This is a genomic window from Chitinibacter sp. GC72, from assembly GCF_009760905.1.
In the GTDB taxonomy this organism is placed as follows: Bacteria; Pseudomonadota; Gammaproteobacteria; order Burkholderiales; family Chitinibacteraceae; genus Chitinibacter.
On the sequence record NZ_VIRW01000019.1, the window covers coordinates 1 to 57,671 of the forward strand.

52 protein-coding genes (1 of these 52 running past the window's edge) are annotated in these 57,671 nt (G+C 53.2%); 21 read left to right on the forward strand and 31 right to left on the reverse strand.

What is annotated here, in order from left to right; all coding sequences use genetic code 11:
• Positions 1-204 (forward strand): transposase domain-containing protein (locus tag FLS37_RS13410; protein WP_198314632.1); only part of this gene is annotated, 204 nt, incomplete at its 5' end.
• 119 nt (positions 205-323) lie between these two features.
• Here the strand turns inward: FLS37_RS13410 and sucD are convergent.
• The 12 genes from sucD to FLS37_RS13470 all read right to left on the reverse strand — a co-directional run bounded on the left by sucD (position 324) and on the right by FLS37_RS13470 (position 14,233).
• Positions 324-1,208 carry a succinate--CoA ligase subunit alpha gene (sucD, locus tag FLS37_RS13415; protein ID WP_157670482.1) on the reverse strand — a complete coding sequence of 295 codons (885 nt, stop codon included), beginning with the start codon at positions 1,206-1,208 and terminating at the stop codon, positions 324-326.
• Positions 1,209-1,338: 130 nt separating this feature from the next.
• Complete coding sequence (sucC, locus tag FLS37_RS13420) at positions 1,339-2,508, reverse strand: ADP-forming succinate--CoA ligase subunit beta (RefSeq protein WP_157670483.1); 1,170 nt, start codon at positions 2,506-2,508, stop codon at positions 1,339-1,341.
• A gap of 262 nt (positions 2,509-2,770) precedes the next feature.
• On the reverse strand, positions 2,771-4,204 hold the full coding sequence (gene lpdA, locus FLS37_RS13425; RefSeq protein ID WP_157670484.1) for a dihydrolipoyl dehydrogenase: 1,434 nt from the start codon (positions 4,202-4,204) through the stop codon (positions 2,771-2,773).
• 80 nt (positions 4,205-4,284) lie between these two features.
• Positions 4,285-5,463: a 2-oxoglutarate dehydrogenase complex dihydrolipoyllysine-residue succinyltransferase gene (gene odhB, locus FLS37_RS13430; RefSeq protein WP_157670485.1), complete on the reverse strand. Its 1,179-nt coding sequence runs from the start codon at positions 5,461-5,463 to the stop codon at positions 4,285-4,287.
• Positions 5,464-5,570: 107 nt separating this feature from the next.
• Positions 5,571-8,378, reverse strand: coding sequence for a 2-oxoglutarate dehydrogenase E1 component (locus FLS37_RS13435; protein WP_157670486.1), 2,808 nt, complete (start codon positions 8,376-8,378; stop codon positions 5,571-5,573).
• Positions 8,379-8,514: 136 nt separating this feature from the next.
• A complete protein-coding gene (gene gltA, locus FLS37_RS13440; protein ID WP_157670487.1) occupies positions 8,515-9,801 on the reverse strand; it encodes a citrate synthase in 1,287 nt (428 codons plus the stop codon).
• Between the two features lie 56 nt (positions 9,802-9,857).
• Entirely contained in the window at positions 9,858-10,124 is a 267-nt protein-coding gene (locus FLS37_RS13445; RefSeq protein WP_157670488.1) for a succinate dehydrogenase assembly factor 2, read from the reverse strand.
• Positions 10,125-10,193: 69 nt separating this feature from the next.
• Positions 10,194-10,907: a succinate dehydrogenase iron-sulfur subunit gene (locus tag FLS37_RS13450; protein ID WP_157670489.1), complete on the reverse strand. Its 714-nt coding sequence runs from the start codon at positions 10,905-10,907 to the stop codon at positions 10,194-10,196.
• A 10-nt stretch (positions 10,908-10,917) separates the two neighbouring features.
• Positions 10,918-12,696, reverse strand: coding sequence for a succinate dehydrogenase flavoprotein subunit (gene sdhA / locus FLS37_RS13455; protein ID WP_157670490.1), 1,779 nt, complete (start codon positions 12,694-12,696; stop codon positions 10,918-10,920).
• Positions 12,693-13,043, reverse strand: coding sequence for a succinate dehydrogenase, hydrophobic membrane anchor protein (sdhD, locus tag FLS37_RS13460; protein WP_157670491.1), 351 nt, complete (start codon positions 13,041-13,043; stop codon positions 12,693-12,695). Before sdhD ends, sdhA begins: the two co-directional genes overlap by 4 nt.
• Positions 13,037-13,411: a succinate dehydrogenase, cytochrome b556 subunit gene (gene sdhC / locus FLS37_RS13465; protein ID WP_157670492.1), complete on the reverse strand. Its 375-nt coding sequence runs from the start codon at positions 13,409-13,411 to the stop codon at positions 13,037-13,039. Before sdhC ends, sdhD begins: the two co-directional genes overlap by 7 nt.
• A gap of 102 nt (positions 13,412-13,513) precedes the next feature.
• Entirely contained in the window at positions 13,514-14,233 is a 720-nt protein-coding gene (locus tag FLS37_RS13470; RefSeq protein ID WP_198314633.1) for a GntR family transcriptional regulator, read from the reverse strand.
• Between the two features lie 235 nt (positions 14,234-14,468).
• Here FLS37_RS13470 and FLS37_RS13475 point away from each other — a divergent pair, with 235 nt between their 5' ends.
• Positions 14,469-15,458 carry a malate dehydrogenase gene (locus tag FLS37_RS13475; RefSeq protein WP_157670494.1) on the forward strand — a complete coding sequence of 330 codons (990 nt, stop codon included), beginning with the start codon at positions 14,469-14,471 and terminating at the stop codon, positions 15,456-15,458.
• A gap of 180 nt (positions 15,459-15,638) precedes the next feature.
• Here FLS37_RS13475 and FLS37_RS13480 read toward each other — a convergent pair whose 3' ends face one another.
• The 5 genes from FLS37_RS13480 to dnaB all read right to left on the reverse strand — a co-directional run bounded on the left by FLS37_RS13480 (position 15,639) and on the right by dnaB (position 23,917).
• Positions 15,639-16,193 carry a phasin family protein gene (locus FLS37_RS13480; RefSeq protein ID WP_157670495.1) on the reverse strand — a complete coding sequence of 185 codons (555 nt, stop codon included), beginning with the start codon at positions 16,191-16,193 and terminating at the stop codon, positions 15,639-15,641.
• Between the two features lie 108 nt (positions 16,194-16,301).
• Entirely contained in the window at positions 16,302-18,644 is a 2,343-nt protein-coding gene (locus FLS37_RS13485; protein ID WP_157670496.1) for a serine/threonine protein kinase, read from the reverse strand.
• Between the two features lie 129 nt (positions 18,645-18,773).
• Positions 18,774-22,031: a DNA translocase FtsK gene (locus tag FLS37_RS13490; protein ID WP_157670497.1), complete on the reverse strand. Its 3,258-nt coding sequence runs from the start codon at positions 22,029-22,031 to the stop codon at positions 18,774-18,776.
• Positions 22,028-22,402: a cupin domain-containing protein gene (locus FLS37_RS13495; RefSeq protein ID WP_157670498.1), complete on the reverse strand. Its 375-nt coding sequence runs from the start codon at positions 22,400-22,402 to the stop codon at positions 22,028-22,030. The genes FLS37_RS13490 and FLS37_RS13495 overlap by 4 nt, the downstream gene beginning before the upstream one ends.
• A gap of 99 nt (positions 22,403-22,501) precedes the next feature.
• Complete coding sequence (gene dnaB / locus FLS37_RS13500) at positions 22,502-23,917, reverse strand: replicative DNA helicase (RefSeq protein WP_232522607.1); 1,416 nt, start codon at positions 23,915-23,917, stop codon at positions 22,502-22,504.
• A 157-nt stretch (positions 23,918-24,074) separates the two neighbouring features.
• On the opposite strand from dnaB, the gene FLS37_RS13505 reads away from it, so the two are divergent.
• The 3 genes from FLS37_RS13505 to FLS37_RS13515 all read left to right on the forward strand — a co-directional run bounded on the left by FLS37_RS13505 (position 24,075) and on the right by FLS37_RS13515 (position 25,779).
• Entirely contained in the window at positions 24,075-24,503 is a 429-nt protein-coding gene (locus tag FLS37_RS13505) for a type II toxin-antitoxin system RatA family toxin (RefSeq protein ID WP_157670530.1), read from the forward strand.
• A gap of 4 nt (positions 24,504-24,507) precedes the next feature.
• Positions 24,508-24,828, forward strand: coding sequence for an RnfH family protein (locus FLS37_RS13510; protein ID WP_157670500.1), 321 nt, complete (start codon positions 24,508-24,510; stop codon positions 24,826-24,828).
• Between the two features lie 180 nt (positions 24,829-25,008).
• The gene (locus FLS37_RS13515) at positions 25,009-25,779 is read left to right on the forward strand and encodes a DUF3365 domain-containing protein (RefSeq protein WP_157670501.1); all 771 of its coding nucleotides are present in this window, start codon (positions 25,009-25,011) and stop codon (positions 25,777-25,779) included.
• 45 nt (positions 25,780-25,824) lie between these two features.
• On the opposite strand, the gene FLS37_RS13520 is transcribed toward FLS37_RS13515, so the two are convergent.
• The 3 genes from FLS37_RS13520 to FLS37_RS13530 all read right to left on the reverse strand — a co-directional run bounded on the left by FLS37_RS13520 (position 25,825) and on the right by FLS37_RS13530 (position 27,516).
• Positions 25,825-26,295, reverse strand: coding sequence for an AtaL-like protein (locus tag FLS37_RS13520; RefSeq protein ID WP_157670502.1), 471 nt, complete (start codon positions 26,293-26,295; stop codon positions 25,825-25,827).
• A 64-nt stretch (positions 26,296-26,359) separates the two neighbouring features.
• Entirely contained in the window at positions 26,360-27,130 is a 771-nt protein-coding gene (locus tag FLS37_RS13525) for an HAD-IIA family hydrolase (RefSeq protein ID WP_232522604.1), read from the reverse strand.
• Positions 27,131-27,201: 71 nt separating this feature from the next.
• The gene (locus tag FLS37_RS13530) at positions 27,202-27,516 is read right to left on the reverse strand and encodes a nucleotide pyrophosphohydrolase (RefSeq protein WP_157670503.1); all 315 of its coding nucleotides are present in this window, start codon (positions 27,514-27,516) and stop codon (positions 27,202-27,204) included.
• Positions 27,517-27,581: 65 nt separating this feature from the next.
• On the opposite strand from FLS37_RS13530, the gene FLS37_RS13535 reads away from it, so the two are divergent.
• Together FLS37_RS13535 and FLS37_RS13540 are read left to right on the forward strand one after the other, a co-directional pair.
• Entirely contained in the window at positions 27,582-27,755 is a 174-nt protein-coding gene (locus FLS37_RS13535; RefSeq protein WP_157670504.1) for a hypothetical protein, read from the forward strand.
• Entirely contained in the window at positions 27,755-28,330 is a 576-nt protein-coding gene (locus FLS37_RS13540; RefSeq protein WP_157670505.1) for a lysophospholipid acyltransferase family protein, read from the forward strand. The genes FLS37_RS13535 and FLS37_RS13540 overlap by 1 nt, the downstream gene beginning before the upstream one ends.
• Positions 28,331-28,403: 73 nt before the next feature.
• On the opposite strand, the gene FLS37_RS13545 is transcribed toward FLS37_RS13540, so the two are convergent.
• On the reverse strand, positions 28,404-28,607 hold the full coding sequence (locus FLS37_RS13545) for a cold-shock protein (RefSeq protein WP_157670506.1): 204 nt from the start codon (positions 28,605-28,607) through the stop codon (positions 28,404-28,406).
• Positions 28,608-28,830: 223 nt separating this feature from the next.
• A complete protein-coding gene (locus tag FLS37_RS13550; protein WP_157670507.1) occupies positions 28,831-29,466 on the reverse strand; it encodes a YceH family protein in 636 nt (211 codons plus the stop codon).
• 96 nt (positions 29,467-29,562) lie between these two features.
• Between FLS37_RS13550 and FLS37_RS13555 the strand changes: the two genes are divergently transcribed.
• Complete coding sequence (locus FLS37_RS13555) at positions 29,563-30,051, forward strand: DUF3617 family protein (protein WP_157670508.1); 489 nt, start codon at positions 29,563-29,565, stop codon at positions 30,049-30,051.
• Positions 30,048-31,169, forward strand: coding sequence for an HD domain-containing phosphohydrolase (locus FLS37_RS13560; RefSeq protein WP_157670509.1), 1,122 nt, complete (start codon positions 30,048-30,050; stop codon positions 31,167-31,169). The genes FLS37_RS13555 and FLS37_RS13560 overlap by 4 nt, the downstream gene beginning before the upstream one ends.
• Before the next feature lie 53 nt (positions 31,170-31,222).
• Here the strand turns inward: FLS37_RS13560 and FLS37_RS13565 are convergent, their stop codons facing one another.
• The 4 genes from FLS37_RS13565 to FLS37_RS13580 all read right to left on the reverse strand — a co-directional run bounded on the left by FLS37_RS13565 (position 31,223) and on the right by FLS37_RS13580 (position 35,813).
• On the reverse strand, positions 31,223-31,966 hold the full coding sequence (locus FLS37_RS13565; protein ID WP_157670510.1) for a S4 domain-containing protein: 744 nt from the start codon (positions 31,964-31,966) through the stop codon (positions 31,223-31,225).
• Positions 31,967-32,014: 48 nt separating this feature from the next.
• A complete protein-coding gene (gene arfB, locus FLS37_RS13570) occupies positions 32,015-32,416 on the reverse strand; it encodes an alternative ribosome rescue aminoacyl-tRNA hydrolase ArfB (protein ID WP_157670511.1) in 402 nt (133 codons plus the stop codon).
• Positions 32,417-32,493: 77 nt separating this feature from the next.
• Positions 32,494-33,936 carry a pyruvate kinase gene (gene pyk, locus FLS37_RS13575; RefSeq protein WP_157670512.1) on the reverse strand — a complete coding sequence of 481 codons (1,443 nt, stop codon included), beginning with the start codon at positions 33,934-33,936 and terminating at the stop codon, positions 32,494-32,496.
• A gap of 446 nt (positions 33,937-34,382) precedes the next feature.
• Entirely contained in the window at positions 34,383-35,813 is a 1,431-nt protein-coding gene (locus FLS37_RS13580; RefSeq protein WP_157670513.1) for a transglycosylase SLT domain-containing protein, read from the reverse strand.
• A 107-nt stretch (positions 35,814-35,920) separates the two neighbouring features.
• Here FLS37_RS13580 and FLS37_RS13585 point away from each other — a divergent pair, with 107 nt between their 5' ends.
• From FLS37_RS13585 to FLS37_RS13595, 3 genes are all read left to right on the forward strand, one after another.
• A complete protein-coding gene (locus FLS37_RS13585) occupies positions 35,921-37,840 on the forward strand; it encodes an ATP-binding cassette domain-containing protein (RefSeq protein ID WP_157670514.1) in 1,920 nt (639 codons plus the stop codon).
• Between the two features lie 10 nt (positions 37,841-37,850).
• On the forward strand, positions 37,851-40,739 hold the full coding sequence (locus FLS37_RS13590; RefSeq protein ID WP_157670515.1) for a PAS domain S-box protein: 2,889 nt from the start codon (positions 37,851-37,853) through the stop codon (positions 40,737-40,739).
• Positions 40,740-40,840: 101 nt separating this feature from the next.
• A complete protein-coding gene (locus FLS37_RS13595; protein ID WP_157670516.1) occupies positions 40,841-42,430 on the forward strand; it encodes a peptide chain release factor 3 in 1,590 nt (529 codons plus the stop codon).
• Between the two features lie 97 nt (positions 42,431-42,527).
• On the opposite strand, the gene FLS37_RS13600 is transcribed toward FLS37_RS13595, so the two are convergent.
• Positions 42,528-43,787, reverse strand: a complete 1,260-nt coding sequence (locus FLS37_RS13600) for a D-amino acid dehydrogenase (RefSeq protein ID WP_157670517.1) — start codon at positions 43,785-43,787, stop codon at positions 42,528-42,530.
• A 230-nt stretch (positions 43,788-44,017) separates the two neighbouring features.
• Between FLS37_RS13600 and FLS37_RS13605 the strand changes: the two genes are divergently transcribed.
• From FLS37_RS13605 to FLS37_RS13635, 7 genes are all read left to right on the forward strand, one after another.
• Positions 44,018-45,871, forward strand: a complete 1,854-nt coding sequence (locus FLS37_RS13605) for an ATP-binding protein (protein WP_157670518.1) — start codon at positions 44,018-44,020, stop codon at positions 45,869-45,871.
• A gap of 81 nt (positions 45,872-45,952) precedes the next feature.
• Positions 45,953-46,996, forward strand: coding sequence for a recombinase RecA (gene recA, locus FLS37_RS13610; protein WP_157670519.1), 1,044 nt, complete (start codon positions 45,953-45,955; stop codon positions 46,994-46,996).
• 88 nt (positions 46,997-47,084) lie between these two features.
• Complete coding sequence (gene recX, locus FLS37_RS13615; protein WP_157670520.1) at positions 47,085-47,591, forward strand: recombination regulator RecX; 507 nt, start codon at positions 47,085-47,087, stop codon at positions 47,589-47,591.
• A 254-nt stretch (positions 47,592-47,845) separates the two neighbouring features.
• Positions 47,846-50,461, forward strand: a complete 2,616-nt coding sequence (gene alaS, locus FLS37_RS13620) for an alanine--tRNA ligase (protein WP_157670521.1) — start codon at positions 47,846-47,848, stop codon at positions 50,459-50,461.
• A 142-nt stretch (positions 50,462-50,603) separates the two neighbouring features.
• Complete coding sequence (locus FLS37_RS13625) at positions 50,604-50,828, forward strand: DUF1653 domain-containing protein (protein WP_157670522.1); 225 nt, start codon at positions 50,604-50,606, stop codon at positions 50,826-50,828.
• 66 nt (positions 50,829-50,894) lie between these two features.
• On the forward strand, positions 50,895-51,818 hold the full coding sequence (locus tag FLS37_RS13630) for a DUF808 domain-containing protein (RefSeq protein WP_157670523.1): 924 nt from the start codon (positions 50,895-50,897) through the stop codon (positions 51,816-51,818).
• 66 nt (positions 51,819-51,884) lie between these two features.
• Positions 51,885-52,661, forward strand: coding sequence for an ABC transporter substrate-binding protein (locus FLS37_RS13635; RefSeq protein ID WP_198314634.1), 777 nt, complete (start codon positions 51,885-51,887; stop codon positions 52,659-52,661).
• Positions 52,662-52,733: 72 nt separating this feature from the next.
• Here the strand turns inward: FLS37_RS13635 and FLS37_RS13640 are convergent, their stop codons facing one another.
• From FLS37_RS13640 to FLS37_RS13655, 4 genes are all read right to left on the reverse strand, one after another.
• On the reverse strand, positions 52,734-52,940 hold the full coding sequence (locus FLS37_RS13640; protein ID WP_157670524.1) for a hypothetical protein: 207 nt from the start codon (positions 52,938-52,940) through the stop codon (positions 52,734-52,736).
• Between the two features lie 175 nt (positions 52,941-53,115).
• A complete protein-coding gene (locus FLS37_RS13645; RefSeq protein WP_198314635.1) occupies positions 53,116-53,322 on the reverse strand; it encodes a hypothetical protein in 207 nt (68 codons plus the stop codon).
• A gap of 226 nt (positions 53,323-53,548) precedes the next feature.
• Entirely contained in the window at positions 53,549-55,177 is a 1,629-nt protein-coding gene (locus FLS37_RS13650) for a methyl-accepting chemotaxis protein (protein ID WP_157670526.1), read from the reverse strand.
• Between the two features lie 363 nt (positions 55,178-55,540).
• Positions 55,541-56,209, reverse strand: a complete 669-nt coding sequence (locus FLS37_RS13655) for an SOS response-associated peptidase family protein (protein ID WP_157670527.1) — start codon at positions 56,207-56,209, stop codon at positions 55,541-55,543.
• Positions 56,210-56,269: 60 nt separating this feature from the next.
• Between FLS37_RS13655 and FLS37_RS13660 the strand changes: the two genes are divergently transcribed.
• Positions 56,270-56,719 (forward strand): LexA family transcriptional regulator, encoded by a 450-nt coding sequence (locus tag FLS37_RS13660; RefSeq protein ID WP_157670528.1) that lies wholly within the window; start codon positions 56,270-56,272, stop codon positions 56,717-56,719.
• Positions 56,716-57,671, forward strand: partial view of a Y-family DNA polymerase gene (locus FLS37_RS13665; protein ID WP_157670529.1) — the 5' portion only. 310 nt of this gene lie beyond the right edge of the window; the window shows 956 of its 1,266 coding nt (coding positions 1-956); it begins with the start codon at positions 56,716-56,718; its stop codon lies off the right edge, out of view. Before FLS37_RS13660 ends, FLS37_RS13665 begins: the two co-directional genes overlap by 4 nt.

Below are 57,671 nucleotides of genomic sequence, written 5' to 3' on the forward strand. Positions count from 1 at the left end.
ATCCGGCCGATTGCGATTGGCAAAAAGAATTGGCTATTCGCGGGCAGCGAACGCGCCGGCAAACGCGCAGCCGCCATCCAAAGTTTATTGGCGACGGCTAAACTGAATGGCATTGAGCCATCAGAATGGCTGAAGGACACGCTGGAAAAACTCCCTACCTGGCCGAATAGCAGGATTGATGAGTTGTTGCCGCTGCGCGGCTAGTTCATTTCGATGCAACTGGCGAGGTGGTCACGCCGTACGCATACAGAACTCATAGAGGAATACCCCAACAAAAAAGCCACCCGAAGGTGGCTTTTTTCATTCTCTATTCACAAGGTGAATTAGATCATGCCTTTTGATTTCAGCAATTCAAACATCGTTTTGCCGATTTCAGCTGGGCTGCGGGTGTACGCGATGCCAGCTTGTTCGAAGGCTTTGAATTTCTCTTCAGCAGTGCCTTTACCGCCAGAGATGATCGCGCCAGCGTGGCCCATACGTTTGCCTTTAGGTGCAGTGACACCAGCGATGTAACCGACTACTGGCTTAGTTACGTATGATTTAGCGAATTCAGCCGCTTCTTCTTCGGCAGAACCACCGATCTCACCGATCATTACGATCGCGTCAGTATCAGGATCGTCTTGGAACAGTTTCAATGCGTCGATGTGGCTAGTACCTGGGATTGGGTCGCCGCCGATACCGATACACGTTGATTGACCCAGACCCAAAGCAGTCGTTTGCGCAACTGCTTCGTAAGTCAATGTACCAGAGCGTGAAACGATACCGATACGACCTGGGTTGTGGATGTGCCACGGCATAATACCGATTTTGCACTCGCCCGGAGTAATAATACCTGGGCAGTTAGGGCCGATCAGACGGATACCCGCTTCATCAACCGCTTTTTTCACGTACAACATATCGACTGTAGGCACGCCTTCAGTGATACATACGATCAATTTAACGCCTGCATCAACCGCTTCCAAGATTGAATCTTTCGCGAAAGCTGCAGGTACGTAGATCACAGAAGCATCAGCTTGAGTTTGCGCTACTGCATCACGCATGGTGTTAAATACTGGCAGGCCTAGGTGCTCTGAGCCGCCTTTACCTGGCGTTACACCACCTACGACTTTTGTACCTACTTTCAACGCTTGTTCTGCGTGGAAAGTACCGTTTTTGCCAGTGAAACCTTGCACCAGCACTTTTGTATCTTTATTAACCAAAACGCTCATGGTTTATTCCTTTGAAGTTATAAGCCAAAAGTGTTTCGCGGCCTTAGCTCATCTTGCTGTACTACGCGTACTATCTACGATGAGCTGCCTTGCAAAACGACTTTTGTCCCTTCTTTAATCTGTGCTGTGATTACAGGGCTTTAACGGCAGCAACGATTTTCTCGGCTGCGTCGTTCAGGCCTTGGGCTGAAGTCAATTTCAGACCAGATTCGTCAAGGATTTTCGCGCCCAATTCAGCGTTATTACCTTCCAGACGAACTACCACTGGTACTGTTACGTTCACTTCTTTAACCGCAGCGATAATCGCTTCAGCGATCATGTCGCAACGAACGATACCACCGAAGATATTGATCAACACGCCTTGAACAGATGTATCAGCCAAGATCAGTTTGAATGCTTCGATCACGCGCTCTTTAGTTGCGCCGCCACCAACGTCCAAGAAGTTAGCTGGTTGGCCACCTTTCAGTTTGATGATGTCCATCGTCGCCATCGCCAAGCCAGCGCCGTTCACCATACAACCGATATTGCCTTCCAACGCTACGTAGTTCAGTTCGAACTCAGAAGCTTTCACTTCACGCTCGTTCTCTTGTGATTTGTCGCGTTGTGCCAGCAATTCTGGGTGACGGAACAAAGCGTTTGAGTCGAGGTTGATTTTGCCGTCAACACAAGCCAATTCGCCGTTTTCACGCAAAGCCAATGGGTTTACTTCAAACAGAGCGAAGTCGTTTTCAACGAATGCTTTGTAAGAGCCTAAGATCAGGTTGGTGAACGCAGCAACTTGTTTGCCTACCAGACCCAAAGCGAAAGCCGCTTGACGGCCTTGGTATGGCTGCATGCCTACCAAAGGATCAACTTCGATCTTGATGATTTTTTCTGGCGTTTCTTCAGCCACTTTCTCGATCTCAACACCACCTTCAGTTGAAACCATGAATACGATGCGTTGTGAGCTGCGATCAACTACCGCGCCAAGGTATAACTCGCGCGTTACTGGGTACATGTCTTCACAAACCAATACGCTGTGAACTGGCTGGCCAGCTGCATCAGTTTGGTAAGTAACCAGATTAGTACCGATCAAGCGAGCCGCTTCAGCAGCTGCTTCTTCACGGCTTTTCACGACTTTAACGCCGCCCGCTTTACCGCGGCCACCGGCGTGAACCTGAGCTTTAACAACAGCAAATTTGCCGCCCAATGTGTCGTAAGCAGCAGCAGCTTCTTCAGCGTTGTTAGCCAAAATGCCGCGTTGTACTGGCAAACCATATTTAGCCAGCAATTCCTTGGCTTGATACTCGTGCAGATTCATCTCTATTTATCCTTTGTGAGGAGAGTGTTGTCGGACAGGCTATTCCCCGCCGTTGTACCGCATGATGGATAAGAGCACCTGCCCCTACCCACCCTACAAATTCAAATAACTATTTCATTAAGAGTGGCTTTAAAAGCTAGCGAGCGCCCGTCAACTTGGTAAGGCCGGAGCACAGAAACCGGAATGTACTTGAAGTACATGAGGATTTCGCGCAACGCCCGCGCCAAGGTCACGGGATGCATCGCAGCTTTAAAAGCTGCTCTTAAGAGTGCAGACCGCGTTTATCGCAACCTAGCGCCGCCTCGTGCATCGCTTCAGCCAATGATGGGTGAGCGTGAACGATACGAGCAATATCTTCAGCCGATGCGTTAAATTCCATCGCCACCACCGCTTCAGTAATCAATTCTGAAGCGAATGGGCCGATGATGTGCACGCCCAAGATGCGGTCAGTTTTGGCGCAAGCCAGCATTTTGACAAAGCCAGCTGTCTCGCCCAAACCCAATGCACGGCCGTTTGGCCCGAATGGGAATTGACCTTTCTTGTACTCAACGCCTTCGGCTTTCAGCGCTTGCTCAGTTTTACCTACCCAAGCCATTTCTGGACTGGTGTAGATGACCCAAGGTACGTTGTTAAAGTCGATGTGTGGGTGCTGACCTGCGATGCGCTCAGCCACGGCCACGCCTTCTTCCGACGCTTTGTGCGCCAGCATCGGGCCGCGAACCACGTCACCGACTGCCCATAGATTTGGCAATGAAGTGCGGCAATCGCCATCAACCACGACAAAACCGCGCTCATCGAGTGGCAAGCCGACTGATTCAGCCGCCAAGTTCCACGTGTTTGGTACACGGCCGATCGATACGATCAGTTTGTCGTAGGTTTCAGTGAATGCATTGCCGTCGCTATCGGTGTATTCAACGGTAACGTCGTTCTCACCTTTGGTGATGTTGCCGATTTTCAGGCTTGTTTTGATGACCAGACCCAAGTCTTTGGTGAAGATCTTGTGCGCTTCTTTGGCAATCGCTTCGTCTGCTGCCAACAAGAAACCTGGTGCGCCTTCCAGAATCGTCACTTCCGCGCCCAAACGCTTCCATACCGAACCCATTTCCAAGCCAATTACACCCGCGCCAATCACGCCCAAGCGTTTTGGTACGGCAGGAATTGACAATGCACCTTCGTTATCCAAGATCAGCACGTTATCAACTGGCGCTTGTGGCAATTGGCGTGGCGTTGAGCCTGTTGCCAAGATGATGTGCGTGGTTTCAACGACTTCAACTTTGTCGCCGTCCGCCACTTCAACTTGCCATTTGTCGCCGTTGCGACCCAAGATTTTGCCGTGGCCGTGCAAGCTCGCTACTTTGTTCTTTTTGAACAGGTAGCCGATACCTTGTGTCAATTTGCTGACGATGCCTTCTTTGCGCGCCAGCATCGTGCCAACGTCAAATTTCATGCCTTCAACGGTGATACCGTGTGAAGCAAATTTATGCTCAACACGTTCTACGTTTTCAGATGATTCAAGCAAGGCTTTCGATGGGATACAACCTACGTTCAAGCAAGTACCGCCCAAAGACGCTTTGCCTTCTTTGTTTTTGAATTCGTCGATACACGCAGTATTAAAACCCAACTGCGCCGCACGAATCGCCGCCACGTAGCCGCCAGGGCCCGCGCCGATTACGATAACGTCAAATGATTGTGACATTCAGTCCACCTTAACCCATAGCCGGGTATATTCATGCAAGCAATTGGGTATGCAGCCCACAGCCACATACCCCACTTAAATTAGATATCCAACAACAGGCGAGCTGGATCTTCGATCGCGTCTTTAATTGCTACCAAAGACAATACCGCTTCACGACCATCGATGATGCGGTGATCGTAAGATTGCGCCAGATACATGATTGGACGAGCAACCACTTGACCGTTTTCAACCACGGCGCGCTCTTTCGTCGCGTGCATGCCCAAGATGGCCGCTTGTGGTGGGTTGATGATCGGCGTTGACATCATTGAGCCGAACGTGCCGCCGTTAGAAATCGTGTAAGTACCGCCAGTCAATTCTTCAACGCCCAATTTACCTTCTTGCGCGCGTTTGCCGAAGTCAGCGATGGTTTTCTCGATTTCAGCCAAAGACAATTGGTCTGCGTTACGGATAATTGGTACGACCAGACCGCGTGGGCTACCTACTGCAACGCCGATGTCGAAGTAGCCGTGGTAAACGATGTCGTTACCGTCAACCGAAGCATTCACGATTGGGTATTTTTTCAACGCCGCAACGGCAGCTTTGACGAAGAAGCCCATAAAGCCCAATTTCACGCCGTGGTCTTTTTCGAATTTGTCTTTGTACTTGTTACGCAAGTCCATCAACGGTTTCATGTTTACTTCGTTGAACGTCGTCAAGATTGCGTTTTCTTGCTGAGATTGCAGCAAACGCTCAGCCACACGAGCGCGCAAGCGGCTCATTGGTACGCGTTGTTCTGGACGATCACCTGTTGGTGCTACCACTGCTGGCGCAGCTGGACGGTTCAGATGATTTTGTACGTCTTCTTTCAATACGCGACCACCGCGGCCAGTGCCGGCTACGTCGTTTACATTTACGCCTGCGTCAGCAGCGATCTTTTTCGCAGCTGGCATCGCGTTGGCACCGCCTGCTGGCGCAGCTTGAACAGCAGCTGGCGCGGCAACTGCGGCAGGAGCAGCTTGAGCTGGCGCAGCGCTGGCAACAGCAGCTGTGTCGATTTTGGCAATCACATCCAAGCTGCCCACGGTCGCGCCGTCAGCCTGAACGATTTCAACCAGAACACCAGCTTGTGGCGCTGGGATTTCGAGAACAACTTTGTCGGTTTCCAAATCGATCAGGTTTTCGTCGCGAGCAACCGCTTCGCCGACTTTTTTGCGCCATGAAATCAGTGTGGCTTCAGAAACAGATTCAGGTAATTGTGGTACCAAAACTTCGATGATCATTGTGTCACTCCAGTCGATTTTAAATTCTTTGTGATCGTGTGCCCGCTGAAAATAGCAAAGGCAAAACGCCAAAAAACGCGGCGCTCCTAAGGAGGGCCGCGTTGCGATTACAAGGTCATTGCCTCTTCAACAAAGGCTTTGAGCTGGGCATTGTGCTTGCTCATATAGCCAACGGCTGGCGAAGCTGACGATGGGCGACCCGCAAAGGTCAATGTCTGCTTCGGCTCCAACACCGCTTCAAGGCGGTGACGGATCTGATGCCATGCGCCCTGATTACGTGGCTCTTCTTGCACCCACATGATCTCTTTGGCGTTTGGATATTTTTGCAATTCGGCTTGCAGCTCTTCGGCAGGGAACGGATACAGCTGTTCGATACGCACGATAGCGATTTCTTTAATTTCGCGTTCGGTGCGACCTGCGAGCAAGTCGTAATACACCTGACCCGAGCAGCAGATCACGCGTTTTACTTTCTTCGCATCCAACTCTTGCGCTTCGCCAATCACCGGGCGGAATTCACCGCTAGTGAAGTGCTCGATTGGGCTGCACGCATTTTTCGCTTTCAACAGCTTTTTGCTCATGATAATGATCAGCGGCTTGCGATATGGACGCAGCATCTGGCGGCGCAGCGCGTGGAACATTTGCGCTGATTCAGACAGCATCAGCACTTGCACATTGTGCTCAGCGCACAATTGCAAGTAACGCTCAACGCGTGCTGATGAATGCTCTGGGCCTTGACCATCGTAACCGTGCGGCAGAATCATCGTCAGGCCACACAAACGGCCCCATTTGGTTTCGCCAGAAGTAATAAACTGGTCGATCACCACCTGTGCGCCGTTGGCAAAGTCGCCGAACTGCGCTTCCCAGATCGTCAGCTCATCAGGTGCTGAACATGCGTAACCGTATTCAAACGCCAATACCGCTTCTTCGTTCAAGATCGAGTCGATCACCAGGAAGTGGCCCTGGTTTTCCGACAGATTTTGCAGCGGAATATGTACGCCGTGATCCCATTTCTCTCGATTCTGATCGTGCAATACCGCGTGACGGTGGTTGAACGTACCGCGGCCTGAGTCTTCACCCGAAATGCGCACGCCCATGCCTTCGGTCAGCAGCGTTGAGTAAGCCAGATGCTCGGCCATGCCCCAATCCACTGGCGCTTCGCCATTGGCCATCAGCGTGCGTTCTTTAACGATTTTCTCAACGTTAGCGCGCAGTTTGAAATCGGCCGGGTATTGCGTGAATTTATCGGTCAAGCGAATCAGATCCGCTTGTGGCACCGAGGTATTCACCGGATGACGCCAGTGCGTACCCAGATACTTAGTCCAATCCACCGCGTACGAGCGTTTGTAGTCGGTCAGTGTGGTCTGCTCAACGTGTTCACCACGGTCCAGCGCATCACGATAGGCCTGAATCATGCCGTCGGCTTCAGCTTGCGTCACCACGCCCTGAGCGATCAGCTGATCGGCGTAGACTTTGCGTGGGCCAGGGTGAGCGGCGATTTTCTTGTACATCATCGGCTGCGTTACAAATGGATCATCCGCTTCGTTGTGGCCGTGCTTGCGGTAGCAAACCAAGTCAATCACCACGTCTTTGTGGAACAACTGACGATATTGCAGTGCAGCTTCAGTCACCAAGCACACCGCTTCAGGATCATCACCGTTCACGTGGAAAATTGGCGCTTCAACCATCTTCGCGATATCAGTGCTAAACAAGCTAGAACGATTATCGCGAATATCCGACGTGGTGAAACCCACTTGGTTATTGATCACCAAGTGCACCGTACCACCAGTACCGTAGCCACGCGTTTGCGACAGGTTGAACGTACCTTGGTTGGTACCCAGGCCGATAAAAGCTGAATCGCCGTGGATCAACAATGGCAATACTTGATCGCCAGTCAGGTCTTTACGACGGTGTTGACGCGCACGCACTGAGCCTTCAACGACGGGGTTAACGATCTCAAGGTGAGATGGGTTAAATGCCAGTGTTAAATGCAGCGGGCCACCCGGCGTTGGAATATCTGAGCTGAAACCCATGTGGTATTTCACGTCACCTGAGGCCAACTGCGTGTTGTAACGGCCTTCAAACTCACCAAATAAATCGCGTGGCTGTTTGCCCAGAATGTTTACCAGCATATTCAGACGACCACGATGGGCCATACCGATAACGATTTCATGCACGCCAGCAGCGCCAGCCGCCTGAGCTAAGTAATCCACCGCTGGAATCATGCTATCGCCGCCTTCGAGCGAGAAGCGTTTCTGGCCGACGTATTTCTTGTGCAGGTATTGCTCTAGCGTTTCTGCCGCTGTCACTTGCTTCAGAATACGTTTTTTCTGGTCTACGTTAAAACTTGGTTGCGAGCGACGAGCTTCGAAAAACTCTTGCACCCATTTACGCTCATCACCGTTGGTGATGTGCATATATTCCAGACCAATATTGCCGCAATAAGTCTGCTGCAAAAAGCCCAATACTTCGGTCGGCGTCGCGCGCTCTAGGCCAACGATATTGGTACCCAGCTTGATTGCCATATCGCTGTCTGACAGACCATGCGTTTTCGGATCAAGCTCAGGCACGGCAGCTTTGTCCATGCGTTGCAATGGATCAAGCTTCGCGCTGCGGCTACCCATAATGCGGTAAGCCGAAATCAAGCGTAGCAAGTTCACTTGACGTTCGGTGGCGGCTTCATCAACCACACCGACTGCGCGTACAGATTGCTTGGCCAACTGGCGGAACGACTCTTCAATCGGTGCACGCACCACATCGCGAGCCACCGAGCCCGGTGTTTGCTGCAGCTGATCGAAATAAGTACGCCACTGCGCGTCAACTGACGACGCATCAATCAAATATTGCTCGTAGAGGTCTTCTACAAACGGGGCATTCCCGCCGAACAGCTGGGAATTCGTTTCAAGTTCTTTCATCATTGCCGTGTATCCATTTTTTTCCGCCCTGCTTGCAAGCTAATGCCTATTGGCAAAAAGACAGCAAGGCCGGTCAATGCAGCTACGCCCTTATGCCATCTTCAATCAGCACAAGGGCGCAGGAACCGCGGTGATTAGATCAACCGCGCTTGTCCATTGGTACGTAATCTCGTTTTTCCGCGCCAGTGTATTGCTGACGTGGGCGACCGATCTTCATGCCTGGGTCAGAAATCATTTCGTTCCAGTGGCTAATCCAGCCTACGGTACGCGCCAGCGCGAAGATTACTGTGAACATTGGCACTGGAATACCCAAGGCTGATTGAACGATACCTGAGTAGAAGTCGACGTTTGGATACAGTTTACGCTCGATGAAGTACGGATCTTCCAGCGCGATTTTTTCCAATTCCATCGCCAATTTGAATTTCGGATCGTCTTGCAGACCAAGTTCATTCAGAACTTCGTGGCAAATGCGGCGCATTACATTGGCGCGTGGGTCCATGTTTTTGTAAACGCGGTGACCAAAGCCCATCAGTTTGTGCGTTTTCGCTTTCACGCCTTCCATAAACGCTGGCACGGCTTCAACCGAACCGATTTCGTCCAACATCAACAATACCGCTTCGTTCGCGCCGCCGTGCGACGGACCCCACAGACAAGCGATACCGGCTGCGATACACGCGAATGGATTGGCGCCAGAAGAACCCGCCAAACGTACAGTCGACGTTGAAGCATTTTGCTCATGGTCAGCGTGCAACGTGAAGATCACGTCCAGCGCGCGAACCAGCACTGGGTTTGGTTTGTATTCTTCGCATGGCGTCGAGAACATCATGTGCATGAAGTTCGCGGTGTAGCCCAAATCGTTACGTGGGTAAACGAATGGCAGACCTTGGTTGTAGCGGTAGCACATTGCGGCAATCGTTGGAATCTTAGAGATCAAACGGAACATGGCCACTTTGCGGTGTTCTGGATTAGCGATATCCAAGCTATCTTGGTAGAACGCAGACAAGGCACCAACCACACCGACCATCATTGCCATTGGGTGCGCATCACGACGGAAACCGTTGAAGAAACGCGTCAACTGGTCGTGAATCATGGTGTGGCTCATCACCGTTTTTTCAAATTCCGCTTTTTGCGCTGCAGTTGGCAATTCGCCGTTGATCAACAGGTAGCACACTTCGAGGTAATCAGAATCTTCAGCTAATTGCTCAATAGGGTAACCACGATAGTACAGCTGACCCAAATCACCATCGATGAAAGTGATTTTTGATTCGCAGCTAGAAGTTGCCAAAAAGCCCGGGTCAAAAGTAAACATGCCGGTTTTAGAAAAACTGCGGATGTCGACTACATCTGGACCCAAAGTAGATTTCAAAACAGGCATTTCCAGCGTGTTCTGGCCATCGTTATAAGTCAGCGTGACTTTCTTTTCCATCGTGTTGCTCCTGTTAAAGCGCTTCGGTAATGCGCTCGGCAATGCCGGCTGCGTTATTAGTTTGCTGCGCCATGACTGCCTGCATTCGCTGCAGCAATCCGCGCAATCATCACGGCAAGTTCGGGGTCTGGGCAGACCGATTTACCGTTGACGTATTCCAAAAAATCCCAATCTGGCAGCAGCAATATTTGCTCATACACCGCCAGCTCTTGTGCATTCAAAGTCGGTAGAACTTCATTCACAAAGCGTTCAAGTTGCAAATCCAGTTCCAGCAAACCGCGCCGTGAACGCCAGATAATTCGTTTCAGCTCTACTTCATCCATTGCACACCCCTAGAGAGTATTGGCCTACAGATCAATCTCAGACTAATCCACAGGCACATACCCCTCTTATTAGCTAATACGTTTCACCATCAGATCTTTGATCTTGCCAATGGCTTTAGTTGGATTGAGCTCTTTCGGGCACACATCCACGCAGTTCATGATGCTGTGGCAACGGAACAGGCGATATGGATCTTCCAGATCATCCAGACGCTGGCTAGTGGCTTCATCACGGGTATCGGCAATAAAGCGATACGCAGCCAAGAGGCCAGCCGGGCCGACGAATTTGTCCGGGTTCCACCAGAACGACGGGCAAGACGTCGAACAGCAAGCGCACAAAATACATTCGTACAGGCCGTCGAGCTCTTTCCGATCTTCCTGGCTTTGCAGACGTTCGCGATCCGGTGCCGGGCTGTCGTTGATCACGTAGGGCTTGATCGAGTGATATTGCTTAAAGAACTGCGTCATATCGACGATCAAGTCGCGAATCACTGGCAAACCTGGCAGTGGGCGCACTTCGATTGGCTGCTTCAAGGTATCAATATCGGTAATACAGGCCAGACCATTTTTACCATTGATATTCATCGCGTCCGAACCACACACGCCTTCACGGCATGAACGGCGGAACGACAATGATTCATCAACGACTTTGAGCTTAACCAGCGCATCGAGCAGTTTGCGTTCGGTCGTCGTGTCGACTTCAACGCTGATGTCCTGCATGTAGGGCTTGGCATCTTTGTCCGGATCGTAACGGTAAACGCGGAATTTGACGGATTGAGTAGTCATGGCGAACCTCTTAGTACGAGCGGGTCTTCAGCGCAACTGACGGCGCGGTCAGTGGCTGCAGATTGACAGGTTTGTATTCAAGACGATTGTCTTCGCGGTGCCACAAGGTGTGTTTCAACCAGTTGGCATCGTCACGACCGTTTGGCGTTTCTGGCACGTCAAGTGCATCATCACGAACGTGAGCACCACGAGATTCTTTGCGCGCTTCGGCCGAAATCATCGTCGCTTTGGCCACTTCGATCAGGTTTTCCAGTTCGAGCGCTTCAAGGCGGGCGGTATTAAACGTTTTCGATTTGTCAGCGATCATCGTGGTTTTCACCATTTGCTCGACTTCCAGAATCTTTTTCACGCCTTCTTTGAGCATGTCGTTAAAGCGGAACACGCCAGCGTGCGCTTGCATCGTGCGCTGCATCGCCAGACGCGCGTCGTTCACATTCGTGCCATTGGTTTGGTTATCCAAACGCGCCACACGCGCTACCGAGCGCTCAACATCGGCCATTGCCACTTCTGGCAAATCTTTTGGTGCCGATTTAATGAAGTCGATCATGCTATTGCCCGATGATTTACCGAACACCAGCAAGTCGAGCAATGAGTTTGTACCCAGACGGTTCGCGCCGTGTACCGAAGCACAAGCGCACTCACCGGCAGCGTAGAAGCCCTTCACGATCTCGGCGCCAACGACCACTTCGCCTTTGTAGTTGGTCGGAATACCGCCCATCTGATAGTGGCAAGTTGGTACAACTGGAATTGGTGCTTTAATTGGGTCTACGCCGGCAAATTTGATCGAAATTTCGCGAATACCCGGCAATTTCGACATAATCACTTCAGGATCCAAGTGAGTAATGTCGAGCAGAACGTGGTCTTTATTCGGACCACAGCCACGACCTTCGTTAATCTCGGTCACCATTGCACGGGATACAACGTCACGCGACGCCAAATCTTTGGCATTCGGTGCATAGCGTTCCATGAAACGTTCGCCATCCGAATTGCGCAAAATACCGCCTTCGCCACGTACGCCTTCGGTGATCAATACGCCAGCGCCAGCAACGCCAGTCGGGTGGAATTGCCAGAATTCCATATCTTCCAACGGTACGCCTGCACGCGCAGCCATGCCCAGACCATCGCCGGTATTGATAAAGGCATTGGTCGAGGATGAATAGATACGACCTGCGCCGCCAGTAGCAAACAAGGTCGCTTTGGCTTGGAAAATAACGATTTCAGAGGTTTCCATCTCCATCGCCACCACGCCTTGCACATTACCTTTTTCATCACGAATCAGGTCCAGCGCCATCCATTCAACGAAAAATTGCGTGTTAGCGCGAACGTTACGTTGATACAAAGCGTGCAACATCGCGTGACCAGTACGGTCAGCGGCAGCACAGGCACGGCGAACTGGTTTTTCACCGAAGTTGCTCATGTGGCCGCCAAACGGACGCTGATAAATCGTGCCGTCTGAATTGCGGTCAAACGGCATGCCGTAGTGTTCCAGCTCGATCACGACATTTGGCGCTTCGCGACACATAAACTCGATCGCATCCTGATCACCCAGCCAGTCCGAACCTTTCACGGTGTCGTACATATGCCAAGTCCAGTGATCTGGCTCTGAATTGCCCAAAGACGCTGAAACGCCACCTTGCGCAGCAACGGTGTGCGAGCGTGTTGGGAATACTTTTGAAAGCACGGCAGTTTTCATGCCCGCTTCAGATAATTGCAATGCGGCGCGCAGACCGGCACCACCCGCGCCAACAATAATGGCGTCAAACTTGCGAACAGGAATAGCCTTGGTCATGCAACACCCCACACTACTTTAACCATATAAATCAAGCTGCCGATCAACCACAGCAACGTCAGAACGTGCATCGTCAGGCGAACGCCAACGTGCTGGATGTAATCCATCCAGATATCACGCACGCCAACCCACGCGTGCCACAGTAAGGCTGTGATTGAAATCGTCGTAACCACTTTCACCCACGTACAGGCGAATAATTCTTGCCAGGCTTCATATGAAGCGCCGTTAGCACAGAGAATAAAGGCCACGACACCCAGGGTGTAGACCAGCATAATCACCGCAGTAACACGCTGTACCAGCCAATCGCGCAAACCGTAATGCGCACCCACTACATGCCGCTTTACCATGTCAACGCTCCAATAATTGCGGTCAGAGACAAGCTCACAGCGAGGACAATATAAGCCGTTACGCGAGCAGTTTTCAGATCAGTGCCCTTGTGAATATCAAGAAACAGGAAACGGGTACCGGCACAGGCATGGTGCAAATAGGCCCACAGAACAGCCAGCAGGAATAGTTTGGTCACAGGATGAGCGATGCATTCCTTGAACGCGGCAAAGCGCTCGGCGGAAGACAGAGTGCCTTCCAAGGCATACAACATAAACGGGATGGCTGCGAACATCAGCGCACCACTAATCCGGTGCAGTATGGACACAATCCCTGGCAATGGCAGACGGATCTGCCATAGCGCAAGGTGCTTGGGGCGTGCTTTTTGCATACGCTCTATTCCTCTGTATTTAAGCAAACGAAGTTTTGGTACTACTACTTACAATCTGACCCACATCAATGCGCCAGTTTGGTAAACCTTGCAAACTACCCACTACCCTGTCACAGATGGCTCAAATGCCAGCTGCTCAGTTTTAAGCCAAGCCACGCTCCACACCTGCGGTTTGCCTGAAAAATCTTTGGCCAAACGCACCAATTGCAACAAAGGCTCATTGAGCTCAACCTGCAACAAGCGGGCTTCAGCCGAACCTGCGCTGACTGCACGATAACGCGTTTCGCCATCCTGCAGACGGACGCCAAAATCGCGCCAGCACAACTCGCGCAAATTGCCCTTCAACTCACGAATCCGGCGCATTTCCAGCTCAGGAAAATTCGCCTCGGGCAACAGCAATTCTTCCAGCCCGACGATCTGCCCTGATACCCGCAGCAAGCGTCTGACTTGCCATAGCGCTGCGCCACGGCGCAGACCTAAAATCTCGGCCAGTTGTTCACCGGCATGAATCCGCACACAACCGAGCAATTCAATCTTGGCCGTTTCGCCTTTGGGATCAGTCAGCAGCGCAAAACGCCCGCGCATCAGAAAATCACTCATCCCGGCGACGAAAGTACCGACACCCTGGCGGCGATACAGGATCGAATCGGCTACCAGCACATCCAGCGCCTTGCGAACCGTACCCTGACTCACGCCAAAGCGCTGACCCAACTCAACCTCGCTGGGAAGACTTTCATCTTCCTGCCATTCGCCCGCTTCAACGGCCGCCATCACCTCGCGGATCACTTGCTTATATAAAGGTTGTGCAGCCAATTTTTTCATGTACGCGCTTTTTATCATGTTGTCGGCGCAGAGTCTACTACAGTCTTATATAAGACAAAAGATACAATACATTTTAGCCAGCAAAACCGTCACTTTTTTCCACAAAAATCTGTAGCGTGATAAACTTGCGCAGCTAAATCAAGGCAATGCAACTTGCGTTGTGCGCCTTAAACGCACCAAGTCTAATTTTGTCGTCGTTGGCGAGCCTATCGCCGCTACTCGGAGTCGTTCTCACATGTCGCAAACAAAAAAACCTGTACGCGTTGCCGTAACCGGCGCAGCTGGCCAGATCGGCTATAGCCTGCTATTTCGCATTGCCTCTGGCGCGATGCTCGGCCCAGACCAGCCAGTGATCTTGCAATTACTGGACATCACACCATCATTGCCAGCGCTCAATGGCGTAGTGATGGAATTGGATGACTGCGCATTCCCGTTGCTGCAAGGCATCGTACAAAGCGACGACCCTGAAGTTGCGTTTAAAGACGCCGATATCGCCCTGCTTGTTGGTGCACGTCCACGCGGCCCAGGCATGGAGCGTAAAGACCTGCTCGAAGCCAATGGCGCGATCTTCACAACGCAAGGCAAGGCACTGAACAAAGTCGCTAGCCGTGACGTTAAAGTGCTGGTGGTTGGCAATCCAGCGAACACCAACGCGTACATCGCTATGAAAAACGCACCGGATCTGAACCCGGCCAACTTCACTGCCATGATGCGTCTGGACCACAACCGTGCCCTAACGCAAATCGCACAAAAAACCGGCTCTGCAGTCACAGACGTGACCAAGATGATCATCTGGGGCAACCACTCAGCAACTCAATACCCAGACCTGTTCCACGCTGAAGTGAAAGGCGCGAATGCAGCGACTTTGATCAACGATCAGAAATGGCTGGAATCTGAGTTCATCCCAACCGTACAGCAACGTGGCGCGGCAATTATTAAAGCGCGCGGTTTGTCTTCAGCTGCTTCTGCAGCTAACGCGGCAATTGACCATATCCGTAACTGGGTACTGGGCACACCGGAAGGCGACTGGGTAACGATGGGCGTTCCAGCGAACGGCGAATACGGCTATGAAGATCTGATCTACGGCTACCCAGTGACTTGTAAAGATGGCCAATACACCATCATCCAAGGCCTGGAAATCAGCGAATTTAGCCGCGCGCGCATGGATGCAACGGCGAAAGAGCTGGCAGAAGAGCGTGATGCTGTAAAACACCTGATTGCTTAATTAAATCGGTGATACAAAAAAGCCCATCAATCTGATGGGCTTTTTTGTTGCCATTGAATGCAACTGACTAGGGTATACGGTCAGAGTTCAATACTCGATTGAGCTACAGTCACATACCTATTCGTTAGGCAATAAAAAACCACACCGAAGTGTGGTTTTTTGTTTTGGCAGATTAAAAACTTAAGCTGCTTTGTTCGCTGCTTTAGTTGCTGCAGCAACTGATTTGGCGCCGGTTTCAACGGCAGCCACTGTTGCTTCAGTCAGATTGGCAGCGATGCGCTGGCTGGTTTTTTGTACGGTATCAAACGCGGTGTTTGCGCTTTCAACAGCGTTTTTGATCATATTCACAGCTGCGCTGCCTGCTGGTGCTTGCTGAGCAGCCTGATCTAGTGACGTCACCAGATTTTTGTTAAATTCCAGCACCTGCTCTTCGATCAGCTTGTTCAATTCAGCTTGAGTGCTGCTTGCTGCTTCGTACACAGTGCGTGCCACAGCGATGGTTTTTTCCACGCCAGGTTGTGACAGGGTTTTTTGCAGTTCAACCAGATCCTGCACGCTTTTCACTTGTGACAGCGTTTTGGCGGTTTCTGCGTTTTCAGCCAGCAAGTCACGAGCGATGCTCAATTGCAACTGGAACAAACGCTCGGCACCAGCCAGAGCGATGTTGGTCAGACGCAAAGATTTCTCAAGATTAGCTTGGCTCAGTTCGGCAAATTGTTTTTGTGCGTTAAACATGGCATTTCTCCGGTTAATGGTGCAGTGCAATAACGCCATTCTTATCCGCACAAACCCGTATGTCAAGCATTTTTTGTGCGTCGCACAAAAACTCTGGTTAAACCAGCTTCAACTTCCCATCTGCTTTTGCCGGATGGCCAGAATGGCCTGATTTCTCAGCGTTTTTAGCAAATTCAACTGATCAGGCGGCAATTGCAGCGAGTGCGCCAGCATACGGTCGGCGTAGAACAGGCCAATGGGCTTTTTATCAATCACCACCGGAAAAACCACTAGCGTCTTGGACTGCGATACTGTCCTGTACCAGGCGGGAATACGCTGGGCAATGCTTTCCGCATCCACGTCTTCAATAAATACATCAGCGTTTTTAGCCAGCACCAGCTGAAACACATCCACCAGCGGCGACACCGGAAAATTAAAACGCGGCAGGATGGCGTCCAGATCCTTGCCAAAACCAAAACGTGCCACCATCGTGCCTTTTTTCAGATCACGGGTACAAAACAGCACCCGGTCAAACCCGACGCTGCGAAACATGGTTTCCAGAATCATGCGCAAGACATCATTCAGGTTAAAGTCGCCCACCAGCGTATTGGTAATATCTTGCACCCCGGCGGATAACAGCGCCGCCGGATTGCTCAGCGTCATGGACTCGGCCGAGCCAGTACTGCTGTTAACGCCATCTGCAGTAGCAGCTTGGGCAGACTGCGCTGCAGCCGGAGGTTTCACGCCGGCCAGCGTGCGCAAGCTATTGGCAAATTCAGCCTGCCCCAGATCGATTTGCAGGATGGACAGATAAGCCAGGTATTGCTTGGCGGCATCGTGCAAAATGTCCTGAAACTCCCGCTCGGACCACGACACCACAGCCGAAAAGCGCTTGATGATGTTCTGGGTATACAGCAGCGCTTCGCTGGGCTTCATGCTGACCAGCGGCAGCATTTCGCTGGCCAGATTGGCAAACACGCGTAAACGTTCGGCCTGATTGGCCGGTTCTCGCACCTTGCTGGCAGGCAAAGGCCGCATGCTGGTCACAATTCGGTCGGGGAAATTCCACTCTCCGGCAATCGCCCCCCCCAGATCGGCATAACTGACGCCCAATATGGCTTCGGCGGCCACCGACTCGGTCTCGCCGGTCTGGCTTTTGCGCTTGATGATTTCAAGGCTTTCTTCATTAAAATAGAAATGCGTCAGCAATCGGCCCAGATGCTGGAACATTCCGCAAATCAGCGCTTCTTCAGCGTCGCGCCAGCCGCTTTTATCGGCCAGCTTGCGGCACAGAATGCCGCCAAAAAAGATTTCCAGCACGACATCGCGCAAACGCGCAGCATGGCTTTTGTTCTGCATATGTTCAAACAGCAGAATCGTCACCGCCAGGCTGCGAATCCGGTCAAAACCCAGAATCACAATAGCGCGTGACACCGTGCTGATTGCACCGCCAAACTGGCCAAAGCTGGCGGAGTTCACCACCTTGAGCAATTTATTAGTCAGCGAGAAATCCTGCAAAATCACACCGGACAGGCTTTGCACCTTTTCGGCCTGCGATTCGTCAACTCGGTTGATGGCATTAATCGTTTGCGAGAGCGCCGGAAAATCGGCCGAGTGTCGCATGCGCCGCAGCAAAAACTCCACCGTGCTATGCCGCCCTTCCGCCGCCTCGGCCTGTACGGCCTCACCCGCCGCATCAAGCCAGCCCAGCATGGCTGCGCGCATATCTCCGGCGTCGACATAACGTGATTCGGGGCTTTTAAACAGAGCCGCCATCACCAGATGATCAAGTTTCTCGTCGATCTTCTCGTTAAAGTTCGACGGAGGGACAAAATTCTCGTTGGCAGTTTTGTACAGAATGGCAATCACCGTTTCACCATCCGAAACGAGCTTGCCGGTCAGCATCTGATACAAAATCACGCCACAGGCAAACACATCGGCCTGCGCGTCAACCGGCAGATTGTTGATCATCTCGGGGGAAATAAAGCCGGCAGTCCCGGTCAGGCCTTCATAGTGCTGACCGCGCTGGCTGGCGACGCCAAAATCCATAATCCGTGGGCGGCGGCTTTCGTCGAGCATGATATTTTGCGGCTTCATATCACGATGAATCACGCCCTTGGCGTGCGCAGCCTGCAGCCCTTCCAGGATGGCCGCCATCATCTGCACGGCGGCAACGGGCGACATCTTCTTTTCGCGGCGCAAATAGTCGGCCAGCGTTTCACCGGCCACATATTCAAAGACCAGACAGGGGTGCGCATGATCAGCAAATGCGTCGTACAGCGTGACGATATTCGGATGCTGAATCCGGCTGACCAGCTGCGCCTCGGCTAGCGCTTGCAGCGGCTGGCTGTGCAGCACTTTGATTGCAACCTGTCGGTCCAGATGGGTATCCTGCGCCAGATACACCAAGCCTTGCGCACCCTGGCCAATTTTCTTTTCGACCTGAAAACGGCCCTCACCAAACGACTTCATCTCACACCCGTTTATTCTATTTTGCTGCAATATAGCCCGAGCAGCCGTAAGGCAAGAAGCTCAATAGAATAAAACTGACTATCGAGGGAAAAACCGACCAGAAAACCAACAAAAACCAACCTTAGCGGCTTATTCGCCCGCTGGTACCAGCACGGTGCGGTTGCCATTGCTTTCCATGCCGCTGACTATGCCGGCACTTTCCATTTGTTCGATCAAGCGGGCTGCGCGGTTGTAACCGATGCGAAACTGCCGCTGCACCGCCGAAATCGAAGCCCGGCGACTACGAATTACATGCGCAACGGCTTCGTCGTACAAGGGATCGCTCTCTTCGGCATCCCCCGGCACGCCCGACCAGTTACCCGCTTCGGCCTCATGCGCCGGATAGAGCACGCCCTCGATGTAATTGGGCTCGCCCAATTGCTTGAGGTATTCAACCACACAATGCACTTCGGCATCGTCGACAAACGCGCCATGAATCCGCTGCGGATAGCCCGTGCCAGGCGGCAGGAACAGCATATCGCCCTGCCCGAGCAAGGCCTCTGCACCCATTTGATCGAGAATCGTGCGGCTATCGATTTTGCTTGAGACCTGAAACGCCAGCCGCGTCGGGATATTGGCCTTGATCAGTCCGGTAATCACGTCAACCGACGGGCGCTGCGTCGCCAAAATCAGATGGATCCCCGCTGCGCGTGCTTTTTGCGCCAGCCGGGCAATTAATTCCTCGATTTTCTTACCTGCCACCATCATCAAGTCGGCAAACTCATCGACCACCACCACAATCATCGGCAGATGTTCCAGCGGCTCGGGGTCATCCGGCGTCAGTGTGAATGGATTGGTCAACTTCTTGCCCGCCGCCTCGGCCTCGGCCACTTTCTGGTTAAAACCGGCTAAATTCCTCACGCCCATCGCGCTCATCAGGCGGTAGCGTTTTTCCATCTCGCCGACACACCAGTTCAGCGCATTGGCAGCCAGCTTCATGTCGGTAACCACCGGCGCGAGCAGATGCGGAATGCCTTCGTACACCGACAATTCGAGCATTTTCGGGTCGATCATAATAAAGCGCACTTCATCGGGCGTGGCTTTAAACAGGATCGACAAAATCATCGCATTCACGCCCACCGATTTACCCGAGCCGGTCGTACCGGCTACCAGCATATGCGGTGTTTTGGCTAGATCCGTTGCGACGGGTATACCGCTGATGTCCTTGCCTAGTGCGATGGTGAGAGGGGATACCTGCCCATGGTATTCCGGCGCGGATAAAATCTCGGACAGTCGGATCATTTGCCTTGTTGGGTTGGGTAATTCCAGCCCCATGCAGGTTTTACCCGGAATCGTTTCGACCACGCGCACCGAAGCCAGACCCAGCGAGCGCGCCAGATCTTTGGCTAAATTCACCACCTGCGCCCCACGAATGCCGGTCGCTGGCTCGACTTCAAAACGCGTAATCACCGGCCCAGCATAAGCATCGAGCACGCTGACCTTGACTTTGAATTCGTTGAGTTTCTCTTCGATCAGAATGCTGCGCTCGAGCAAGTCCTCCTGACTGACCGTAATGGTCTGCACCGTGGCTGGGCGCAATAGCTCCAGCGGCAGACACAAACCGTCTTCACCGCGCCAGGCCGGATCTGCCGCCGCACGCGACGCGGGGGCTAGCGCGTCCGGGCGCAAAAAAGCGGTCGGTCGCTGCGGCACAGATACAGCTGGAGGCACTGCCGGTGCGCTTTCGGCCACTTCATCCGGCATACCTATCGATGTATCTGCCTCAACAGCATAACTATACTGCCCCGCAGCCATATACCCCTGCAGCAAAGATGGGGCAGCAGGTGACTGACTGGCTACATTTGCTGCGAAATTGACCGGCGCAGCTGCGGACGGGGGCACTGGATAAAAGCTCTCTTCGCCCGTAATGTCAGATGCTGGCTGAGCAAGATCAATCAACTGCGATACTGGCGTGGGGTGGCTTGCCAGCGCAGACGGATCTAGCATCTGCGAAATCGGGCTCTGCAGAACCGAACCAGTTTGCGCTTGCGGAATCGGACTCACTTGCGCTTGAAGAGCCGGACTCAGCTGCGCTTGAAGCGCAGGCACAATCGCTGCCTGCGTTGCAGGGTTAACAGATGGCTGCGATGCCGGGCTGATTGATGCTGCAGGCATCGCTTGCTGCTGGCTGGATTGAAAAATCCGGATGACTTCGGGCGCAGGCGCACGATGGGCCACAGCGGGGGCTGGCGGCGGCGCGGTGCGCTGCGGGGCTGCGGCTTTGGGCGGCACTGGCGTTGCGGCACCCGAGCGATAGCTGTGTGTTGGCGTAATTTTCGGGCTCGGGCGCTTGCCGCTGTGAATATCCTGCAAGCGCTCGCGAATTTCGGACGGCTCAATCACCGGCAGTGGCTCTGGCGCTTTGCGCTCAGGCATTTTTGCGCCTTCAATCGCCAACTTGCGCTGGCTGCGCTCCAGATTGCGTTGAATATGGCTCATATCCAGTACCGGCAATTCGCGCCGGCTTTTGCGGGGTGCCGGAATCGGCTGACTGGGCGTTTTCACCTGCTCGGCCGATAGAAAATCCTTGGTCTCGCTCACCACAGAAACGGGTGAAACGGACGAAACTGGCGAATCAGGCACAGGGGCTAACGAGCTCAGTGTGGGCGAACTGCGGACAGGGGATGGAACGGGCTCAATGACGGCCTGATTCGCTCCACGCGGCGCGGCATCTGCGTGCGTCGGAATGATGCGCTCCAGCTGCGGCGTGCTTGCTGACAGAAATTCTGGCGGAGCATCACTCACCAACCCACTCACCTGCTCACTCGCCGCCTGCACGGTGGTAACTGGCGCGCTGGCGACTGACTTCACATCAGATTCAACACGGGGTTCTGCCAGGGTATTGGCTGCTAGCTCATATTCAGATTGGCTTGTATGCTGATACCCCTTAGTTCGAATCAGGGCTGCACCTTCACTCTGTTGCGAGGCGGGCTGCTGGATGGACGGCTGAGCGCTATTGCCAACACGTCTTTGCGCCGCAGCATCAACCTTGGCCTGAGGCACGGATGAGCTTATGCGTTCAGTCCTGGAGTCAGTCGAGACATCAATCGGCTCGGCGCTAACCTCAGGCTTGATGCTGTGCAGTACGTCGGCCATTTTGGCACCGATCTTACTAGACACAGGTTGAATCAGCGATTTAAGCGAGCCCACACCTTTGGCAGCGGCCTGGCTGACAGAAGAAAGCGGCAATTCAAACATGCCGTCCAGACGCGACGCCTCGGGCGCTTTAGCCGCTGCGGGTGGCTGATCCTGCTCTTCGGTACGAGCTTTTTTAGCTGGTTCAATGCCTGACAGATCGCCTTCCAGCTTCTGATTTAATACTTCAAACAACTGCTGTATCTTCTTCATGACGTTGATGCCGACCGATCTAACACGACAAAATACTTGCGCACAGCCTGCAGCACTTCAAAACGGCCGACAAAGCCGGCCGGAATCACCGCCGCCTCGCCCGCGCTGACCACCACGCCCTGCCCCTGCTCATCCAGCAGCCGCACCTGACCACTGATCACGCAGAAAAACTCTTCCTTATCCGGCGCAAAGCGGATATTCCAGCTTCCCACCTCGCACGCCCAGATACCACACGAGAGCACACCATCGCTCGAGGTGTAGTGCGCCCAGGTCGTGCGCCAAGGCGCACCCGAGACACGGCGATCTTCTCGTGGCTGATCAAAACTGGGCTCGACGGCCTGATTAAAATGGGTGATGTGCGCTAAAGTCATGCAAAAAATCCAGAAATTTGATGGTACCCGATCCATGCAGGAACCTGATACATACGTGGGGCAGATTCATACCGAGCAAGGCGATGCTGTTTCAAGGCCCTATTCCAAATCGCTATTCCAGTCATCCGGCCGCATCAGTGCATTGTCAAAGCGCGAGTACATGCCCTGAAACACCAAGGGCACCCGGCCGACCGGGCCATTACGGTGCTTGCCGACGATGCACTCGGCCAGGCCTTTGTGCGGGCTGTCCGGGTTGTAGTATTCATCGCGGTACATGAACATGATCAAGTCGGCGTCCTGCTCGATTGCGCCCGACTCGCGCAAATCGGACATCATCGGGCGTTTGTCGGTACGCTGCTCGACTGAACGCGATAGCTGCGAGAGCGCGATAATCGGGCATTTGAGTTCACGCGCCAACCCCTTGAGCGAGCGGGAAATCTCGCCCAGCTCGGTCGCCCTATTCTGATCTTTCGCGCCCGCGCGCCCAGCCATCAATTGCAAGTAGTCGATCACAATCAGGCCCAGCTGGCCGCCACATTGCCGCGCCAGTCGCCGCGAGCGGGTACGCACATCCAGTGCAGTCAGCGCGCCGGTTTCCTCGATAAAAATCGGCGCCTCCGATAATTTGCCCACGGCGTGCGTCAGCCTGAGCCAGTCTTCATCTTCAAAACGACCCGTTTTAAGCTTGTGCATATCGATCTTGCCCACCGAGCCGACCATCCGCATCCCCAGTTGCGCCGCGCCCATCTCCAGCGAGAAAATCGCCACCGGCAATTTACTGTGAATGGCGACGTTTTCGGCGATATTGACCGAAAACGCTGTTTTACCCATTGAAGGACGGCCAGCAACAATAATCAGATCGCCGCCCTGCAGACCGGAAGTCATTTTATCCAGATCAATAAAGCCGGTCGGCGTACCGGTCACTTCGGACGGATTGTCCTGCTGGTAGAGATAATCAATGCGCTCGACGATTTCTTTCAGAATCGGCGGCATGGTGTGAAAACCCTGCTGCCCTTTGGCCGATTGCTCGGCAATCTGAAATACCTTGGATTCGGCCTCGTCGAGCAATTCTTTGGCGTCACGCCCATTCGGGAAAAACGTCCCGTCGACGATTTCGGTGGCCACGGCCGAGAGCTGGCGCAATACCGATTTTTCACGGACGATTTCCGCATAGCGGCGAATATTGGCCGCCGATGGCGTATTTTGTACCAGCGAGCCCAGATACGAGAGCCCGCCAACATACGACAGATCATTGGTCGTATCGAGCGATTCTTTCACCGTGATCACATCCGCAGGGCGGTTGTGTTCAATCAGCTTGATGATGGCCTGAAAAATGCGCCGATGATCTTCGCGGTAAAAATCCTGCGCACCAATCACATCGGCGATGCGGTCAAACGCCGTGTTTTCCAGCATCAGGCCACCCAGTACGGACTGCTCGGCCTCGACCGAATGCGGCGGGATGCGGTAGGTGGCTGTCTCGTCAACTTGCGCTGCGGCATTGTATTCGGCTTGCATGTCGCGAACTAGCTCGGTAGGATATTCGTTCATTTTCACTTTTATGGCGGGTGTGGGCAGCAGATCAAAGCGCTGCCGACGATGGTTTTAACGCAGCAGGCCCACAGACTCAGGGTTTGCAAGAGAATCATTTTACTCCGCCGCACCCTTGATGACCATGCAGTCCATCCGTAAATCAGTCCTGGTTCCCCATTCTGCCGCACAAATGTATGAGCTGGTTGATCGCGTTGAAGATTACCCGCGCTTTTTGCCGTGGTGCGGCGGCGTTGAAGTGCACGAGCGCAGCGAGCAGATTCTGGATGTCACCGTCAAAATCGAATTTCTCAAAGTGAGTACTTTTTTTCGTACCCGCGATGAGAAATCGGCCAATGAAATCGTCATGCATTTCGTTGACGGGCCATTTAAAGCCCTGACCGGCATCTGGCGCTTTACCCCGCTAATGGAAGACGCGTGCAAAATCGAATTCGAACTCGATTACGAGTTTTCCAGCCGCACAATTGACGCGATAATTGGCCCGGTTTTTGGCAAGATCACTTCAACTTTTGTCGATGCTTTTGTCAAAGAAGCCGACCGAAAATACGGATAAATCCATGACAAACACCGACACCCTGATGACTGTTGAAGTCGTGTATGCCACAGCGGCGAAACAAAAATTGCTGCGTGTGAAAGTGCCTGCAGGTAGTACGGCGCAATACGCCATTGAAAAATCGGGCATTCTGGCCGAGTTTCCCGAGATTGATCTGGGCACGCAGAAAATCGGTATTTTCGCCAAAGCGGTCAAGCTCGACACTGTGCTACGCGAAAAAGACCGTGTTGAAATCTACCGCCCACTAATCGCCGACCCCAAAGAAGTCCGCCGCCAGCGCGCGGCCGAGGGCAAGGCGATGAAAAAAGGCGGCGGCGAAGCTTAAAGAGCCTTAATTGGCGCGATGCCCGCGCCTTTTCTCTGAACAATCAAGCGCTTGACGATGAAGGAACTGCGGCACCTTGAATTTTTAGAATGAACTTACCCGGCAATTGCAATACAATGTTTCCCCTATAAGCCGACAGTAAAAGTCGGCATCACCAACAAGAGACATTCGAGCAGACCTATGGGTACGTTGAGCAAAAGCATTTTTATCATTATTTTGTCGCTGATTTGTTCATTCTTGATCGGCAAATCGATTTACGAAAAAGAACAGCTCAATCAGGCACGCACCATGGCCAATATGGTCGAGCATATTGGCCAGTGGGCATCTCAATACCGGGGAATCTGGACCAAGGAAGCCAAAGGTGAAATCGTTGACCAGGGCTCTCACCTTGATACGCTGACCGTGTCGCTAGCCAATGAAGACAACTCGATCACCAGCGCCGAAGACATGGCCACCACGCTGAATTTCCACCTGAAAAATCCAGCGCTGGTGCAGCGCGAAATTTCCGACTTGATGATCGCTGATCAGAGCAAGGCCTCATACCGCATTACTTCGGACAAATTCATGAATGCGCGTAATAGCCCGACGGCGTTCGAGCGCAACGCCATGGAATATATGCGTGCCAATAATGTTACCGAATACAGCGAAGTCAGTAATGGCCGCACGCTGTATGCGCGCGGACTGATCGCCACCGCCGCATGCATGCGCTGCCATGAATCAGCAGAAAAAGCCCCGTATGCCGTGCGCAGCCTGTACCCGACGCAGGGTTATGGCTATGAGCTGGGCAAGGTCTCGGGCGTGATCTCGGTCAAAATCCCCTCGTCATACAGTGCCAGCAGTATTTTTAGCGCCTTGAACTTGCTCAGCCTGATCGCACTGGGTGTTTTTGCCTTCATCGTTTTTCTGCTGTGCCGACGCAAAGCAAATCAAGACTGGACAGATCAAGACTGAGCCGCCAAACCCGACTAGGCGGCAGACCGCCTACCCGAAGACGATTTAGCCGAGCTTACCCTCGTCAGCCAACTGGCGAATCAGCTTGATGGTGTCGATATCGGCCTCTTGCCAGGCCGACTTCAGATAGCTCAGGTATTTATCCAGCTCAGGGTCAGCGCCAACGGGGTGCGGCGTTTCATAGCAGAAGCGCACAAACAGCGCGCCCTCTTGCGGCTCTTCGATTCTCATCCACAGCTGCCCACCCAGATGCATATCGCTGGGCTGGGTGTCATAGTGCACCGACACTTCGTGCTGGTAATAGATGTGGTCAATCACTTCGAGCTTGCCCATGACAATGCGGCGATGAATGCCTTGCTCATGCCGGTGAGTCACTGCCGCTTCATCAATATGCTCGACAAATTCCATCGGCGATTCTGCACGGTACACCAGGCCTTGCCAGAGCTGGTTGCGCGTCAGCAAGTTTGCGCCAGGGTGCAATAAATCGTTGATCTGAACCAGATGCTCAAATTTCATCGTCGGTACTCGCTACGCAAAATTGCAGATTATAGCCAATCAGCACGGAGTCAGCCCGCCGCGCTTAGAGTGATTTGAAGTCAATTTCGCCAACATGATTGAATACATAATCAGGTTTATACGGAAATTCATCGAGCATTGGCAAGGTTGTCACTCCCGAGAGCACCAGCGCAGTTTTCATGCCGGCCTCCATGCCACCGACAATATCGGTGTCCATTCTATCGCCAACCATGACGCATTCTTCCGGATGCACGCCCAGCTTGCGGCTGGCCAGCATCATCATCAGTGCATTGGGTTTGCCAACGATATAGGGCTTTTTGCCTGTCGCAGCGGAAATCGCCGCCAGTATCGTGCCAGCCGCCGGCTCATTGCCGCCTTCCACCGGATCAATCATGTCCGGGTTGGTCCCGATAAATTTGGCACCATGGTCTATAAAACGCACCGCCTTTTTCAGCTGCTCAAAGCTGAAAGTCGATGATTTGGCGACCACCACATAATCGGGATTGGATTCGGAAATCGAAAAGCCGACGTTATACAGCTCATTAATCAAGCCACCGCCACCAATCACATAGACCTTGGCGCGCTCTTTTTGCTGGCGCAAAAACATTGCCGTCGCCATCGCACTGGTAATGAAGTTCTCCTCGGAGAGGCCGTGAATGCCGAGCGATTCAAGCTTGAGTTTCAAATCCAGCGGGGTTTGCTCGGCGTTATTGGTTAAAAACAAAAACGGCGTTTTATCGGCCAGCAGTTTTTGCACAAACTCATTGGCACCATCAATCAGCTGCTTGCCGCGATAAATCACGCCATCCATATCGGAAATAACACTGGTCACCATAAGGCATCCTCTTGGGGTATAAGGCTAGAGGTTAATAAAATAAAGCACTAGCGGGCAATACATCAAAATATCTAGCGCTCGGCAGCCGGATATTTCTGCGCATTGAGCTGCATTTTGTGCAAGATCGCCTCTTCCATATCGACGCCCAGCTCATCGGCTAGGCGCAGCATATACAGCATGACATCGGCCATCTCCTGCGCGACGGGTGATTGCTCATCGACATCGAGCTGGGCCGCTTGCTCGGGAGTGAGCCATTGATAATGTTCAACAAGCTCGGCCATTTCGACCGACATGGCCATCACCAGATTTTTGGGATTATGATATTTGCGCCAATCACGCTCGTCGGCAAATTGACGGATTTTGATCGAGAGTTCGGCCAGATTCATGGGGTTTTTAAGACTTTGTGGACAGTAATCCGTAGAATACGCCCCCTAAACAGAGGAAAACCAGCATGACGATGAAAAAATACGAATTGGAAAAACGTAAAGCAGAAAAGCTACACAATGATTTGCACGGCGCCAGTACACCGGATCGGTTTGGTACGGCCAGCGCGAAAGAAAAACAACGCAAAAGCGGGATGAATAATCTGATGAGCAAACTGCTCGGAAAAACCCAGGCCAAATAATGCAGCGCACGATTTTCGATACGCCAGTGTTGCGGCATATTCTGCCGGGATTGGGCAGGCTGATGCTGCGAATTGCCGGCTGGAAAATTGAAGGTGAATTTCCCGATTTGCCCAAATACGTGCTGATCGGCGCCCCTCATACCAGCAACTGGGATTTTCCGGTCGGCATTGCCATCTGTTTTGCGCGGCGGCAAAAAGTGTACTGGATGGGCAAGCACACGCTGTTCTGGGGTCCGCTCGGACCAATTGCCCGCTGGCTAGGCGGCATTCCGGTTGATCGCCGCCAATCAAATTCACTGGTTGAGCAAATGGTGCAGGTGTTTGGCGAGCATGAGCAACTGGTGGTGGCCATCCCGCCGGAAGGCACACGCAAGAAAGTCGAAAAGTGGAAGACCGGTTTTTACTATATTGCCCTCGGTAGCCAGCTGCCCATTGTGTTGGGCTTTATCGATTTTGGCCGCAAGGTTGGCGGGTGCGGCGAAGTTTTTTATCCAACAGGTGATCTGGAGGCCGACATGGCCAAGATTCGGGCTTTTTATGCGCCAATCAAGGGTAAAAACCCGGAAAACCAGTAAAGAAAATCGCTCGCAAAAACAAAAAACCCAGCTAATGCTGGGTTTTCTACTTACTTAAACAAACAACTCTGAATTACAGAGGTTGGATGTTAGAAGCTTGTTTGCCTTTAGGGCCAGTAGTTACTTCGAAAGAAACTTTTTGACCTTCAGCCAAGGTTTTGAAACCTTTAGACACGATTTGAGAGAAGTGAGCAAACAGATCTTCGCCGCCTTCGTCTGGAGTAATAAAGCCGAAGCCTTTAGAGTCGTTGAACCACTTAACGGTACCTTGTGCCATTTTTCGTATCCTAAATTGCGGAAATATATAAAAGATGCACGAAAATCAAGGGAAAGCACTGCGGTACGGCCTAGCCACTACAACATACATCCACTGCTTGAAGATCCTGCGGTTGATATATTCGCCGAGCAAAGCTGGGCTGGCAAGCACTTTTTGCACAAAAACCACAAAATCTGAGCAAAATCGCATAATTGCGACGCGTTTATCCGCCAGACGTGATTTTTTACCCACCCAGCTGTGATTTAAACGCCATAAACTCGGTTTGCAGCGCCGCCAAGGCGACCTCTAGCTGCTCGACCCTTTCACGCAAGTCCGCCTGAGCCGATGGCGTAGCGGTACCCTGCGGGGCGCTTAAATCGATTTCCCCTGCGAGCAGATGCGCCCAGCGTGGTTCGCGCGCACCGCTCTGGCGTGGCAATAAGCACACCAGAGCGCCGCTGCTGCGTTCGGCCAACTCCTGCAAAAACGCTTCAATTGCCGAAATATCGGCAAAGCGGTGCAAACGCTCGCAGTTATTGCGCAATTCCCCCGCCGTTTGCGGGCCGCGCAGCATCAGCGTTGCCAAAACCGCAACCGATTGCGTCGGGACCTGCAGCACCTTACCCAGCTGATGGCTATAGCGGGCAACCCGCCCGCTCAGGTGATCCAGCACCCAGCCCGTATTTTTCAGCTCATCGAGCGCCGGGATCAAATCCGCTTCGCTCAGCTCCATCACCGGCTCGCGGCTGGTTTTCTGATTGCAGCCGGCGAGCAGGCCATTGAGTGTCAGCGGATAGGTATCGGGTACGGTACGTTCTTTTTCGATCAGCACCCCCAGAATACGAGCCTGCACCGGACTTAATTCTGCAATTTGCGACATACACAACTCCAAAGATTCATGCCGAAGAATGGAAAAAAGCTATAAACAATGCAGACGATCATACCGTGTTTCTTACAAACTACAGGAAAAATTGCCATGTCAAACTATCTGCAGCCAGTCAGCCTGGGAATCAGCTTGTTCATTCTGAGTTCGGTCAGCTTTGCCGCCGACATCCGGCCGATGGAGGGGCGCTGGGCCATCACCAGCAGCTTGCCTGAGGCGCAACGAGCCGCAATGGCCAAAATGCCGCCAGAAGCCCTGCAGCAAATGCGCAAGCAAGGCATGGAAATCGATGCCAAAGCGGGCACCATGACTGTGACGCAATGCCTTGACCGGGCCAAACTTGAGCAATGGCACCAGATGGGGCAAGAGCCAAGCACAAAATGCGAGAAACCCAAGATCATGCAGCAAGGCAATACTGTCACGATGGATATGAAATGTAGCCAGCCCAGAGCGGCCACCATGCACAGCGTGATTACCTTTAGCAATCAGCGCGACCAGTACCAGTTTGAACATCTGATCAAGGCCGAAGGGCAGGAAATGCGCATGAAAGGTCACGCCAAACGCACCGGAGCTTGCCAATGAACACGCCCCTGGATATTGCCGGCGTCAATCTGATCAACCCGGCGATAGAAGACTGGAATGCGTTTCAGGATTTCAAAGAAGGGCTGGCCGATCATGCCCCGCAAATCGAGGCGCTGATCGCCAAGCTCAAGCAAGAAGGCAATGACAAGGTCACGCTGACCAATCTATTTCGCGAATTTCACAATATCAAGGGCGATGCCGGCCTGTGTCGTGTCACTTTTGTGATCCCGATCATGCATTGCGCCGAGACGCTGCTCTCGCGCCTGCGCGATGGCGAAATCCGCTTTACCGATGGTCTGGCCGAGATTTTCCTGCTGACACTGGATCGCATCGAACAAGCCACCGAGCTGCTCGCCGAACAGCAAAACCTGGCCCCGCTGGCGCTAACTTCACTGGCCAACGGCCTGCACAATCTGGCCCACCAAACGCCCAGCGACATTGACGCAGCGACCAGCCGGCTCATCGAAGCCGTCACCGGTTTCAAGCCCGGCAGCGCACTCAACAAGGACTTTACACCGGCTGCGCAGGCGCGCAGTACGCAGGAGCTACATCAGGATCTGATTTTCTTTCGCGAAATGGCGATGCAGCTGGAAGCCCGCTCGGCGCTGTTTCATGGCCGCACTGCGCGCAATCTGGGCTATGCGCTGGCAACCAATAAAATGGCGGGCAACCGGGTTGACCCGGAGCAACTGGAGGCGGCGGTGTATCTGCACGATATCGGCATGATGTTTCTGCCCGAGTCACAATGGCTCAAACCGGAAAAACTCTCGCCTGACGCCATCGTCGAGCTGCACAAGCATCCACGCTGGGGGGCCGAAATAGCCAATCGCTTTGTCGGCTGGCAAGCGGCGACGCAGATGATTTTGCAGCATCACGAAACGATTACCGGCAATGGCTATCCGCACGGCTTAAGTGAGGGGCAGATTTGTGACGGCGCCAAAATTCTGGCGATTGTCGATGCTTTCGAAGCCATTTTGCTCAAACACAGCCACCGTGGTCAGCAAAAATCAACCTTGCGGGCGATTGCCGAAATCAATGCGTGCGACCGGCAATTTGCTGCCGAATGGGTTCAAGCCTTCAATCAGGTGATCCGTAAACAGATTGAAGATACTCAATAGGGTATATCACTGCAGATCAATTCTAGATTTACCCGCAGAGACATACCCCTTAATTAAATCTTTTCCATCGGCAATAGATAGCGCCACTGCCCAGCTTCCAGCCCACCTAGCGGCAAGCGGCCAATCCGGTTGCGTTTGAATGCTTTGACGGTCAATTTGGCCACATCGCACAAATCGGGCACCACGCCTTCGGCATTGGCGCGAATCACCATACGCAATTGCTGCTCGCTCTGGCGGCTGGTTTTCCAGCCTTTGATTGGCTGCTCATCAAACATTCTGACGGCATTCATCGCCTCAATCTGGCTGTCAGTCGCAGCCTGATCAAGCCAGACCAGATATTCCTGCTCGAAATCATTGATTTGCGCCAGCTTGGCGGCCAGGCGGACGTCCTGCGTCAGCAGCACCAGCCCGCTGGCCTCGGCGTCCAGACCAAACGGAGTTGTTAGCCGCGAACGGTGTTTTTTCAGCCAGACTATCCCTGATCTATCATCGGCAGCGCGGTTTTCCGGCACAAAAAACTGCGTATATTCCTCGCCCGGCCACACCGACACACCGACGGGTTTGTGCCAGATCAGCGTCACCTTGTCTCTGGGCGCGAGCGCGCTGCTCAGCAGATCGCTGTCAACGATTTTGATGTCCTGATGTGGCAAGACGCGGCTACCGAGGACATCCACAATTTGCCCATCCACCTGCACACGCCCTTCGGCAATCAGCACGTCGGCTTGCGTACGCGAGCACAGCCCAAGCTCCGCCATACGTTTGGAAAGGCGGATTGCGTCTGGATTATCTTGGCTCATGGTGCGGATCTCATTGCTAAAACGCTATTGTACGCAGTTTCAGCGACTTCAATCGAGGCGAACTTTCCCGCGCAGCGATTTAATGCTGCCACGCTGGTTCTTTTTATCCATCCGTGTTTGTTGCGAGCCCCAGCTGGGTTTGGTCGCCCGGCGCGCTTTGGGTTTATGTGCGACCTGATCGATCAGCGCCTGTAGCCGCTGCAAAGCCTCATAGCGATTGGCTTCAAGGCTGCGCGAAGCCTGCGCCTTGATAATAATGACGCCTTCTTTGCTAATGCGTTGATCGGGCCAATGCAACAGCCGGCTTTTTAGCTCATCGGCCAAGCGCGAGGCGCGAATGTCAAAGCGCAAATGCACCGCGTTCGAGACCTTGTTAACGTTCTGCCCGCCCGCGCCTTGCGCGCGGATGGCGGTAAAAACAACGTCTGCTTCGTCAATCTGATTTGTCATTGCGCGTCAAATCCATTTGACAGTTAAAAAAAACAGCCGACCTAGGTCGGCTGTCGGATAGCTGCGGCAACGGCGCTTTAAACGCGCTGACCTTGGGCAATCTGAATAATACGCATGGTGTTGGCTCCGGTGTTCACGCCATTGCTTTGCGAAGCCAGCGTGACAATCACGCGATCACCTGGCACCACTTTGCCGGTGCGCAGCAGCTCAAGCTGGGCATAAGCAACGTGCGCTTCGCGATCTGCACCGATATTGGCATCGACCATAATCGGCGTCACATGGCGATACAACGCCAGCTTGCGATAGGTATTCACTTCCTGCGTGAACACATAAATTGGCACACCGGTGATATAGCGTGACAACCACAGCGCAGAAGCGCCCGAATGCGAAATACATACGATGGCTTTCACATTCATATTGCTGCTGGCGTACACCGCTGCCATGGTGACAGCCTGATCAATGCGCTCGAAATCGCTGACGTTGTCAAATTCGCCTTCGATTTTGCCCTCGCCCGAACGCTCGGCTTCAAAGCAAGTCCGCGCCATCGCCTGCACCGCTTCCAGCGGATATTTACCCGCCGCCGATTCAGCCGACAACATCACCGCGTCAGTACCATCGAGTACCGCATTGGCACAGTCGGATACTTCGGCGCGCGTTGGCACCGGGCTGGTAATCATCGACTCCATCATCTGTGTCGCAGTGATGGTGAGTTTGTGTTTTTTACGTGCCAGTTTGATCATGCGTTTTTGCAAGGCAGGAACAGCGGCATCGCCCACTTCAACCGCCAAATCGCCACGCGCCACCATGATGCCGTCTGATGCATCAAGGATTTCTTCCAGATTGGTAATCGCTTCGGTACGCTCGATTTTGGCGATCAGCAAAGCATGGCCGCCTGCTGCGCGAACCAAGGTGCGTGCCATATACATATCGGCCGATGATTTCGGAAATGACACGGCAATATAATCTGCTTCAAGTACCGCAGCGGTCTTGATGTCTTCCATGTCTTTGGCCGTCAGCGCCGGGGCAGTCAGGCCACCGCCTTGGCGGTTAATCCCTTTGTTATTCGACAGCGGGCCGCCCACGGTGACCGTCGTGTAGACTTTAGCGCCAACAACAGAATCAACCACCAGCTGGATTTTGCCGTCGTCGAGCAGCAACACTACGCCTGGCTCAACGTCATTGGGCAACTCTTTATAATCCAGACCCACGGTGTCCTGATTACCCAGCTCGCACTCGGCATCCAGCACAAATTTTGCGCCTTTGACCAGCTCGATTTTATTCTTTTCAAATTTGCCAACGCGGATTTTCGGGCCTTGCAAGTCGGCCAATACAGCGACTGATTTACCCAGCTTTTTGGCAATCGCACGCACGGTGGCGGCGCGATCAATATGATCCTGAGCGGTGCCGTGCGAGAAATTCAAACGAACGGTATTTACACCGGCCTGAATCAGGCTTTCCAGTACGGCTGGATCGGTTGAAGCAGGGCCAAGCGTGGCAACGATTTTTGTACCGCAATGCATAAAAGAAAGTCTCCGAGAAGAAAAAGCTGGTTTGTCAGGCCGAACAATACGCCACTCTGATCACGAAAGACATGATTTAAAGCAGGGAAAAAGCTAAACCTGTATTTTTTTTCAATATTTTTTTCGAATCAAAATTGCAAAAGGTCAATCCGGAATTTGCGTAATTTTACTACATCCAAAGCCAGACTCAACGCGCAATCGCAGCGTATTATCCAAAGCCACGATTAATCGGATCGTCAGCAGCAGCCATGATCGTGAAGATTGCACCAAAGACTGGCCAATCCGCGCTTGCCGTGCACCATGGCAGTGCAATTCAGAATTAGTAAATAATAGGGTATTTCCCTGCAGACCAATCAGATCAATAGCTACAGAGCAATACCCAGTAAATCAGCACCATTCCTGCTTTTAGCAGCCGCAGATCAGCAATATCAGTCACGCTGTTGCTTTTATTTCACGTCGGATTTTTTCTGTCGTGCACGCGCTTTTTCTGCCGCCTGATACGCCAGATAGTAGCGATTGACCGTCGAGACATAATCCACCATGCCACGGCTCACTGAAGTAAGCGCGACCTGCTCGACATGACCAACCCAGATATTCGGATTCAAGCCCTTGGATTTGGCAATCCGGCGCAGTTGCGCTAGCCGTCCTTCGCCGGCGTTATACGCCGCAATCATGAAATACAGCTGGTTTTCTTCGCTAATGCCTTCGCGGCTGTACATTTTGCGCAAGTAGTTCAGATAAATGGCCGCGGCCGAGATATTGCCTTCGTTGCTGTGCGGATCGCGCACGCCCATGGCCCGGGCGGTTGACGGATTCACCTGCATCACGCCGGTCGGGCCATTCTGGCGAATGACGGGGCTGAGCTTGGATTCTTTCTGTCCGATAGCAGCCAGCAGCAGCCAGTCCAGATTATTGGCCGCCGCCGCCGCCTGGAAAATCGGTGAAAAAATGGCCAGTTTATCCATTGAGGTGACTTTGTCGCTGCGCTCGACCTTGCCATCGACAATCAGATGTCGGCGGGTCAGCTCAATCGCTTTGTCCAGCGAAGTAAACTGCCGCGAAGCAATATAGTTATTCAAATCATTGGCCAGCGCCGGATTAGCCTGATCAACCAGCCACACCAGGGGGCTGCGCGCGCTCAGGCATTCGCCCAATTTGAGCTTGCCATACGTGCTGGCCCACAGTTTGTAGACGGCACGGCTGCTGAGTGTTTGCTGCTCGGGATTGGTATTGATGTCGCGCAAGAGCATTTCGGCATTGTGGCCGATGGGTGCTTCGTCGAGAACAAGCTGCTTGTCCTGCTGGCTTAACAGGCGGCGAGCGTAGCTGCCGCTGGTCAACATCAGCGGCAGCTCAGCCAGCGTCGCAAAAGACAGCGCCTGCTCGCGCTGCCCGAGCAGGCACCATTCATCACTGGCATACGGCTCGGTCACGCCGACCAGACTTTTCAGTGATTCGGAAAAAGGAATCATCCCCGCAGCAATATCACCCCGACCCTCGCGCAAAGCCGGAATCAGCTCGCCCGCATCAACAGGAATAAATTGCAGACGAATCGGCGGGCGCGATTTGGGCCGACGACGGTTAAGCTCGGATTCAAAGCCTTGCAGCATCGCAAATTCCAGCCCGTGCGGTTTGCCGTCTTTAATAAAATAAGTCGACGGCCCCAGCGCCACCAGCACCCGCAAGCGGGCTGGCGGATTTTGCGGATCATACGGCTCGCCCTCTTGTGGCAGCGTTAAAGCGGCCATCGCAGGATGATGGCTTTCGGCTGCAGCAACCGGCTTTTTCGCTGGCGTGCGACCTTCCTTTTTCGCCCAGAGCGCAGCGGGCGCAAGCAGGAAAAAACTGCATAAAAACAATAGCAAAGCACGCCTCATTCGGGCTTCTCCAGCATAGTTATGGCCTGATTCTATATCGCGGCATGTCAATGTCCAAACGCAGGCCGTATAATTGCGGCTCGGAAAATCACACCCCAAGTACACCCATGCCTTTGCTCATTGTTGAAAATGCTCACCTCGCCTTCGGTCACTGGCCGCTTTTAGACGGTGCCAATCTGGTGCTGGAACCCGGCGAGCGCGTGGGGCTGATCGGCCGCAATGGCGCGGGCAAATCATCCTTACTGAAAACCATTGCTGGCGTGAACAAGCTCGACGAAGGCGCAATCCGCCTGATCAATAATGCCCGCATGGCTTTTGTGCCACAGGAGCCGGTATTCGAGCCGGGGCATACCGTCTACGAAGCCGTGGCCGAAGGTCTGGGCAATGTACGTCAGTTACTGCTTGATTACCACGCTGCAATTCACGATCTGGATGACTCGGATGAAGGCATGCAGCGGCTGGCCGATTTGCAGCATGAGCTGGAAAACCAGGACGGCTGGCGGCTTGATTCACTGATTGCCAACACCATGTCGATTCTGAATCTGCCACCCGATACGCCAGTCAGCGCCTTGTCTGGCGGCTGGAAAAAACGCGTAGCACTGGCGCGTGCGCTGGTGACCGAGCCTGATGTGCTATTACTCGATGAGCCAACCAATCATCTGGATGTCAGCGCGATTGAATGGCTGGAAACGCTACTAAAAAATTTCAGCGGCAGTGTGTTGTTTATTACCCACGACCGTAGCTTCCTTGATAACGTCAGCACGCGTATTGTTGAACTCGATCGCGGCAATATCGTTAGCTTCCCTGGCAACTTCTCGGCCTACGAAGTCAAAAAAGCCGAATTGCTCGCAGTGGAAGAAACCGCCAATCGCCAATTTGACAAAGTGCTGGCGCAGGAAGAAGTCTGGATTCGTCAGGGCATCAAAGCGCGCCGTACGCGCAACGAAGGCCGCGTGCGCCGTCTGGAAGCCTTGCGTCGCGAACGCGCCGCACGGCGCGAGCGCGTTGGTAATGTCTCGTTCCAGCTTGATGCGGGCGAGCGCAGCGGCAAACTGGTCGCCGAGCTGGAAAACGTCAGCAAGTCGTACACTAATCCGGATGGCAGCGAAAAGGTGTTAATCAAGAATTTCACCACCCGATTGCTGCGTGGCGACAAGATCGGTCTGATCGGCCCCAATGGTGCGGGTAAAACCACGCTATTGAAAATGATTCTGGGCGATTTGCAGCCCGATACCGGCAGCGTCAAACAGGGCACCAATTTGCAAGTGGCCTATTTTGACCAGTTCCGCGAACAGCTAGATGAAGAACAATCGGTTGCCGATACCGTCGGCCAGGGCAATGATTACGTTGAAATCGGTGGCCAGCGCAAGCACATCATCGGCTATCTGGAAGAGTTTCTATTCCCGGCCGAGCGCGCGCGCAGCCCGGTCAAATCACTGTCCGGTGGCGAGCGCAACCGCCTCTTGCTGGCGCGCCTGTTTACCAAACCGGCCAATATTCTGGTGCTCGATGAGCCAACGAATGACTTGGATATCGACACGCTGGAATTACTCGAAGAATTGCTATCGAGCTACACCGGCACCGTGTTTGTCGTCAGCCATGATCGCGCCTTCCTTGATAATGTCGTGACGCAAACCATCGTTTTCGAACCCAATGGCGTACTGCTGGAAAACGCGGGTGGCTACGCCGACTGGATCAGCGCCCGCACGCGCATGCTCAGCGCGCAGGCAGAAACCAAGAAGGCAGCCCCTGCAGCAGTTAACGTGGCGGCAAAAGCGGTGGACGAAAAACCCAAGCGCAACAAGCTGAGTTTTAATGAAAACCGCGAACTGGAACAAATCCCTGCCGAGCTGGAAGCACTCGAAGCCGAACAAGCAAAATTACAACAATCTTTACTCGATCCTACAATTTATCGCACCGAGCCGATCAAAGCACGTGAAATGCAAGATAGAATTGAGCAAATCGAGTTGCTGACGCTTGAAAAGCTTGAGCGCTGGGAAGCCTTGGAGGCCAAGAAAAATCTTTGACATCAGTCTATTGGATAAGCACAAAACGCCAACCAATCATTTAACCCGGCACACCCTGCGCGGCCTGCGCAGCGGCTTGCTGGGTTTTTATAGCGTGATGGTGCTGCTGGTACTGCTGACGCTGGCCTGGATCACCGTGCGTGATTACCATCAGGCCATCGCCGAGGCACGGCGTAGCGATCAGTCGCTGGCGCGTGCACTCGATGAAAACGCAACGCGCGCTTTTCTATCGGTCGAACAGGCCATGCAAAACATTGCCGAAGATCTGGATCGCCATGGCGGTGTCGATCGGGCCGACGAATACCTGATGCATCTGCAGCTCAAAGACAAAGTCAGGCTCACGCCGCAAATTCGCGGCATTATCACCATCGACGCCAATGGCAATATCCATAGCCACGGCCTTGAATACCCGGCTCGGAAGATCAATCTGGCTGACCGAGCTTATTTCCAGTATCACCGCAATTACAATACCACTCAGGCCTTTATCAGCGAGCCAATTCTGTCACGTACCGATGGCAAATGGCTGATTGCCTCAACCCGCCGGATCAATGCGCCCAATGGCGACTTTGGCGGTGTGCTGCTCTCGGGGATGGAGCCGACCTATTTTCTGAAGTTTTATGAGTCACTCAATTTAGCCGAAGGTGTTTCGATTCAGCTATTGCGCAGCGACGGCGTGGTGCTGGTCAATTACCCCTTTGACGAGAGCAAGCTGGCTACTAACGAGCGCCAGAATGATTCGCTGCTGTTCGAGCAATTGCGCCTCAAACGTCACAGCACGCAAACCATCAAGTCCACACTGGGCAAAGAACAACTATTGACCTTTATGGTGAATCAAAGCGAATTACCGCTGATTATCACCATCCGGCATGATCTGGACATCGTGCTGGCGCCGTTTCACGAACAAACCGTCACGCGCATTCTGATGGCGCTGGGGCTGATGTCGATTGTCTCGATGCTGCTCTATATTTTGCTGCGCCAGATCCGCCATGTTGAAGAAGTAGAAGGCCGGCTATTTCTGACCCAGCATACGGTTGATGAATCGCCCGATCTGACACTGTGGTGTGATCACAGCGGCCTGATTCGTTATGCCAATAAAAGCCTGGCCAATCTATCCGGATTTAGCCGACAGGAGCTGATCAGCCAGCACTTTGTCGATCTGTTTGCCGAGATGGACGACGAGGACTGGCTGGCGTACTGGCACCGGCTGCAAGAGCAGAAACAGATCAGCATTGAAAGCCCGCTGCAAAACAGTCAGGGCGACAAGATTCCGATGGAGCTAACCTTTTCGCTGATCAAATTCCAGCGCGAAGCCTATGTCTGCTGCACGGCGCGTGATATCTCCGAGCGCCGTCTGGCCGAGCAGGAGCTGCGCCAGCACCGCGATCAGCTGCATGAAATGGTGCAGGAAAGAACCGCTGAAATTCGCACCGTGCTGGACGCCAGCCCGCTGGCCATCATGCTGTCGATGAATGGCGTCGTCCGGCTGGTGAATCCGGCCTTTGAATTGCTGTTCGGCTTTGCCAGCAGCGATATTATCGACACCGAAACCCGGCATATCTTTAATTCACCCGAACAATACGAAAATATCCGCCAGAAAATCTGGTCACGCATTGCCACCGGCGGCGTCTACCGGGGTGAAACCGAACTATACCGCCGTGACCATACGCCATTCTGGGCCATGATTTATGCCAAGGCGCTGGTGGCTGGCGATATGAGCAAGGGCATGATTGCCGTGGTGGAAGACATCACCTCGCAACGGATCGCCGCCCAATCGCTGCGCCAGTCCGAGCGGCTGAACCGCACCATTATCGATCAGACTGCCGACGGCTTTTTGCTGATCGACGCCGACCATCGCATTCGCGATGTCAATCACTCGTTCACCCGCCTGCTGGGCTTTAGCCGGGAAACGCTGATCGGTCTGAATCCGCAAACCATCTGGGGCGATACCTGTACCCCGTTCTTCCCTGCAGACCTGATGAATCTTGCCTTGCAAGGACATACTACCAAGGATATTGAACTGGCTGACCAGCACGGCCAGCTCCATCCTTTCCTGGTCAATAGCGGTGTCGTGCTCGATGAGCAGGAAAACATCGAATACGCCTACGCTTTCTTTACCGATATTGCCCAGCTCAAGGAAATCGAGCGCCGCCTGGTCGACGCCAAAGATGCTGCCGAAAATGCCAATCTGGCCAAATCATCGTTCCTGGCCAATATGAGCCACGAATTGCGCACGCCGATGCACGCCATTTTGTCGTTCTCCGAAATGGGGCTGGCCAAAACCAGCAAGCTGGAGCTACCCGAAGCCAGCCATCTGAATCGCTATTACGAGCGCATCAACGCCTCGGGCAAACGGCTGCTGGTCTTGCTCAACGATTTGCTCGATATGTCGCGCCTTGAAGCCAATAAAATGAGCTACGACAAAGGCAAGCATAGCCTGCAGCTGATTGTGCGCATGGCGATTGCCGAAATGGGCTCTTTGCTCGCTGGCAAGCAATTGCAGCTGGAATTTAACGAGCAGCAGGAAGAAATCAATACCATTTTCGACAAGGCCCGCATTACGCAGGTGATGGTCAATTTGCTCTCGAATGCCATTAAATTCAGCCCCAGCGGCAGCGCCATCGAGATCACGGTCAATCCGGTAGACCTACTGGAAAACGGCGAACCTGCGGTCAGCATTGAAGTACGCGACCATGGCCCTGGCATTCCGGAAAACGAGCTGGAAACCATTTTCGACAAATTCATCCAGAGCAGCCGCGTGCGCATGGGCGGCGGCACCGGGCTGGGGCTGGCGATCAGCCGACAGATTATGCTCGATCACAATGGCCAGATCAGCGCCAGAAACCACCCGGATGGCGGAGCCATTTTCACCTTGCTACTGCCCGTCAATAGCGCCAGCTAGTACACCACGAGCGCCGAGCTGCCCTGTTCGTCACGGGGCAATTGGCGTACAATCGCGCGTTTTTCCCCAGCCTTGATTGCAAGGCCAAGAAGACCAAGACCATGCCGGATATTCGCAGTGAAGTGGCACGCCGCCGTACGTTTGCCATCATTTCCCACCCTGACGCGGGTAAAACCACGCTGACTGAAAAACTGCTGTATTTTTCGGGCACGATTCAGGCTGCCGGTACGGTCAAGGGTAAAAAAGGCGGCAAATTCGCCACGTCCGACTGGATGGACATCGAGAAACAACGGGGTATCTCGGTGGCTTCATCGGTGATGCAGTTCGACTATCGCGATCACGTGGTGAATCTGCTCGACACGCCGGGCCACCAGGACTTCTCGGAAGACACCTATCGCGTACTCACCGCCGTTGACTCGGCGTTGATGGTGATTGACGCGGCCAAAGGTGTAGAAGCGCAAACGATCAAGCTCTTGAACGTCTGCCGCATGCGCCATACGCCGATTATCACGTTTATGAACAAGTATGACCGTGAAGTGCGTGATAATTTGGAGCTACTCGACGAAGTCGAAAGCGTCTTGGAAATCCGCTGCGCGCCAATTACCTGGCCGATCGGTATGGGCAAGACTTTCCGCGGCGTGTACAGCATTCTGACCGACGAAATCATCATCTTTACGCCAGGCCAGGGGCCGCTTGATGACGTTGAAATCATCAAAGGCATCGACAACCCGCGTCTGGACGAGTTGTTCCCGCTCGAAATCGAAAACACCCGGATGGAGCTCGAATTGGTGCGCGGCGCGTCTCACCCGTTCGACTTGGAAGAATTCCTCGCTGGCACTTTAACGCCAGTCTTCTTTGGCTCGGCGATCAATAACTTCGGTATTCGCGAAATTTTGAACGCGCTGGTCGATTGGGCGCCACAACCGTCTGAATCGCACGCGCTGCAGCGCGACGTTGCACCAACCGAAGAGAAATTCTCGGCCTTCGTATTCAAAATCCAAGCGAATATGGATCCGAAACACCGCGACCGCATTGCCTTCTTGCGCGTTTGCTCGGGCGAATTTACCCGTGGCATGAAGTTCAAACATTTGCGCTTAAACCGCGAAATTGCCGCCAACTCGGTGGTAACGTTTATGGCGCAAGGTCGTGAGCAGGTGGAAGAAGCCTACGCGGGCGACATTATCGGCCTGCCTAACCACGGTAATATTCAGATCGGCGATTCATTCTCAGAAGGCGAGTTGCTGTCGTTTACCGGCATTCCGTACTTCGCGCCAGAGATGTTCCGTATTGTGCGCATCAAAAACCCGTTGAAAGTAAAGCAATTGCAAAAAGGCTTGCAACAGCTTGGTGAAGAAGGCGCGGTACAGGTCTTTAAACCACTGAACGGTGGCGATTTGATTTTGGGTGCGGTGGGTGTGCTGCAGTTTGAAGTGGTTGCTTCACGCTTGCTAAACGAATACGGTGTGGAAGCGATGTTTGAATCGACGCCGATTTACACCGCCCGCTGGGTGTCGTGCGAAGACGCGAAAAAACTCGCCGATTTCGAGAAAAACCTCGTCAATAATCTGAGTCGCGACGCCGCCAATAGCCTGGCTTATCTGGCCACCAGCCGCGTGAATCTGGATCTGACAATGGAACGCTGGCCGGAGCTGAAATTCCACGCCACACGCGAACACGCCATTACGCTGTAATCGATCTTAGATATACACACAAAGGGTATTGCTCTGTAGGTCTTTTCCAAATTGACCTCCAGAGCAATACCCTCATTCATTTCAAAGTCAGTTCGTTTTACACACCAGCAACAAATGGAAAATCTACTTCCGGTTTGCGCTGCGCGATCAAATCGCTAATCGCTTTGGCCGAGCCACAGCACTCGGTCCAGCCCAGCGTGCCATGACCCGTATTCAGCCACAGGCTTGGATAGCGCGTCTGGCCGATATAGGGCAGATTGCCCGGCGTCGCTGGGCGCAACCCCGTCCAGAATTCAGCGCGCGCGTAATCCATGCCCTGCGGGAAAATTTGGCTGGTGCGATCAATCAACGCCTTGCAGCGGATCGGGTTCAAATCGAGGTTGTAGCCATTAAATTCGGCCGTTCCGGCCACGCGTAGCCGATCACCCAGACGTGAAAAAACCAGTTTGTAACCGTCGTCAGTCAGGCTCACCGTGGGCGCAAAATCGGGGTCAATCACCGGGATCGTCGCCGAATAACCTTTGGCCGGATAAATATCGAGCGTGATGCCCAGCGGCTGCAAATACTGCGGGCTGTAGCTGCCCAGACAGACGACAATCTGATCGGCTTGCAAAACCTCCTCGCCCTCTTCTTCGCTGCGCACGCGCACAGCTTTAACGTCATCCCCTGCGCGAATCAGCGCTTCAATCGCACAGTCATAGCGAAATTGCACACCTAGCGCGGCGCAGCGGTCGGCCAGCTCGTTGGTAAACTGGCGAGCATCGCCCGATTCATCGCTTGGCGTATACGTGCCCCCCACAATCGGATAGCGCGATTGCGCCAGCGCTGGCTCAATCGCCAGACATTCAGCGGCAGTTTTGACTTGTCGATCTAAGCCCACTTCGCGCATCAGCGCTGCGGCCGGAATGGCGGCCTCATATTCGGCCGGGTCGGTGTAGTAATGCAAAATGCCCTCGGTACGCTGATCGTACTGCACGCCGGTTTTGGCGCGCAGACTTTGCAAGGTAGCGCGGCTATACAGACCAAGGCGCACCAAATTTTGCAGATTGGCTTTGGCGTGCGCTTTGGTGCATTGCTGCAAAAAGCGCAAGCCCCAGCGCCACTGATTCCAGTCGGCTTTCAGACGAAATAACAAGGGCGCGTCTTCTTCACCTAGCCATTGCAGCGTTTTCCACGGCGCTTTGGGGTTGGCCCATGGTTCGGCATGGCATACCGAAATTTGCCCGCCATTGGCGTAACTGGTTTCCCTGGCCGGCTCCTGCGAGCGCTCGACCACCGTCACATCATGCCCCTCCTGCGCCAGAAACCAGGCACTTGTGACCCCGATAACCCCTGCCCCCAATACGATGATTTTCATTTGGCGCTCCCCTGACTTGTTTGCCGCTATTATGCCGCGTGCGCAGTGCGGATCGAAGCGGATTCTGGCCTGAAGCTGCGGCAGATCAAGTTCAGCGGCGTGCATTCACAATGCAGCGAGTCTATTGATGTTTGGGCGCAAGTTGATGCCGAATTCATAGTCGGATCAAAAAAAGTCGATTAGACTGGCTACATTCACACTTTTGTCAGCTGACACGCCAAAAAACCAGCATGAACCTGTCACTTCGTCCCGCCGTCATTCTGGCCATTCTGCTCGGTCTGCTGCTGCCCGCCAGCATCAATGGCTATTTGAGCATCCGCACCGATCTGGCCAACGCGGAAAAAAACATTCGGCAGGATCACGAGCGGCTGGTCGAAATTCTGGTGCTGGGCATGCAGGAACCGCTGTGGAATCTGGCCCCGGAATCGGGCAAGCCGCTGCTCGATTCGGTGATGAGCGATCCACGGGTGATCCGCATCGTGGTTAACGACGCTTCACTGGGCGTTTTTCTCAATAGCAACAAGCCCGAACGCCGTCTGGGCAAACTCTCATCGCTCTCACATCTGGTCAGCAAGCAAGGCAATGTGATCGGCAATGTCACGCTGGAGCTGGACGATGGGCTGGCCAAGCAGGCCATTGAGCACAAGCAGCAGCAATACCTGATCGCCGTGGCCATTCAGGTTGCCTTTAGTCTGGGGCTGATTCTGTTTCTGCTTAACTCACGCGTCTTGCGCCCGCTGGAAAAACTGACCCAGCAATCAACGCAGCTGGCGAACGACCAGCTTGACCGCCCGTTTATCTGGCACCGCGAAGATGAAATCGGCCAACTGGGCAGCGCGCTGGAGCAAACGCGGCAGGCCTTGCAAAAAATGATCAGCACGCTGGAGCAGAAAAATCTGCAGCTGGAGGCCGATCTGATGAGCCGCCAGCAAATCGAATCAGCGCTGCGGGTTAGCGAAGATCGCATGCGGCGACTGGTTGAATCAACGCGGCTGATCCCGTGGGATGCGCGCCCGGAAGAGTGGCGTTTTACTTATGTGGGCCCACAAGCCGAACAGCTACTCAATTACCCGCTGGCCGTCTGGTATAGCGAAGGCTTTTTAAGCAGCTATCTGCATCCGGACGATAGACACTATGCCTATCCCTTATTTGCCGATGTGCATGAGCCGGGGCAAGTGTATGAATTCGAATGCCGCCTGCTGGCAGCCAATGGCAAGGAAGTATGGGTGCAAATCATGGCCACCTGCGATCTGGACCCCACGGGTGTACCGCATCTGCAGGGTTTCCTGTTTGACATCAGCCAGCGCAAACATAATGAAATCCAGCTGGAAAGCTATCGTCACCACCTGGAAGACGCCATTGAAGACCGTAGCCGTGAATTGGCCACCAGCAACCATGAGCTGGAAATCCTGACCAATATTCTGACGCACGATCTGCGTACGCCGCTGCGCACCATCGAGGGCTTTAGCCAGGTACTGGTTGACGACTATCAGGACAATCTGGACAGCAACGCACGCAATTACCTGCAAAGAATACGCGGCAGTATCAACGGCATGGCGAGCCGGATTGATGATTTGCTGATGCTGCAGCAATTTTCGCGCTCGGAAGTGCGACCACAAAGCGTTGATCTGAGCGCGATGGGGCACGACATCATGGATGAAATCACCATGCTGCAGCCGGATCGCGCCTGCGAGATCACGATTGCACCCGATTTGAATGTGGACGCCGATCCTCGGCTATTGCGCATCGCTTTATTCAATTTGTTGGAAAACGCGTGGAAATACTCGCAAAGCAAGGACATCATCCGGATTTCGCTGGGTAGCACGCATGTGAATGGGCAAATGGTGTATTACGTGGCTGACGAAGGCATCGGCTTTAATATGGCGCAGGCCAAAAATCTGTTTACCCCCTTCTATCGCCTGCACTCGCAAGCACAGTACAGCGGTAACGGCATCGGCCTCACGGCGGTGCAGCGGATTATCAGCCGCCACGGCGGGCGCATCTGGGCTAAATCAACCCCCGGTGAAGGCACAGTTTTCTATTTCACACTGCCAGAGCAAGCGCTCAAAGTGCAGGAAGTTTGAGTTATCTGCACCGCAGGGCTTGCATTACAGAACGAATGTTCTATAATCGCCCTACCTAACCCATACGCTCAGGATCACATCATGGATGACAACAAAAGCAAAGCACTCGCCGCCGCATTAGCCCAGATTGAACGCCAGTTTGGTAAGGGCGCAATTATGAAAATGGGCGACAACCAGATCGAAAACGATCTGCAAGTGGTCTCTACCGGCTCGCTGGGCCTGGATTTGGCTCTGGGTGTGGGTGGCTTGCCACGTGGCCGTATTGTTGAAATCTTCGGACCTGAGTCATCAGGTAAAACCACGCTGTGTTTGCACGTGGTTGCCGAAATCCAGAAGCTGGGCGGCGTGGCTGCGTATATCGATGCCGAAAACGCGCTCGATCCGATCTATGCGCAAAAACTGGGCGTGAATGTCTCTGACATGCTGATTTCTCAGCCAGATACCGGCGAGCAGGCACTGGAAATTGCCGACATGCTGGTGCGCTCTGGCGGCGTAGACATTATCGTTGTTGACTCGGTTGCGGCGCTGACGCCCAAAGCCGAGATCGAAGGTGAAATGGGCGACGTGCATGTTGGCCTGCAAGCTCGTTTGATGAGCCAGGCACTGCGCAAGCTGACCGGCAATATCAAGCGCACCAACACACTGGTGATCTTTATTAATCAGCTGCGCATGAAGATTGGCGCCATGATGCCGGGGCAAAGCCCGGAAACCACCACCGGTGGTAATGCGCTGAAATTCTACGCTTCGGTGCGTCTGGATATCCGCCGCATCGGCGCGGTGAAAAAAGGCGAAGAGATCATCGGTAACCAGACCAAAGTTAAAGTCGCCAAAAACAAAGTTGCCCCACCATTCCGCGTGATCACCTTTGATATCCTGTACGGCGAAGGTATTTCGCGTGAAGGCGAGATTATCGAGCAAGGTGTGGCCAACAAGATTGTTGAAAAATCGGGTGCCTGGTATAGCTATAACGGCAACAAGATTGGCCAGGGTCTGGAAAACTCGCGTCAATTCCTGAAAGACAATCCGGAACTGGCCGAAGAAATCATCAAGAAAGTGCGCGATAAACTAATTGGCAGCAGCTTGCCGATTGAAATGGGCGGCGACGATCTCGAAGCGGCTGAATAAGCGCTTCCCTATACACAATCAAAGTTCACGCAATCAGAAGGCTCTCCTGGCGGGAGCCTTTTGCATTGAATCGAGCTGGAGCACAGGCATGGTTTCCTTGCGCAATAAAGCACTGCAAATGTTGGGCCGACGCGATCATTCACGCGCCGAGCTGGCGCAAAAACTCAAGGCCCACACCGAAACACCCGAAGAAATCCCGGCGCTGCTCGATGATTTCGAGGCGCGCGGCTGGCTATCGGACAGCCGTTTTGCCGAACAATGGACGCATTACCGCAGCCAGCGCTATGGCATAGGCAGACTCAAACAGGAGTTGCGCCAGCGTGGTGTGGCCAGCGAGATTATTGACGCCAGTATTGAAGCCGTTGCCGAGCAGGAAATCGAAACCGCACGCCGCCTGTGGCAGAAAAAATTCGGCCAAGCAGCCACCGATCCTAAAGAGCGCGCCAGGCAATTGCGTTTTCTGGCCAGCCGGGGATTTAGCACCAGCGTGATTTACCGCGTAGTCAGTGGCGCGGGAGATGGATATGAAGCCATTGAATATGAAGACACCGAGACTGCCGATCCGCCTATTGATCTGGAAAGTGATCTAGATTAGCCAATACCACCAAAGGTATTGCCCTGCAGATCAAATTGATATTACCTTGCAAAGATATACCCCAAGCCACATCAACCCAAATCCAAATCAAGACTCAATCTGGCGTGCCGCTGCGCCAAAGCTTCAGCCGTCGGGAGCGCAACGCAGTGCTTGGGTCGTGAAGCGACACAAATCCACCGCCCGCCTACCCGCCAAAGCCAGTTTGCATTAGAATCGATACCCTTGTTGTTAAACTGCGCGCGCGTAAGATCTATATGAAATCATCCCAGATTCGCCAGAAGTTCCTGGATTTTTTTGCCAGCAAAAGCCACCAGATCGTCGCATCATCGTCGCTGATCCCAGCCAACGATCCGACCATTCTGTTCACCAATGCCGGTATGAACCAATTTAAAGACGTGTTTCTGGGCTTCGATAAACGCCCGTATACGCGCGCCACGAGCAGCCAGAAATGCGTTCGCGCTGGCGGCAAGCACAATGACCTGGAAAACGTCGGCTACACCGCGCGTCACCATACCTTTTTTGAAATGCTCGGCAATTTCTCGTTTGGCGACTACTTCAAACGCGAAGCGATTTTGTATGCGTGGGAATTTCTGACCTCGCCCGAATGGCTGGCCATCCCGAAAGAGAAACTGATGGTCACCGTGTACGCCACGGACGACGAAGCTTTTGACATCTGGCACAAGGAAGTGGGCGTACCGGCCGAGAAGATCGTCCGTATTGGCGACAATAAAGGCCCGGGTGTTTCGGACAATTTCTGGCAAATGGGCGACACCGGCCCATGTGGCCCGTGTACCGAAATTTTCTACGATCACGGCCCGCAACACTGGGGTGGCCCTCCGGGATCGCCGGAAGAAGACGGCGACCGTTATATCGAAATCTGGAATAACGTGTTTATGCAGTTCAACCGCGACGAGGCGGGCGTGCTGCATCCGCTGCCAAAACCGTCGGTCGATACCGGCATGGGTCTGGAGCGTATTTCGGCCGTGATGCAAGGCGTGCACGCCAATTACGAAATCGATCTGTTCCAGCATTTGCTCGCCGCTGCGCAACGCGAAACCGGCGCGACAGACGCCAACTCGCCATCACTGAAAGTGATTGCCGATCATATCCGCTCGTGCGCTTTCCTGATCGCCGACGGCGCATTGCCAGCGAACGATGGCCGTGGTTATGTATTGCGCCGCATTATTCGACGCGCGATCCGTCATGGTTACAAGCTGGGTCAGAAAGGCTATTTCTTCCATAAGCTCGTTGCGCCACTGGCCGAAGTCATGGGCGACGCTTACCCAGAGCTGCGGACACGCAAAGATCACATCATTGATGCACTGAAAACCGAAGAAGAAATTTTCGGCCGCACGCTGGAAAACGGCATGACGCTGCTCGACAGCGTACTGGGTGGCGGCAAACAGGTGCTCGATGGCGATGTGGCGTTCAAACTGTCGGACACTTATGGCTTCCCGATCGATCTGACCGCCGACGTGTGCCGCGAGCGCAATGTCACTGTCGATATCGCCGGTTTTGAAGCCGCGCTCGAAGCACAGCGCAAGCAATCTAAAGCCGCTGGTAGCTTTAAAATGACGGCCGGTCTGGCTTATGAAGGCGAAGCATCATGTTTCCACGGCTACACCGAGGCGAGCCGCACTGCCAAAGTGATTGCGCTGTATAAAGGCAGCGAGCCAGTTGCACAATTGGCCGATGGCGACGAAGGCGTGATCGTTCTTGACCATACGCCTTTCTACGCCGAATCCGGCGGTCAGGCCGGCGACGTGGGCGTAATTGCCGGTAGCGGCGTTTTCAATGTCACCGACACGCAAAAAATCAAAGCCGATGTCTTTGGCCATCAAGGCCAGATCGTTAGCGGCAGCCTGAAAGTGGGCGACGCCGTAACCGCGAGCATCGACATTGCCAAGCGTCAGGCCAGCCAGCGCAATCACAGCGCAACGCATTTGCTGCACGCCGCGCTGCGCGAAGTGCTCGGCACGCATGTAGAGCAAAAAGGCTCGCTGGTTAATTTCGAGCGCACGCGTTTTGACTTCTCGCATCCGAAAGCGTTGACGAGCGATGAAATCGCCCAGATTGAAAACCTGGTCAATCAGGTGATTATGGCTAACGACGAAGCAATAGCGCGTTATATGAGCTACGACGACGCGATCAAATCGGGTGCCATGGCGCTGTTTGGCGAGAAATACGGCGACGAAGTACGCGTGCTGAAAATGGGCGACTTCTCAACCGAATTGTGTGGCGGTACGCACGTGAGCCGTACCGGTGATATCGGTCTGTTCAAGATTGTGTCCGAAGGCGGAGTTGCAGCTGGTATTCGCCGCATCGAAGCGATTACTGGCACTGCCGCACTGGCACTATCGCAAGCACAGGATGCCGAGCTGAAAGCAGCAGCAGGCATTGCCGGCGCTCAGCCGGGCGAATTGCTCGCCAAGCTGGAAAAACTGCAGCTTGAGCTCAAAGCAGCCCAAAAAGAAGTCGCCCAGCTCAAAGGCCAGATGGCATTTGGCCAGCTTGACCAGTTGATCAGCAACCAGTTGCGCACGGTCAATGGCGTGCAATACCTAGGCTGCGTGATTGACGGCGTAGAAAGCGGCATGCTGCGCGACATGAGCGATAAGATCATGGATCGTCTGCAAAGCGGCGTAGCCCTGCTGGCCTGCGCCAACGACGACAAGGTGAGCCTGATTGCCCGCGTCTCGAAAGATCTGACCGGCAAAGTCAAAGCGGGTGAGCTGGTGAATACGGCAGCGCAAGTGGTCGGCGGCAAAGGTGGTGGTCGTCCGGACATGGCACAAGCCGGTGGCACCGACGTGAGCCAAGTTGATCTGGCGATGAGCACCGCAAGCGACTGGTTGCAGGGCAAGCTGTAATCTAAGTTGTAATCGGTTCTTGCCTGCCCAAGCATGTATTTCACCGCTCAGAATGGCCACCCATGGGTGGCCATTTTTATGGGTATATGCACGAAGGCATTGATAATATTAAGCTACAGACATATACACAATAGGGTATCTTATGACAGATCAACCGGACTTTGAACTGGGTCGCTATCGGCACTACAAGGGTTTTGAATACGAAGCAATTGATCTGGCTCGCCATTCCGAAACTTGCGAATGGATGGTGGTCTACCGCCAGCAGTATGGCGAGCGCGGACTTTGGGTACGCCCGCTGGCGATGTTTACCGAAGATGTTGTGATTGATGGCATTTCGCAAGCGCGATTTGCAAAAATCGAAAACTAACATCAGACTGACACCCGCACCGCACATCAGCGGCTACACACGATAAAAAAACCGAGGGAAAACACCATGGCTGGCGCCAGTTTACTGACTTTAATCGACGATATTGCCACCATTCTGGATGACGTGGCAGTGATGACCAAAGTAGCGGCCAAAAAAACCGCCGGGGTACTGGGCGATGATCTGGCGCTCAATGCCGAACAGGTCAATGGCGTACGCGCCGAACGCGAGCTGCCGGTCGTCTGGGCTGTGGCCGTGGGCTCGCTGAAAAACAAAGTGATTCTGGTGCCTGCCGCGCTGGCCATCAGTGCCTTTATTCCCTGGGCTGTGGTCCCCTTGCTGATGCTGGGTGGTTTATACCTGTGCTTTGAAGGCGTGGAAAAGCTGGCGCATAAATTCCTGCATAAAAACGACGAGGCCGAGCAAAGCGAGCATCAGGCGCATCTGGCCGCACTCAGCGATGAGTCAATTGATCTTGTCGCGCTGGAAAAGGAAAAAATCAAAGGCGCGATCCGCACCGATTTTGTACTCTCGGCCGAAATTATCGTGATTGCCCTGGGCACGGTGGCCGACAAATCGCTGAGTACGCAGTTTATGGTGCTGGCTGGCATTAGCGCGATTATGACCGTCGGGGTTTACGGCCTGGTCGCCGGGATTGTCAAACTGGACGACGCGGGTTTTTATCTGTTGAAAAAATCCAATGCCCTGCTCAAAGCGCTGGGTGGCGCGCTGGTCGCCACTGCACCCAAATTGATGAAATTGCTGACTATCGTCGGCACCGCCGCGATGTTTCTGGTGGGTGGTGGTATTCTAACGCATGGCGTTCCGGCTCTGCATCACGGCATTGAAGATCTGGCCAGCCAGAGCGGTGCCATTGCTGGCGCGCTGGTGCCTAGTCTGGCCAATTTGCTGGTTGGCGTTGCTGCAGGTAGCGTGGCGCTGATCATATTCAATCTGCTGAGCCGCCTGAAAGGTAAAAAAGCCGCGCATTGATCAGCAACAGCATCGCTGCGCGATATTTCGGGCAAGATAGACCCAGAAAAACAAGGAGGAGACACCATGACGGCATTGCGTTTGCAGCTGTATGCTGCCAGCCTCCTCTTTACGCTGGCCAGTGCAGTCAGCATGGCCCACTGCAGCAAGCCATTCAAGCTGGCTCTGGAGCAATGGCCACCTTATGTGTATACCAACCCGCAGGGCAAACCGGCGGGGCTGGATATTGAATTGCTCAATGCCATTTTCACCGAAGCGGGTTGCCAGCTTGTTCTGGTGGCCGAGCTGCCGCGCAAACGGCGACTGGCCGAATTCATGGCCGGTGAGATCGACATCATGCTGGCGGCATCCGACACCCCGGAAAGACGCGAATACAGCTGGTTTACCCGCGCCTACCGGCCCGAATCGGTCAGCCTGTTCAGCCACCCTGCACAGCTGGCGCAATATCGGGAAATTAGCAGCTTCTCGGATCTTCTGCGCCGCCGCATCAGCTTGCTGGCACCGAATGCCGGCTGGTATGGTGAAGACTATAAAAAGCATCAGGATGCCTTGCTTAAAGCGCATCTGGTATCGCCTTTTGAGTCATTCACACAGGGGATCAAGATGTTTGCCGCCAAGCGGGCCGAGCTGATTATGGGCGACACGGGTGCCATCGTTCATGAAGCACGGCGACAAGGGCTATCGATCAGCCCCTTGCCCAATCTGGTGGTCAGCGCACCGGTGCATTTCATGCTGAGCAAAAAAAATGTCACAGAAGCCGACTTGCAGCAACTCAATGCGGCACTGGAAAAACTGGAACAGCGCGGCGTACTGAAAATGATCCGCACCCATTACGGCATGTAACAGTACAGCAAATTGACCAATTCGAAGAAAGCAAATAAGCAAAAGCCCCGAAAATCGGGGCTTTTTTTATGCTTAGCTGAGCCAGGGGCGTGGCCGTGGTGCTGGCCGGGACTCCTCGGCTTCGGCCACAGTGAGCAGCCGCAGCTGGCAGGCATACTGGTATTCATGGTGTTGAGCCAAATCGGCTTTGGCGGCAGTTTGTAGCACGGTTGGTGCAGACTGATTGTTATCGTAATTGCTTTCGCAATCACCAGCAGACATATCAAAGATGTACAACATGATGTGGCCCTCCCCAAGTATTTCAAAATCCGCGATTCGCGACGGAGACCCTTACAATTTATTCCTTACAACTTGAATATCGGCCTGTTCTATCAGAATTTCAATCCTTTTATAGGGTTTTCTGAAAATAATTTCTGAACGGATTAAAAAATGAGCCCAAAGGCCCTAATGCCGTTCACTGAAGGTCTGTTTTCATGATTTTTCGTGCCGGATAGCGCTTCGCTAGGGCTTTGACAACACGGGGGCATTCACGCCCCCGTCGTTGTTTGGGTAGTAATAACTCCCCCAGACGTTCACGAAGATGATGCAATTGTTTCGGAATCTTGCCGGGGCTATTGGTAGCCAGCCAGCGCCATTCATATTGCAAATAGCTCAATGCCATTTTGAAACTCAAATCGGTCGCTGCGGCTCCAGCTTCTTTCGCTACCTCGGCCATTTCCAGACACACTAAGTTATACGCCAGCCCCCCCCAAACTTCTTGCCGTACCGTAGCAAAAATGCCGTTTCACTTGGCTAAGTGATCGGCATTACCCAAAGGCCCCATTTTTGATCCAAAATCTAAAACCTCACTTATTAGTGCACACCATCTTTCAAGTCTAAGACTTACCTTAGACCCTAAATTTGTTAATATCCCTATGCATATCATCAGCAAGTCGCCCCAAATCTTGCGCGGTTGATGCAACACCCAACATCACATCTGTACTGGCGACTATCGACTGAGACATTTGCTGAACTGCATTGGAAACTTGCAGGCTAGATTGTGCTTGTTCTCGCAATGCCGTACTCACTTCATCAATGTGCATCACCACCTGACTGGTTCGTTCGCTAATAGCATCTATTGATGCACCTGCTTTCTGCGCAATCTGTTGACCGCCGTCCACATATGACACTGATTCACGCATCTGTGTTGCCATCATTTTTGCACTTTGCTGAATAGCATTAATCATTTGGCTAATTTCCAGCGCTGATTGCCCTGTTTTTTCTGCTAGTTTACGTACTTCATCGGCAACCACAGCAAAACCGCGCCCCTGTTCCCCTGCACGAGCGGCCTCTATGGCCGCATTCAATGCCAATAAATTAGTCTGATCAGCCACGTCTTTTATTACAGCAGTGATACCTGAAATCCGATCAGATGAGGCATCAAGCTCTTCAGCCGATTTAGCCGCAAGCCCAATAGAATTGGCGATTTGTCCAATATCACTTACCATCGTTTGAATCTGTTTCACGCCTTGATGAGCAGAAGTACCTGACTGTGCCGACAGTTGCTGCGCATTTAAACTCAGCTGGCTAACATGTTCCACATTGCGCGAAATATCAGCCAAAGATGCTGCCACTTGTCTGGCATTTTCAGTCTGCAGTGCAGACCCTTCGCAAACTAAAGCTGATGACTGCGACAATTGTTCACTCCAACGACGCACTTCGAGCGAGCGTAGCTGGATCTGTTTCAGTATAGAACCCAAAGTGCCGAGCATATTATTGATGGCTTGCGCAGTATCCCCAAGCTCATCTCGGCCGGCATATTGAATTAGATGAGTTAAATCTTGGTTACGCTCGATCAAATGAATTTCACGCTGAATTTGCTCGATCGGTTTTAAAATGGATCGTGCAAGCCAGAATGCGATGGCAATGCCCAATGCGCAGGCAAACAGCACTAAACTAATGAAGGTATGCTGTATCCATTGCGCCTGCTCTTCAAGACGAGTTTTGGCCTTCGCCTCATCGGCTTCAGATTGTTCTACCGCTTGATCAACCGCCTCTTTTAATTCGTATAGTGGCTTTTTATATGGAATTAGCTGCTCATCAGCAGCAATCGCACTGCTAATCTGGCCCGCCATAATTTGCTGGTAAATGCTATTCATTGCCTGCTTGTAGACATTGACTTGCTCTGGCATTTTAGCCTGCAATGCACGCATCTCAGGGCTGAGATTTAATTGTCCAAACAGCTGAATGCTCGCTTCAAATTTGCCGGAGATTTCATCCAACTCTTTTTTGTTGGCTTCTGGACCGTCATCGCCTGTTACACCAATTGAGATAAACAGGCTTTTTTCTTTTTGGCGCAAGCGGGTCAGAAAATATTTCACTTCGAGCGCAGCTCGCCCTACGGCGACATCTTGCTCAAGAATCTGTTTTGAATCTTTCCGTACTACCACTTCACTCCAGAAGCCCAAAGCAGCCACTGTCACGATGAGCAAGATTAGTGCGGAGCAACCAGCTAATACACGCGTACGGATATTCATTACAGCCCATCTCAAGTCAGAAATAATTAACAAATATTAACATTCAGCCAAGATCGCTACCGGATTCTTCATTGAAAAATCAAAAATGTGTTGTAAGGAAAAACGAAACCACTCACGAAAAAGACATCAAAAATCTACTATCAAACTATTCTGGAATGTATTTCATCAAAAACACTCAAATACCAGCTCCATAACTCATCACACCACCACCCAGAATAAGAGCCGCTGGTTATGTGGAGTAAAAACGATCATAAGTAGTGTTGCGTAACCAAATGGAAAATACTCCACTCTTCCTACGTAGATGCCGCTTGGTTATTGGCTTTGCGGCGACACGGGAACCAATCTTCTGGAGGCTATCCACTTTTAAGACTCTTCGAATAAGTGGCCAGTCTTGGGGGGGGTGCGTTGAATTGGGTTTTCGGCAGTTTGCATTTGCTCTGCAGGTAGGTGTTTGAGGAAAGCGCGAGCGAGCTCTGGATTTTTGCAATCCAGCCACGCATCGTAGTCACACTCGGGGATGATGACTAAGCTGCGCATCTCGTCGTTAGGCTTGTGCATTCGTTTCATTAGCGGGTGATTGTCCGCGTTGATCGTGATTTGCGTGAACGAATAACTCAATTGGTCGTTTTCTTCTTCCCACGTCCGCCAAATCCCTGCCACTGCAAAGGGCTCACCGCTAGCGAGACTAATCTGATGGCGTACTGCTTTGCCTGATTCGTAGCAGGGCTCAAAAAATCCCAGCATCGGTACAAGGCATAATTGGCTGTTTCGCCATGCGCCGCGATAGCTTTTCAATTCCCCAATCGTTTCCGCCCGCGCATTCATGGTGCTATAGCGCGTGTCCTTGGGGAGTTTGCGCTGCGGTAAGAAGCCATAGTTGGCGACGATAGCTTGGCGTGCAATATCGCCCGCGACCAAGATGGGGGCTTGATAGTCTTGCCACACTTCAGCAGGCCAATCTTCATCGGGTGGCGCAGCTTCAAAATGACTCAACAGGGTTTGCTTCGGGATAGCTAAATAATTTACACACATCGCACAAAAAGAACGAACGTTCTATAATGATCTGGTTCGAGTTCAGATAAGGATACTGCGATGTCGAGTTTTTTGCAGGGGCCATTTCCGGCAGATCCCAATCCAACAGCGCATTACCTGCCGTGGATCGGTGAATCAGTGCCCGCCGGCTTTCCCTCTCCGGCGGCCGATTGGGTGGAGGATCGGGTCGATCTCAATCAGCACTTGATTAGCCATCCAGAGGCGACGTTTTACTTTACCGTGTCGGGCGACAGCATGGTCAGTCACCTCTCCGAGCGCACCATCCCCGATGGTGCAACCTTGGTGGTGGATCGGGCGATTCAAGCTAAACACAATGACATTGTGGTGGCGGCGATTGATGGCGACTTTACCGTAAAGCGCCTGTTTCAGCGCGGCAAGCATTTGGCCTTGGTCGCAGAAAACCCGGACTACCCACCGATTGTGCTCGGTGACGAGCAAGAGCTGTCGGTCTGGGGCGTGGTCATTGCGTGGATTGTGCGCCCGAAATGATTGCGCTGATCGATGTAAACAACTTCTATGTGAGCTGCCAGCGGGTGTTCGAGCCCAAGCTAGAAGGCAAGCCGATGGTGGTGCTGTCGAATAACGATGGCTGTGTGATTTCGCGCTCGGCTGAAGCCAAAGCGCTTGGCGTCAAAATGGGTGCGCCTTGGCACCAACTGCGTGAGTTTGCCAAGGAAACCGGTTTGATCGCCTACAGCAGCAACTATGCGCTGTATGCCGATATGAGTAATCGCGTGATGCGGGTGCTCGGTACTTTTAGCCCGCATCAGGAAGTGTATTCGATTGATGAGTGCTTCTTAGGCCTTAATGGCATCGGCGGCGATCACACCGAGCTGGGGCAATCGATCAAACAAACCGTGATGCAGTGGACGGGTCTACCCGTCTGTGTCGGGATTGCACCAACCAAAACACTCGCCAAACTGGCCAACCACATCGCAAAAAAACGCCCGGGCTTTGCTGGTGTGTGCGAATGGGCCAAGCTCAGCCCTGCACAGCAGTTACAAATTATGCGCGAAATCGAAGTCGGCGAAGTTTGGGGTGTGGGGCGTAAAATCTCACCGCGCTTAAACCAGCAAGGCATCTACACTGCCGCTGATTTAGCCTTGGCCAATTCAGAACAGATCCGGGCACGTTATAGCGTGGTACTGCAACGGACCGTTGAAGAGCTCAATGGCCACCCCTGCATTCAGATTGAAGAAATGCAGCCGGATAAACAGCAGATTTTATGCTCACGCTCGTTTGGCCAACCAATCTATACCGAACAGCAATTGGCTGAAGCGATCAGTACGTATATCGCCCGCGCTGCAGAAAAGCTGCGGCTACAAAAGTCCGTCGCCGCCAGCCTGAGTATCTTTATCCGCACCAATCCATTTCGCCCCAAAGACCCGCAATACAGTCGGCATGTGATGCTGCCTTTGTCACAAGCCACTGATGACACCTT

What these genes read in the sequence shown, in the direction of transcription:
- sucD (WP_157670482.1), bottom strand. Translation starts at nt 1,208, where the DNA reads ATGAGCGTTTTGGTTAATAAAGATACAAAAGTGCTGGTGCAAGGTTTC.
- sucC (WP_157670483.1), bottom strand. Translation starts at nt 2,508, where the DNA reads ATGAATCTGCACGAGTATCAAGCCAAGGAATTGCTGGCTAAATATGGT.
- lpdA (WP_157670484.1), bottom strand. Translation starts at nt 4,204, where the DNA reads ATGTCACAATCATTTGACGTTATCGTAATCGGCGCGGGCCCTGGCGGC.
- odhB (WP_157670485.1), bottom strand. Translation starts at nt 5,463, where the DNA reads ATGATCATCGAAGTTTTGGTACCACAATTACCTGAATCTGTTTCTGAA.
- FLS37_RS13435 (WP_157670486.1), bottom strand. Translation starts at nt 8,378, where the DNA reads ATGATGAAAGAACTTGAAACGAATTCCCAGCTGTTCGGCGGGAATGCC.
- gltA (WP_157670487.1), bottom strand. Translation starts at nt 9,801, where the DNA reads ATGGAAAAGAAAGTCACGCTGACTTATAACGATGGCCAGAACACGCTG.
- FLS37_RS13445 (WP_157670488.1), bottom strand. Translation starts at nt 10,124, where the DNA reads ATGGATGAAGTAGAGCTGAAACGAATTATCTGGCGTTCACGGCGCGGT.
- FLS37_RS13450 (WP_157670489.1), bottom strand. Translation starts at nt 10,907, where the DNA reads ATGACTACTCAATCCGTCAAATTCCGCGTTTACCGTTACGATCCGGAC.
- sdhA (WP_157670490.1), bottom strand. Translation starts at nt 12,696, where the DNA reads ATGACCAAGGCTATTCCTGTTCGCAAGTTTGACGCCATTATTGTTGGC.
- sdhD (WP_157670491.1), bottom strand. Translation starts at nt 13,043, where the DNA reads ATGGTAAAGCGGCATGTAGTGGGTGCGCATTACGGTTTGCGCGATTGG.
- sdhC (WP_157670492.1), bottom strand. Translation starts at nt 13,411, where the DNA reads ATGCAAAAAGCACGCCCCAAGCACCTTGCGCTATGGCAGATCCGTCTG.
- FLS37_RS13470 (WP_198314633.1), bottom strand. Translation starts at nt 14,233, where the DNA reads ATGAAAAAATTGGCTGCACAACCTTTATATAAGCAAGTGATCCGCGAG.
- FLS37_RS13475 (WP_157670494.1), top strand. Translation starts at nt 14,469, where the DNA reads ATGTCGCAAACAAAAAAACCTGTACGCGTTGCCGTAACCGGCGCAGCT.
- FLS37_RS13480 (WP_157670495.1), bottom strand. Translation starts at nt 16,193, where the DNA reads ATGTTTAACGCACAAAAACAATTTGCCGAACTGAGCCAAGCTAATCTT.
- FLS37_RS13485 (WP_157670496.1), bottom strand. Translation starts at nt 18,644, where the DNA reads ATGAAGTCGTTTGGTGAGGGCCGTTTTCAGGTCGAAAAGAAAATTGGC.
- FLS37_RS13490 (WP_157670497.1), bottom strand. Translation starts at nt 22,031, where the DNA reads ATGAAGAAGATACAGCAGTTGTTTGAAGTATTAAATCAGAAGCTGGAA.
- FLS37_RS13495 (WP_157670498.1), bottom strand. Translation starts at nt 22,402, where the DNA reads ATGACTTTAGCGCACATCACCCATTTTAATCAGGCCGTCGAGCCCAGT.
- dnaB (WP_232522607.1), bottom strand. Translation starts at nt 23,917, where the DNA reads ATGCAAGCCGAATACAATGCCGCAGCGCAAGTTGACGAGACAGCCACC.
- FLS37_RS13505 (WP_157670530.1), top strand. Translation starts at nt 24,075, where the DNA reads ATGCAGTCCATCCGTAAATCAGTCCTGGTTCCCCATTCTGCCGCACAA.
- FLS37_RS13510 (WP_157670500.1), top strand. Translation starts at nt 24,508, where the DNA reads ATGACAAACACCGACACCCTGATGACTGTTGAAGTCGTGTATGCCACA.
- FLS37_RS13515 (WP_157670501.1), top strand. Translation starts at nt 25,009, where the DNA reads ATGGGTACGTTGAGCAAAAGCATTTTTATCATTATTTTGTCGCTGATT.
- FLS37_RS13520 (WP_157670502.1), bottom strand. Translation starts at nt 26,295, where the DNA reads ATGAAATTTGAGCATCTGGTTCAGATCAACGATTTATTGCACCCTGGC.
- FLS37_RS13525 (WP_232522604.1), bottom strand. Translation starts at nt 27,130, where the DNA reads ATGGTGACCAGTGTTATTTCCGATATGGATGGCGTGATTTATCGCGGC.
- FLS37_RS13530 (WP_157670503.1), bottom strand. Translation starts at nt 27,516, where the DNA reads ATGAATCTGGCCGAACTCTCGATCAAAATCCGTCAATTTGCCGACGAG.
- FLS37_RS13535 (WP_157670504.1), top strand. Translation starts at nt 27,582, where the DNA reads ATGACGATGAAAAAATACGAATTGGAAAAACGTAAAGCAGAAAAGCTA.
- FLS37_RS13540 (WP_157670505.1), top strand. Translation starts at nt 27,755, where the DNA reads ATGCAGCGCACGATTTTCGATACGCCAGTGTTGCGGCATATTCTGCCG.
- FLS37_RS13545 (WP_157670506.1), bottom strand. Translation starts at nt 28,607, where the DNA reads ATGGCACAAGGTACCGTTAAGTGGTTCAACGACTCTAAAGGCTTCGGC.
- FLS37_RS13550 (WP_157670507.1), bottom strand. Translation starts at nt 29,466, where the DNA reads ATGTCGCAAATTGCAGAATTAAGTCCGGTGCAGGCTCGTATTCTGGGG.
- FLS37_RS13555 (WP_157670508.1), top strand. Translation starts at nt 29,563, where the DNA reads ATGTCAAACTATCTGCAGCCAGTCAGCCTGGGAATCAGCTTGTTCATT.
- FLS37_RS13560 (WP_157670509.1), top strand. Translation starts at nt 30,048, where the DNA reads ATGAACACGCCCCTGGATATTGCCGGCGTCAATCTGATCAACCCGGCG.
- FLS37_RS13565 (WP_157670510.1), bottom strand. Translation starts at nt 31,966, where the DNA reads ATGAGCCAAGATAATCCAGACGCAATCCGCCTTTCCAAACGTATGGCG.
- arfB (WP_157670511.1), bottom strand. Translation starts at nt 32,416, where the DNA reads ATGACAAATCAGATTGACGAAGCAGACGTTGTTTTTACCGCCATCCGC.
- pyk (WP_157670512.1), bottom strand. Translation starts at nt 33,936, where the DNA reads ATGCATTGCGGTACAAAAATCGTTGCCACGCTTGGCCCTGCTTCAACC.
- FLS37_RS13580 (WP_157670513.1), bottom strand. Translation starts at nt 35,813, where the DNA reads ATGAGGCGTGCTTTGCTATTGTTTTTATGCAGTTTTTTCCTGCTTGCG.
- FLS37_RS13585 (WP_157670514.1), top strand. Translation starts at nt 35,921, where the DNA reads ATGCCTTTGCTCATTGTTGAAAATGCTCACCTCGCCTTCGGTCACTGG.
- FLS37_RS13595 (WP_157670516.1), top strand. Translation starts at nt 40,841, where the DNA reads ATGCCGGATATTCGCAGTGAAGTGGCACGCCGCCGTACGTTTGCCATC.
- FLS37_RS13600 (WP_157670517.1), bottom strand. Translation starts at nt 43,787, where the DNA reads ATGAAAATCATCGTATTGGGGGCAGGGGTTATCGGGGTCACAAGTGCC.
- FLS37_RS13605 (WP_157670518.1), top strand. Translation starts at nt 44,018, where the DNA reads ATGAACCTGTCACTTCGTCCCGCCGTCATTCTGGCCATTCTGCTCGGT.
- recA (WP_157670519.1), top strand. Translation starts at nt 45,953, where the DNA reads ATGGATGACAACAAAAGCAAAGCACTCGCCGCCGCATTAGCCCAGATT.
- recX (WP_157670520.1), top strand. Translation starts at nt 47,085, where the DNA reads ATGGTTTCCTTGCGCAATAAAGCACTGCAAATGTTGGGCCGACGCGAT.
- alaS (WP_157670521.1), top strand. Translation starts at nt 47,846, where the DNA reads ATGAAATCATCCCAGATTCGCCAGAAGTTCCTGGATTTTTTTGCCAGC.
- FLS37_RS13625 (WP_157670522.1), top strand. Translation starts at nt 50,604, where the DNA reads ATGACAGATCAACCGGACTTTGAACTGGGTCGCTATCGGCACTACAAG.
- FLS37_RS13630 (WP_157670523.1), top strand. Translation starts at nt 50,895, where the DNA reads ATGGCTGGCGCCAGTTTACTGACTTTAATCGACGATATTGCCACCATT.
- FLS37_RS13635 (WP_198314634.1), top strand. Translation starts at nt 51,885, where the DNA reads ATGACGGCATTGCGTTTGCAGCTGTATGCTGCCAGCCTCCTCTTTACG.
- FLS37_RS13640 (WP_157670524.1), bottom strand. Translation starts at nt 52,940, where the DNA reads ATGTTGTACATCTTTGATATGTCTGCTGGTGATTGCGAAAGCAATTAC.
- FLS37_RS13645 (WP_198314635.1), bottom strand. Translation starts at nt 53,322, where the DNA reads ATGGCATTGAGCTATTTGCAATATGAATGGCGCTGGCTGGCTACCAAT.
- FLS37_RS13650 (WP_157670526.1), bottom strand. Translation starts at nt 55,177, where the DNA reads ATGAATATCCGTACGCGTGTATTAGCTGGTTGCTCCGCACTAATCTTG.
- FLS37_RS13655 (WP_157670527.1), bottom strand. Translation starts at nt 56,209, where the DNA reads ATGTGTGTAAATTATTTAGCTATCCCGAAGCAAACCCTGTTGAGTCAT.
- FLS37_RS13660 (WP_157670528.1), top strand. Translation starts at nt 56,270, where the DNA reads ATGTCGAGTTTTTTGCAGGGGCCATTTCCGGCAGATCCCAATCCAACA.